This is a genomic window from Brevundimonas sp. LPMIX5 (genome assembly GCF_003576505.1).
Taxonomy (GTDB): Bacteria; Pseudomonadota; Alphaproteobacteria; order Caulobacterales; family Caulobacteraceae; genus Brevundimonas; species Brevundimonas naejangsanensis.
In genome coordinates this window covers 1-54,564 of record NZ_QWTZ01000001.1, presented here as the reverse complement: position 1 = coordinate 54,564, position 54,564 = coordinate 1, and the positions used below count along the sequence as shown (strand labels likewise).

59 protein-coding genes (1 of these 59 only partly in view) are annotated in these 54,564 nt (G+C 67.2%); 8 read left to right on the top strand and 51 right to left on the bottom strand.

All coding sequences use genetic code 11. The features are described from left to right. The 4 genes in view from scpA to D1604_RS00275 are tightly spaced (at most 9 nt apart) and all read right to left on the bottom strand, a layout consistent with a single transcriptional unit that may run on beyond the window. Positions 1-507, bottom strand: partial view of a methylmalonyl-CoA mutase gene (gene scpA, locus D1604_RS00290; protein WP_119411721.1) — the 5' end (the start) only. 1,665 nt of this gene lie to the left of the window's left edge; only the first 507 of its 2,172 coding nucleotides appear in the window; the start codon lies at positions 505-507; its stop codon lies off the left edge, out of view. Continuing rightward, the gene (locus D1604_RS00285; protein WP_119411720.1) at positions 504-1,883 is read right to left on the bottom strand and encodes a methylmalonyl-CoA mutase family protein; all 1,380 of its coding nucleotides are present in this window, start codon (positions 1,881-1,883) and stop codon (positions 504-506) included. The genes scpA and D1604_RS00285 overlap by 4 nt, the downstream gene beginning before the upstream one ends. Then, positions 1,884-3,860 (bottom strand): acetyl-CoA carboxylase biotin carboxylase subunit, encoded by a 1,977-nt coding sequence (locus D1604_RS00280; RefSeq protein WP_119411719.1) that lies wholly within the window; start codon positions 3,858-3,860, stop codon positions 1,884-1,886. It lies immediately after the preceding gene. A gap of 9 nt (positions 3,861-3,869) precedes the next feature. Then, on the bottom strand, positions 3,870-5,405 hold the full coding sequence (locus D1604_RS00275; protein ID WP_119411718.1) for an acyl-CoA carboxylase subunit beta: 1,536 nt from the start codon (positions 5,403-5,405) through the stop codon (positions 3,870-3,872). A gap of 154 nt (positions 5,406-5,559) precedes the next feature. Between D1604_RS00275 and D1604_RS00270 the strand changes: the two genes are divergently transcribed. Continuing rightward, a complete protein-coding gene (locus D1604_RS00270) occupies positions 5,560-6,972 on the top strand; it encodes a short-chain fatty acyl-CoA regulator family protein (protein WP_119411717.1) in 1,413 nt (470 codons plus the stop codon). Between the two features lie 173 nt (positions 6,973-7,145). Here D1604_RS00270 and D1604_RS00265 read toward each other — a convergent pair whose 3' ends face one another. After that, positions 7,146-8,648 (bottom strand): CoA-acylating methylmalonate-semialdehyde dehydrogenase, encoded by a 1,503-nt coding sequence (locus tag D1604_RS00265; RefSeq protein ID WP_119411716.1) that lies wholly within the window; start codon positions 8,646-8,648, stop codon positions 7,146-7,148. Positions 8,649-8,752: 104 nt separating this feature from the next. Here D1604_RS00265 and D1604_RS00260 point away from each other — a divergent pair, with 104 nt between their 5' ends. From D1604_RS00260 to D1604_RS00245, 4 genes are all read left to right on the top strand, one after another. Then, positions 8,753-9,646 (top strand): LysR family transcriptional regulator, encoded by an 894-nt coding sequence (locus D1604_RS00260; RefSeq protein ID WP_119411715.1) that lies wholly within the window; start codon positions 8,753-8,755, stop codon positions 9,644-9,646. 102 nt (positions 9,647-9,748) lie between these two features. After that, positions 9,749-10,459 carry a response regulator transcription factor gene (locus tag D1604_RS00255; protein ID WP_119411714.1) on the top strand — a complete coding sequence of 237 codons (711 nt, stop codon included), beginning with the start codon at positions 9,749-9,751 and terminating at the stop codon, positions 10,457-10,459. Between the two features lie 22 nt (positions 10,460-10,481). Further along, a complete protein-coding gene (locus D1604_RS00250; RefSeq protein ID WP_119411713.1) occupies positions 10,482-11,819 on the top strand; it encodes a FecR domain-containing protein in 1,338 nt (445 codons plus the stop codon). A 1-nt stretch (position 11,820) separates the two neighbouring features. Continuing rightward, entirely contained in the window at positions 11,821-14,127 is a 2,307-nt protein-coding gene (locus D1604_RS00245) for a CHASE2 domain-containing protein (RefSeq protein ID WP_119411712.1), read from the top strand. Here D1604_RS00245 and D1604_RS00240 read toward each other — a convergent pair. The 14 genes from D1604_RS00240 to D1604_RS00175 all read right to left on the bottom strand — a co-directional run bounded on the left by D1604_RS00240 (position 14,124) and on the right by D1604_RS00175 (position 29,735). After that, the gene (locus tag D1604_RS00240; RefSeq protein WP_119411711.1) at positions 14,124-14,627 is read right to left on the bottom strand and encodes a hypothetical protein; all 504 of its coding nucleotides are present in this window, start codon (positions 14,625-14,627) and stop codon (positions 14,124-14,126) included. The two genes, D1604_RS00245 and D1604_RS00240, sit on opposite strands and share 4 nt — an antisense overlap. Before the next feature lie 69 nt (positions 14,628-14,696). Continuing rightward, positions 14,697-15,164: a type II secretion system protein GspM gene (gene gspM / locus D1604_RS00235; protein WP_119411710.1), complete on the bottom strand. Its 468-nt coding sequence runs from the start codon at positions 15,162-15,164 to the stop codon at positions 14,697-14,699. Next, positions 15,161-16,264: a type II secretion system protein GspL gene (gspL, locus tag D1604_RS00230; RefSeq protein WP_119411709.1), complete on the bottom strand. Its 1,104-nt coding sequence runs from the start codon at positions 16,262-16,264 to the stop codon at positions 15,161-15,163. Before gspL ends, gspM begins: the two co-directional genes overlap by 4 nt. Before the next feature lie 10 nt (positions 16,265-16,274). Further along, positions 16,275-17,261, bottom strand: coding sequence for a type II secretion system minor pseudopilin GspK (gene gspK / locus D1604_RS00225; RefSeq protein WP_119411708.1), 987 nt, complete (start codon positions 17,259-17,261; stop codon positions 16,275-16,277). Beyond that, complete coding sequence (gene gspJ, locus D1604_RS00220) at positions 17,258-17,947, bottom strand: type II secretion system minor pseudopilin GspJ (RefSeq protein ID WP_119411707.1); 690 nt, start codon at positions 17,945-17,947, stop codon at positions 17,258-17,260. Before gspJ ends, gspK begins: the two co-directional genes overlap by 4 nt. Beyond that, the gene (gspI, locus tag D1604_RS00215; protein ID WP_119411706.1) at positions 17,944-18,312 is read right to left on the bottom strand and encodes a type II secretion system minor pseudopilin GspI; all 369 of its coding nucleotides are present in this window, start codon (positions 18,310-18,312) and stop codon (positions 17,944-17,946) included. The genes gspJ and gspI overlap by 4 nt, the downstream gene beginning before the upstream one ends. Continuing rightward, complete coding sequence (locus tag D1604_RS00210) at positions 18,305-18,871, bottom strand: GspH/FimT family pseudopilin (protein WP_119411705.1); 567 nt, start codon at positions 18,869-18,871, stop codon at positions 18,305-18,307. The genes gspI and D1604_RS00210 overlap by 8 nt, the downstream gene beginning before the upstream one ends. Beyond that, complete coding sequence (gene gspG, locus D1604_RS00205) at positions 18,840-19,253, bottom strand: type II secretion system major pseudopilin GspG (protein WP_119411704.1); 414 nt, start codon at positions 19,251-19,253, stop codon at positions 18,840-18,842. The genes D1604_RS00210 and gspG overlap by 32 nt, the downstream gene beginning before the upstream one ends. A 167-nt stretch (positions 19,254-19,420) precedes the next feature. After that, positions 19,421-20,635, bottom strand: a complete 1,215-nt coding sequence (gene gspF / locus D1604_RS00200; RefSeq protein ID WP_119411703.1) for a type II secretion system inner membrane protein GspF — start codon at positions 20,633-20,635, stop codon at positions 19,421-19,423. Further along, complete coding sequence (gene gspE, locus D1604_RS00195) at positions 20,635-22,128, bottom strand: type II secretion system ATPase GspE (protein WP_119411702.1); 1,494 nt, start codon at positions 22,126-22,128, stop codon at positions 20,635-20,637. The genes gspF and gspE overlap by 1 nt, the downstream gene beginning before the upstream one ends. Then, positions 22,125-24,260 carry a type II secretion system secretin GspD gene (gspD, locus tag D1604_RS00190; RefSeq protein WP_119411701.1) on the bottom strand — a complete coding sequence of 712 codons (2,136 nt, stop codon included), beginning with the start codon at positions 24,258-24,260 and terminating at the stop codon, positions 22,125-22,127. The genes gspE and gspD overlap by 4 nt, the downstream gene beginning before the upstream one ends. Next, positions 24,257-25,099, bottom strand: a complete 843-nt coding sequence (locus tag D1604_RS00185) for a type II secretion system protein N (RefSeq protein ID WP_119411700.1) — start codon at positions 25,097-25,099, stop codon at positions 24,257-24,259. The genes gspD and D1604_RS00185 overlap by 4 nt, the downstream gene beginning before the upstream one ends. A gap of 332 nt (positions 25,100-25,431) precedes the next feature. Then, positions 25,432-28,137, bottom strand: coding sequence for a TonB-dependent receptor domain-containing protein (locus D1604_RS00180; RefSeq protein ID WP_199683583.1), 2,706 nt, complete (start codon positions 28,135-28,137; stop codon positions 25,432-25,434). Between the two features lie 89 nt (positions 28,138-28,226). Beyond that, positions 28,227-29,735, bottom strand: coding sequence for a hypothetical protein (locus tag D1604_RS00175; protein WP_024353157.1), 1,509 nt, complete (start codon positions 29,733-29,735; stop codon positions 28,227-28,229). Between the two features lie 302 nt (positions 29,736-30,037). On the opposite strand from D1604_RS00175, the gene D1604_RS00170 reads away from it, so the two are divergent. Further along, the gene (locus tag D1604_RS00170; RefSeq protein ID WP_119411697.1) at positions 30,038-31,453 is read left to right on the top strand and encodes an amino acid permease; all 1,416 of its coding nucleotides are present in this window, start codon (positions 30,038-30,040) and stop codon (positions 31,451-31,453) included. A gap of 78 nt (positions 31,454-31,531) precedes the next feature. Here D1604_RS00170 and D1604_RS00165 read toward each other — a convergent pair whose 3' ends face one another. The 29 genes from D1604_RS00165 to rpsJ form a co-directional block, all read right to left on the bottom strand. Next, the gene (locus tag D1604_RS00165; RefSeq protein WP_119411696.1) at positions 31,532-34,294 is read right to left on the bottom strand and encodes a M14 family metallopeptidase; all 2,763 of its coding nucleotides are present in this window, start codon (positions 34,292-34,294) and stop codon (positions 31,532-31,534) included. A 203-nt stretch (positions 34,295-34,497) separates the two neighbouring features. Further along, on the bottom strand, positions 34,498-34,917 hold the full coding sequence (rplQ, locus tag D1604_RS00160) for a 50S ribosomal protein L17 (protein WP_003170003.1): 420 nt from the start codon (positions 34,915-34,917) through the stop codon (positions 34,498-34,500). Between the two features lie 117 nt (positions 34,918-35,034). Continuing rightward, positions 35,035-36,054: a DNA-directed RNA polymerase subunit alpha gene (locus D1604_RS00155; RefSeq protein ID WP_024353160.1), complete on the bottom strand. Its 1,020-nt coding sequence runs from the start codon at positions 36,052-36,054 to the stop codon at positions 35,035-35,037. Between the two features lie 88 nt (positions 36,055-36,142). Next, on the bottom strand, positions 36,143-36,532 hold the full coding sequence (gene rpsK / locus D1604_RS00150) for a 30S ribosomal protein S11 (RefSeq protein ID WP_003164390.1): 390 nt from the start codon (positions 36,530-36,532) through the stop codon (positions 36,143-36,145). A gap of 16 nt (positions 36,533-36,548) precedes the next feature. Further along, on the bottom strand, positions 36,549-36,917 hold the full coding sequence (gene rpsM / locus D1604_RS00145) for a 30S ribosomal protein S13 (protein WP_024353161.1): 369 nt from the start codon (positions 36,915-36,917) through the stop codon (positions 36,549-36,551). 141 nt (positions 36,918-37,058) lie between these two features. Next, positions 37,059-37,751, bottom strand: coding sequence for an energy transducer TonB (locus tag D1604_RS00140; RefSeq protein ID WP_119411695.1), 693 nt, complete (start codon positions 37,749-37,751; stop codon positions 37,059-37,061). An 84-nt stretch (positions 37,752-37,835) separates the two neighbouring features. Then, positions 37,836-38,399, bottom strand: a complete 564-nt coding sequence (locus D1604_RS00135; RefSeq protein ID WP_024353163.1) for an adenylate kinase — start codon at positions 38,397-38,399, stop codon at positions 37,836-37,838. Between the two features lie 24 nt (positions 38,400-38,423). Continuing rightward, positions 38,424-39,800 carry a preprotein translocase subunit SecY gene (secY, locus tag D1604_RS00130; RefSeq protein ID WP_024353164.1) on the bottom strand — a complete coding sequence of 459 codons (1,377 nt, stop codon included), beginning with the start codon at positions 39,798-39,800 and terminating at the stop codon, positions 38,424-38,426. Positions 39,801-39,959: 159 nt separating this feature from the next. Beyond that, a complete protein-coding gene (rplO, locus tag D1604_RS00125; RefSeq protein WP_119411694.1) occupies positions 39,960-40,553 on the bottom strand; it encodes a 50S ribosomal protein L15 in 594 nt (197 codons plus the stop codon). Positions 40,554-40,715: 162 nt separating this feature from the next. Further along, positions 40,716-40,910 carry a 50S ribosomal protein L30 gene (gene rpmD, locus D1604_RS00120; RefSeq protein ID WP_024353166.1) on the bottom strand — a complete coding sequence of 65 codons (195 nt, stop codon included), beginning with the start codon at positions 40,908-40,910 and terminating at the stop codon, positions 40,716-40,718. 3 nt (positions 40,911-40,913) lie between these two features. Further along, a complete protein-coding gene (rpsE, locus tag D1604_RS00115; protein ID WP_024353167.1) occupies positions 40,914-41,513 on the bottom strand; it encodes a 30S ribosomal protein S5 in 600 nt (199 codons plus the stop codon). A 13-nt stretch (positions 41,514-41,526) separates the two neighbouring features. After that, on the bottom strand, positions 41,527-41,883 hold the full coding sequence (gene rplR, locus D1604_RS00110; protein WP_003170019.1) for a 50S ribosomal protein L18: 357 nt from the start codon (positions 41,881-41,883) through the stop codon (positions 41,527-41,529). Positions 41,884-41,886: 3 nt separating this feature from the next. Then, entirely contained in the window at positions 41,887-42,420 is a 534-nt protein-coding gene (gene rplF, locus D1604_RS00105; RefSeq protein WP_024353168.1) for a 50S ribosomal protein L6, read from the bottom strand. A 1-nt stretch (position 42,421) separates the two neighbouring features. Further along, the gene (gene rpsH, locus D1604_RS00100; protein ID WP_003170021.1) at positions 42,422-42,820 is read right to left on the bottom strand and encodes a 30S ribosomal protein S8; all 399 of its coding nucleotides are present in this window, start codon (positions 42,818-42,820) and stop codon (positions 42,422-42,424) included. Between the two features lie 15 nt (positions 42,821-42,835). After that, positions 42,836-43,141 carry a 30S ribosomal protein S14 gene (gene rpsN / locus D1604_RS00095; RefSeq protein ID WP_003170022.1) on the bottom strand — a complete coding sequence of 102 codons (306 nt, stop codon included), beginning with the start codon at positions 43,139-43,141 and terminating at the stop codon, positions 42,836-42,838. A gap of 19 nt (positions 43,142-43,160) precedes the next feature. After that, positions 43,161-43,718, bottom strand: a complete 558-nt coding sequence (gene rplE / locus D1604_RS00090) for a 50S ribosomal protein L5 (RefSeq protein WP_024353169.1) — start codon at positions 43,716-43,718, stop codon at positions 43,161-43,163. Continuing rightward, positions 43,718-44,026, bottom strand: coding sequence for a 50S ribosomal protein L24 (gene rplX, locus D1604_RS00085; RefSeq protein ID WP_003170025.1), 309 nt, complete (start codon positions 44,024-44,026; stop codon positions 43,718-43,720). The genes rplE and rplX overlap by 1 nt, the downstream gene beginning before the upstream one ends. A 1-nt stretch (position 44,027) precedes the next feature. Continuing rightward, positions 44,028-44,396 (bottom strand): 50S ribosomal protein L14, encoded by a 369-nt coding sequence (gene rplN, locus D1604_RS00080; RefSeq protein WP_003164378.1) that lies wholly within the window; start codon positions 44,394-44,396, stop codon positions 44,028-44,030. A gap of 18 nt (positions 44,397-44,414) precedes the next feature. Continuing rightward, positions 44,415-44,657: a 30S ribosomal protein S17 gene (gene rpsQ / locus D1604_RS00075; RefSeq protein WP_003164377.1), complete on the bottom strand. Its 243-nt coding sequence runs from the start codon at positions 44,655-44,657 to the stop codon at positions 44,415-44,417. A 10-nt stretch (positions 44,658-44,667) separates the two neighbouring features. Continuing rightward, positions 44,668-44,865, bottom strand: a complete 198-nt coding sequence (rpmC, locus tag D1604_RS00070; RefSeq protein ID WP_003164376.1) for a 50S ribosomal protein L29 — start codon at positions 44,863-44,865, stop codon at positions 44,668-44,670. Continuing rightward, positions 44,865-45,302 (bottom strand): 50S ribosomal protein L16, encoded by a 438-nt coding sequence (gene rplP / locus D1604_RS00065; RefSeq protein WP_003164375.1) that lies wholly within the window; start codon positions 45,300-45,302, stop codon positions 44,865-44,867. The genes rpmC and rplP overlap by 1 nt, the downstream gene beginning before the upstream one ends. A 6-nt stretch (positions 45,303-45,308) precedes the next feature. Then, positions 45,309-46,055 (bottom strand): 30S ribosomal protein S3, encoded by a 747-nt coding sequence (gene rpsC / locus D1604_RS00060; protein WP_003170027.1) that lies wholly within the window; start codon positions 46,053-46,055, stop codon positions 45,309-45,311. Beyond that, a complete protein-coding gene (gene rplV / locus D1604_RS00055; protein ID WP_024353170.1) occupies positions 46,055-46,435 on the bottom strand; it encodes a 50S ribosomal protein L22 in 381 nt (126 codons plus the stop codon). Before rplV ends, rpsC begins: the two co-directional genes overlap by 1 nt. A gap of 3 nt (positions 46,436-46,438) precedes the next feature. Then, positions 46,439-46,717, bottom strand: coding sequence for a 30S ribosomal protein S19 (gene rpsS / locus D1604_RS00050; RefSeq protein WP_003164372.1), 279 nt, complete (start codon positions 46,715-46,717; stop codon positions 46,439-46,441). Between the two features lie 2 nt (positions 46,718-46,719). After that, a complete protein-coding gene (gene rplB, locus D1604_RS00045; RefSeq protein ID WP_024353171.1) occupies positions 46,720-47,556 on the bottom strand; it encodes a 50S ribosomal protein L2 in 837 nt (278 codons plus the stop codon). Between the two features lie 4 nt (positions 47,557-47,560). Then, positions 47,561-47,866, bottom strand: coding sequence for a 50S ribosomal protein L23 (locus D1604_RS00040; protein WP_003170030.1), 306 nt, complete (start codon positions 47,864-47,866; stop codon positions 47,561-47,563). Further along, positions 47,866-48,504, bottom strand: coding sequence for a 50S ribosomal protein L4 (rplD, locus tag D1604_RS00035; RefSeq protein ID WP_119411693.1), 639 nt, complete (start codon positions 48,502-48,504; stop codon positions 47,866-47,868). Before rplD ends, D1604_RS00040 begins: the two co-directional genes overlap by 1 nt. Next, complete coding sequence (rplC, locus tag D1604_RS00030) at positions 48,504-49,250, bottom strand: 50S ribosomal protein L3 (protein WP_119411692.1); 747 nt, start codon at positions 49,248-49,250, stop codon at positions 48,504-48,506. Before rplC ends, rplD begins: the two co-directional genes overlap by 1 nt. 23 nt (positions 49,251-49,273) lie before the next feature. Beyond that, complete coding sequence (rpsJ, locus tag D1604_RS00025; RefSeq protein ID WP_003164367.1) at positions 49,274-49,579, bottom strand: 30S ribosomal protein S10; 306 nt, start codon at positions 49,577-49,579, stop codon at positions 49,274-49,276. A 583-nt stretch (positions 49,580-50,162) separates the two neighbouring features. Here rpsJ and D1604_RS00020 point away from each other — a divergent pair. Next, positions 50,163-50,921 (top strand): outer membrane protein, encoded by a 759-nt coding sequence (locus D1604_RS00020; RefSeq protein ID WP_119411691.1) that lies wholly within the window; start codon positions 50,163-50,165, stop codon positions 50,919-50,921. A gap of 156 nt (positions 50,922-51,077) precedes the next feature. Here D1604_RS00020 and D1604_RS00015 read toward each other — a convergent pair whose 3' ends face one another. From D1604_RS00015 to D1604_RS00005, 3 genes are all read right to left on the bottom strand, one after another. Then, a complete protein-coding gene (locus D1604_RS00015) occupies positions 51,078-51,974 on the bottom strand; it encodes a GIN domain-containing protein (protein ID WP_024353174.1) in 897 nt (298 codons plus the stop codon). 86 nt (positions 51,975-52,060) lie between these two features. Further along, positions 52,061-52,981: a cupin-like domain-containing protein gene (locus tag D1604_RS00010; protein ID WP_233551770.1), complete on the bottom strand. Its 921-nt coding sequence runs from the start codon at positions 52,979-52,981 to the stop codon at positions 52,061-52,063. Between the two features lie 48 nt (positions 52,982-53,029). Then, positions 53,030-54,163, bottom strand: a complete 1,134-nt coding sequence (locus tag D1604_RS00005; protein ID WP_119411689.1) for a GNAT family N-acetyltransferase — start codon at positions 54,161-54,163, stop codon at positions 53,030-53,032. A 149-nt stretch (positions 54,164-54,312) separates the two neighbouring features. Here D1604_RS00005 and D1604_RS15775 point away from each other — a divergent pair, with 149 nt between their 5' ends. Beyond that, positions 54,313-54,477: a hypothetical protein gene (locus tag D1604_RS15775; RefSeq protein WP_169469163.1), complete on the top strand. Its 165-nt coding sequence runs from the start codon at positions 54,313-54,315 to the stop codon at positions 54,475-54,477. Positions 54,478-54,564: the final 87 nt, after the last annotated feature.

Sequence of the window (54,564 nt, the reverse complement as noted above, 5' to 3'; positions counted from 1 at the left end):
GCCCGCCACGACATAGAGGGCCAGGATCGGCAGCACCGCCCCGTTCATGGTCATGGACACCGACATCTGGTCCAGCGGAATGCCGTCGAACAGGGTCCGCATGTCCAGAATGGAGTCGATGGCCACGCCCGCCATGCCGACGTCGCCCTTCACCCGCGGGTGGTCGCTGTCATAGCCCCGGTGGGTGGCCAGATCGAAGGCGACCGACAGGCCCTTCTGACCGGCGGCAAGGTTGCGGCGATAGAAGGCGTTGGACTCCTCGGCGGTCGAGAAGCCCGCATACTGGCGGATGGTCCACGGCGCGCCCGCATACATGGTCGGATACGGCCCGCGCACAAAGGGGGCGAAGCCCGGCAGGCCGTGAATGAAGTCCAGCCCGTCCAGCGCCTCCGGCCCATAGGCCGTCTCGACCGTCAGCCCCTCGGGCGTCGTCCATGCCGCGCGGTCCGGCCCGGCGCCTGTCGCGCCCAGATCAAGGGCGACCTTGGAGAAGTCAGGGAAACTCATTGAGCGGCCTCCTCGAAGGCGGCGGCGAAGCGGACAGGCGCCAGCGCCTCAAACGCCCCGGCGACGGCGGGCGCGGCGGGCGCGGGCGTCACCGGCGCGGAACGCACGTCCGGGTCGACGAATTTGGTGACGCCGATAATCTGGGCGGCGCCGTCCTTGATGGCTTTTTCAGCCATGTCGCGAGCGCGGGCGATGCGGGGCTGGATTACCCCGCCTTCTAGACAGGCGATGACGCCGCCTTCGGCCTCATAGACCTGAAACTCGGCCCATGCCGCTTCAGCCAGTTCGCGCGTGCGCGCGTCCAGATACCAGGAGCCGCTGGCCGGATCGTCCACACGGCCCAGATTGGACTCCTCCATCAGGATCAACTGGGTGTTGCGCGCCTGACGTTTGGCAAAGTCGTCCGGCAGGCCCGCCGCGCGAGTGAAGCCGTCCAGCACCATCACATCGGCCCCGCCCACGGCCCCGGCGAACCCGGCGGCGGTCAGGCGCAGCATATTCGGCCACGGATCGCGCGCCGACAGCATCCGCCGCGACGAGCGCGCCTCGATGACCGCCGGAACCTCGGCGCCGAAGGCCCTGGAGACGCTGGCCCAGATCAGGCGCAGCGCACGGATTTTGGCCAGGGAGTCGAAATAGGCCTGATCGACGGCCACGCCCAGAACCACGCCCTTCAGCGCCGCCTCGGCCGACAGGCCCGCCGCCACGGCCGCCTTCACATAGGCCACAGCCGACGACGCGGCTAAGGCCAGTTCCTGCGCGATGGAGCCGCCCGCCTCGTGCGCTGCACGGCCCGAGGCCATGAACAGCGTCGCCTCGGGATAGGTCGCGGCATGGGTCGCCGCCGCCTTGGCCGTCTCGGCCATGAGGGTCGCGAAATCCCCTGACGCCCCGCCCGCCTTGGCATAGGCCGAGATCGGATCGAGGTGGAAGGCCAGCTTGGCGCGGGGGGAACCCTTGGCGACCGCCAACAGAGCCTCGGCCGCCTTCACACCGTCGAACCCGGCGTCCAGCGCCACCGGCGCCAGTTCCAGCGCCACCCCGTCCAGTGCGCGTGCCAGCGTCGCAGTGTCCGCCGCTGCCGGCCCGGCGATCAAGATCGACGCCGCCCCGTTCTCCAGATCGGTCAGGATGGCGCGGTTCAGGGCGTCTGCGTCCTCGCCCTCGTTCAGCGCCCGCACGTCCCAGGCCCGGCCTTCGGAATCCGAGGACCGGGGCGCGAAGACGGACTCGCCGCCGTTCGCCGCCCCATACAGGGGCTTGGTCGCCAGATGGTCCGCATCCAGATGGATGAGGCTCTCCAGCGGAAGCTCCTTCAGCGCCTTTACGGCGGCTTCGCGCCACTCCAGCGGGGTCGGGACGGCGAACTCAGTCATTTACTCGAACTCCACCAGCACGTCGTCAGCCGCGACCGGGTCGCCGGCCTTGGCCTTGACGGCCTTCACCTTGCCGTCGCGCTCGGCCTTGAGGATGTTCTGCATCTTCATGGCTTCGATGATGGCCACGCTCTCGCCGGACTTGACCTCCTGGCCCTCGACAACGGGGATGTCGACCACCAGACCCGGCATCGGCGACAGCACCAGCTTGGAGGTGTCCGCCGCCTGCTTCTCGGGCAGCAGGGCGTAGAGGTGGGCCACGTCGGGACGCAGCACCCGCACCCGCGCCTTGGCCGCGCGGTGGCGGATGTCGAAGCCGTCGGCGGCGCGCTTCACCTCGGCGGTGAAGGCCTCCTCATCGAGCGCCGCCTTGAACAGGGACAGACCCGGACGCCAGTCGATCTCGGACAGGGAGATTTCCTCGCTGTCGATGACGACGATCAGGTCCTCGGCCTCGTCGTAGCCGACCTCGACCTCATAGGCCGTCTTGTCGATCAGGACGGTCCAGTCGGTGCGCTCGCTGGGGTCGCCGTCCTGTTCGGCGATGACCTCGTTCATGGCCACGGCCGAGGCGATCAGGATCTTCACCTGCTCCGGCGTCGGCGCCAGACCGTGGAAGCCCTCGGGGAACTCGTCCTTGATGTAGCTGGTCGACAGCTGGCCGGACTGGAAGCGTTCCTGGTCCATGACCGCCGCCAGGAAGGGCACGTTGTGGCCCAGCCCCGCCAGATGGGTGTCCTCCAGCGCGCGGGCCATGCCGCGCACGGCGTCGTCGCGCGTCTCACCCCAGGCGCACAGCTTGGCGATCATGGGGTCGTAGAACATGCTGATCTCGTCGCCCTCGCGGACGCCGGAATCGTTGCGGACGGTGTAGTCTCCCTGATCGCCCTCTTCCGGCTGCTCATAGCGCACCAGACGGCCGATCGACGGCAGGAAGCCGCGATAGGGGTCCTCGGCGTAGATGCGGCTTTCCATGGCCCAGCCGTTGATCGACAGGTCGTCCTGTTTGATCGCCAGTTGCTCGCCCCAAGCCGAGCGGATCATCTGCTCGACCAGATCGACGCCGGTGATCAGCTCCGTCACCGGATGCTCGACCTGCAGACGGGTGTTCATCTCCAGGAAGAAGAAGCTCTTGTCCTGACCGGCGACGAACTCGACCGTGCCCGCCGAGTCATAGTTCACCGCCTTGGCCAGAGCGACGGCCTGCGCCCCCATGGCGGCGCGGGTCGCCTCGTCCAGCAGAGGCGACGGCGCCTCTTCGATGACCTTCTGGTTGCGGCGCTGGATCGAGCATTCGCGCTCGAACAGGTGGATGACGTTGCCGTGCTTGTCGCCCAGAACCTGAATCTCGATGTGGCGCGGATCGACGATGAACTTCTCGAGGAAGACGCGGTCGTCGCCGAAGGCGTTCAGCGCCTCGGCCTTCACGGCGGCGAAGCCCTCGGCCATGTCGTCGTCCGAATGGGCGACGCGGATGCCCTTGCCCCCGCCCCCGGCCGACGCCTTGATCATCACCGGATAGCCGATCTCACGCGCGATCTTCACCGCTTCGTCCGGGGTTTCGATCAGACCCATATGGCCCGGCACGGTCGAGACGCCCGCCTCGGCGGCGAACTTCTTGGACGTGATCTTGTCGCCCATGGCGTCGATCGCCTCGGGGTTCGGCCCGATGAAGGCGATGCCCTCGGCCTTCAACCGCCGCGCAAACCCGGCGTTTTCCGACAGGAAGCCGAAGCCGGGGTGCACGGCCTGCGCCCCCGTCTGCTTCACGGCGTCCACGATCTTGTCCTGGATCAGATAGGACTGGGCGGCGGGCGACGGACCGATGTGAACCGTCTCATCCGCCATCTCGCAGGCCAGCGAACCGGCGTCGGCGTCGGAGTAGACGACCACCGTCTTGATGCCCATGCGACGGCAGGTCTTGATGACGCGAACAGCGATTTCGCCGCGGTTGGCGATCAGAATTTTATCGAACATTTCTGGGCCTTACAGCGGGATGTTGTCGTGCTTCTTCCAGGGATTTTCCTGGGTCTTGTTCTTCAGCGTTTTCAGCGCCTTGATCAGGCGACGGCGGGTGCCGTGGGGCATGATGACGTCGTCGATGTAGCCAAGCCCTGCCGCGACGAAGGGGTTGGCGAAGCGTTCCTTGTATTCGTGCTCGCGCGCGGCCAGGGCCTCAGGGTCGCCGGCCTCCTTGCGGAAGATGATCTCGACCGCGCCCTTGGCGCCCATGACCGCGATCTCGGCGGTGGGCCAGGCGTAGTTGACGTCGCCGCGCAGGTGTTTGGAGCTCATGACGTCATAGGCGCCGCCATAGGCCTTGCGCGTGATGACCGTCAGCTTGGGCACGGTGGCCTCGGCATAGGCGAACAGCAGCTTGGCGCCATGCTTGATCAGGGCGCCGTATTCCTGCTTCGTGCCCGGCATGAAGCCGGGCACGTCGACGAAGGTCACCAGCGGGATGTGGAAGGCGTCGCAGAAACGCACGAAGCGCGCGGCCTTGCGGCTGCTGTCGATGTCCAGCACGCCCGCCAGCGTCTGGGGCTGGTTGCCGACGATGCCGACCGGCTGGCCGTCCAGACGGCCGAAGCCGCAGATGATGTTCTTGGCGAAGTCGGCGCCGATCTCGAAGAAGTCGGCCTCGTCGACCGTCTTCAGGATCAGCTCCTTCATGTCATAGGGCTGGTTCGGATTGGCCGGGACCAGGGTATCCAGCGAGGCCTCGTCGCGATCCGGCTCGTCATAGGTGTCGCGGACCGGCGGCGTCTCGCGGTTCGACAGCGGCAGGAAGCCGATCAGACGGCGGACCTCCGACAGGGCCTCCAGATCGTTCTCGAAGGCGCCGTCCGCGACCCCGGACTTGCCCGCATGAACGCGGGCGCCGCCCAGATCCTCGTGGCTGACGACCTCGTTGGTGACCGTCTTCACCACGTCGGGGCCGGTCACATACATGTATGAGGTGTCCTTCACCATGAAGATGAAGTCGGTGATGGCGGGCGAATAGACGTCGCCGCCCGCGCACGGGCCCATGATGACCGAGATCTGCGGGATGACGCCCGAGGCCAGAGTGTTCTGCAGGAAGATGTCGGCGTAGCCGGCGAGGCTCTCCACCCCTTCCTGAATGCGCGCACCGCCCGCGTCGAACAGGCCGATGATCGGCGCACCCGCCGTCAGGGCCATCTTCTGGATCTTGACGATCTTGGCCGCGTGGGCGCCCGACAGCGAACCGCCGAACACGGTGAAGTCCTTCGAGAAGACATAGACCAGACGGCCGTTGATCGTGCCGCGCCCGGTGACGACGCCGTCGCCGGGGATGCGCTGATCCTGCATCCCGAAGTCGTGGCTGCGGTGCTCCACGAACATGTCGGTCTCTTCGAAGGAGCCTTCGTCCAGCAGGACGCCGATGCGTTCGCGGGCGGTCAGCTTGCCCTTGGCGTGCTGGCTGGCGATGCGCTTCTCGCCCCCGCCCAGCTTGGCGGCGGCGCGGCGGCGCTCGAGTTCCTCGAGGATGGCCTGGCTCATGGTTGGGCGACTCCCTGACTTCGTTCAGGGTCCAACAAGCCGCTTCGTTGCAAAAAGGCAATCGCAACTTTGCAAAAGGTGCGTAAGTGCGTAAGCCTGCCAAGGCGCACAGGCGTTTTTGCAAAGTTGCAACGCCGATGACCGATGCAGGGCGATGGCTGAAAAACTCTACCTCGGGACCAAGGTCCGCAAGCTGCGCGAGACGCGCGGGTGGACGCTGGAGCAGTGCGCCGGGCGGCTGGCGCTGTCGCCATCCTATCTGTCGCAGATCGAGACCAATCAGCGTCCGGCGACGGCGCGGGTGCTGATCGCCCTGACACGGGCCTTCGACGTGGACGCCAGCCTGTTCGACCTGGACGGCGACGCCCGCCTGATCGCCGACCTGCGCGAGGCGACCACCGACGTCGCGGGCCACGCCGAGGCGCCGACGGCGGGCGAGCTGAAGCAGGCGGCCATGAACGCGCCCCGGCTGGCGCGACAGTTTCTGGCCCTGCATCAGGACTATCGCCGTCTGGACGAGCGGCTGAAGACGCTGAACGAGACGCTGGGCCGCGACGAACACGCCGCCGACGCCGCCCCCGCCCTGCCCTATGAGGCGGTGCGCGACTTCTTCCACTATCGCGACAACTACATCGACGCCCTGGACCGGGCAGCGGAGGATCTGGCGGCGCGGCTGAACCTCGGCGACGGCGTCCATCCGGAGCGTGAGCTTGAGGCCGCTCTTAACGACCTGTGCGGCGTGCGCGTCGCCACCGGTCAGGGGCGCGGCGCCATGCGGCGCTTCGATCCGGGCGCGCGCATCCTCTATGTCGACGCCAGCCTGCCGGGCGCCACCCGCGCCTTCCAGATGGCGCACCAACTGGTTCGCTTACGGTTCGAGGACCTGATCGAGCACGAACTGGACCGCGCCGCCTTCGACATCCCCGCCGCGCGCGACGTGTGCCGGGTCGGTCTGGCCAACTATGCGGCGGGGTCGCTGCTGCTGCCCTATCGCGCGTTTCTGGAGGCGGCGCGGGAGCTGCGGCACGACGTCGACCGCCTGCGCAACCGCTTTCACGTCAGCTTCGAGCAGGCCTGCCACCGGTTGAGCACGCTACAGCGCCCCGGCTGGCGCGGCGTGCCCTTCTACTTCGCGCGGGTGGACATGGCGGGCAACATCACCAAACGGCACAGCGCGACGCGCTTCCAGTTCGCCCGCTTCGGCGGCGCCTGCCCGCTATGGAACGTGCATGAGGCGTTCAGCGCCCCGGACCGCATTCTGGTCAATCTGTCGGAAATGCCCGACGGCGCCCGCTACGTCTGCATCGCCAAGAGCGTGTCCAAGCCCGGTGGATCGTTTTTGGAGCCGGACCGGCGCTATGCGCTGGGTCTGGGGTGCGAGATCGAGCACGCGGCTCAGTTGGTCTATGCGGACGGGCTGGACCTGAACGGGCCGCCGACGCGCATGGGGGTGAACTGCCGCATCTGCGAGCGGACGGACTGCACGCAACGGGCGTTTCCGCCGATCGACCGCACGCTGGCCGTGCCGGAGAATGAGCGGGGGGTGATCCCGTATACGCTCACCTGAATCCTTCTCCCAATGGGAGAAGGTGGCCCGAAGGGCCGGATGAGGGTTCCCGATCTCAGTCGGCGTAAGCCGCCCCAAAAACGGCTGACTGCGGAACCCTCACCCTTTTGCCTTAGCCAATCGCCTTCGGCTCTTGGAGGCTCAAGCCCTCTCCCATCGGGAGAGGGTCAGAGTCAGCTCATCGTCGGGATGATGAAGCTGGAGTCTTCATGCTCCAGCGCGCTGTCGGGCCAGCGGGCCGTCACCGTCTTGGTCTTGGTCCAGAACTTCACGCCTTCCATGCCGTACTGGTTGGTGTCGCCGAAGCCCGAACGCTTCCAGCCGCCGAAGGAGTGGTAGGCCACCGGCACCGGGATCGGCACGTTGATGCCGACCATGCCGACGTTGACGCGGGCGGCGAAGTCGCGGGCCGCGCGGCCGTTCTGGGTGAAGATGGCGACACCGTTGCCGTACTGGTGCTTGCTCGGCAGGCTCAGGGCCTCCTCAAAGTTGGCTGCGCGGACGATCTGCAACACCGGGCCGAAGATTTCTTCCTGATACGACGACATGTCCGTCGTCACATGGTCGAACAGCGACGGGCCGATGAAGTAGCCCTTCTCATGCCCCTGCAGGCTGAAGTCGCGCCCGTCGACGACCAGTTCGGCGCCTTCCTCGACGCCCTTGCTGATCCAGCCGGCGACGCGGTCACGGTGCTGGGCGGAGACCACCGGGCCATAGTGAGCCTGGTCATCGGTCGAGACGCCGACGCGCAGGGTCGGGATTTCAGCGACCAGACGCTCGCGCAGTTCATCGGCGGTCTTCTTGCCGACCGGCACGACGACCGGCAGGGCCATGCAGCGCTCGCCGGCCGAGCCATAGGCCGCGCCCGACAGGTCCTTGATGACCTGATCCAGATCGGCGTCGGGCATGACGATGCCGTGGTTCTTGGCGCCGCCCATGGCCTGGACGCGTTTCCCGTGCTGGGCGCCCGTCTGATAGACGTAGTGGGCGATGTCCGACGAGCCGACGAAGCTGACGGCGTGGATGTCGGGGTGGGCCAGGATGGCGTCGACCGCCGTCTTGTCGCCGTGAACGACGTTCAGCACGCCCTTGGGCGCGCCCGCCTCCATCATCAGTTCGCCCAGACGCACCGGCACGGACGGGTCGCGCTCGGACGGCTTCAGGATAAAGGTGTTGCCGACGGCGATGGCGACGCCGAACATCCACATCGGGATCATGGCCGGGAAGTTGAACGGGGTGATGCCCGCCACCACGCCCAGGGCCTGACGCGAGGAGTAGACGTCGATGCCCGGACCGGCGCCCAGCGTGTATTCGCCCTTCAGCGCGTGCGGGATGCCGCAGGCGAACTCGATGACTTCCAGGCCGCGCTGGATGTCGCCCTTGGAGTCGGCGATGACCTTGCCGTGCTCGCTGGACAGCATCTCGGCCAGTTCGTTCATGTTCGCCTCGACCAGGCGCTTGAACTCGAACATGACGCGGGCGCGGCGCTGCGGGTTGGTCGAGGACCAGCCTTCGAAGGCGGCCTGCGCCGACTGGACCGCGCGGTCCATCTCGCTGACGGTCGCCAGCTGGACGCGGGCCTGAACCTCGCCGGTATTGGGATTGAACACGTCGCCGAAGCGGCCCGACGCCCCCTCGAAAGCCGCACCGTCGATGAAGTGGCGAATATCGCGCATTGAACGTCTCTCCCGATGATTATGGTTCTTCGTGAACCTGCCCTAGCAGAGCGGGTCGATCAGGCCCATTGCAATCTTGCAGGTGATGATGTGCATATCTGCATATGTTCGACTGGGATGATCTGAGGGTGTTTCTGGCGGCCGCCCGCGCCGGGTCTCTGGCCACGGCTGCGCAGCGGCTGGGCGTGGACGCGGCCACCGTCGGGCGGCGCGTCGCACGGCTGGAGACGGCGCTGAAGTCGACCCTTCTGGTGCGCTCGGCCGCCGGGCTGCACCTGACGGCCACCGGCGCCCAGTTGCTGGAGCGGGCGCTGGACGCCGAAAGCGCGATGGAGGCCGCCGGGCGCGTCACCCAGCCCGACCTGATCGCGGGCGCCGTGCGGATCAGCGCCTCGGAAGGCTTCGGCGGCGCGGTGTTGGCCCCCGCCCTGCCCGGTCTGCTGGCCGCGCATCCGGGGTTGAACGTCGAACTGGCGGCCAGTTCCGGCTTCCTGTCGCCCAGCCGCCGCGAGGTGGACATGGCCATCACCCTCAGCCCCGCCGACAGCCCGCGCCTGATCGTCGAGCCCCTGACCACCTATCAGCTGGCGCTCTACGCCGCCCCCGAACACCTGGAACGGCACGGGGCGCCGGATAGCATCGACGATCTGAACCGCTTCGACATGGTCGGCTACGTCGACGACCTGATCTATGCCCCCGAGCTGCGCTATCTGGAGGAGATCCGGCCCAATCTGCGGCCGCGACTGGCGTCCTCGTCCATCCGCGCCCAGTGGGACATGGTGGCGGCGGGCGGCGGCATCGGGGTCCTGCCGTGTTTTCTGGCCGAAGGGCTGACGCGGATTCTGGCCGATCAGGTGCTGATCGAACGGCGCTTCTGGCTCAGCACCCACCGCGAGGTTCACGGCGCCGCACGACTGAAAACGGTGCGGCGCTGGATCAAGTCCCTGTGCCGGGATCAGGCGCCCCGCTTGACCCCACTGCCAGGCTTGTCACAGTGAAATTCAACCTTTCCGCGAGGTGACCATATTTTACATTTTACACTCGCCTAATCCGTGACTTCCACGGCTATGGTTCAGCCATTCCCCGGAGCGTGCAGAACTATGAAAATCGCGGTGTTGGATGACGATCCTGTCCAGTTGGAGTTCATCTCCGACGTGGTCGAGGACGCCGGTTATCGCGCCACTCTTTTTTCGCGAGGCCAGGCGCTGATCTCGGCGCTACGCAAGGACACCTTCGACATGATCATTGTCGACTGGAACCTGCCGGATCGGTCGGGGCTGGAAATCCTGACCTGGGCGCGGACCAATCTGAAGCCCGCGCCGCCCATGCTGCTGGTCACCAGCCGCGCCGAGGACGAAGACGTGGTCGCAGGCCTGGACGCCGGGGCTGACGACTACCTGCCCAAGCCCTTGTCCAAGCCGGTGCTGGCCGCGCGCATCAACGCCCTGATCCGCCGCGCCTACGCCCAGCCGATCACGCCGGGGATAGAAACCTACGACGACATCGTCTTTCACGAGGCGGCAGGCAGCGTGGCGCGCAATGGCGAGACAATCGCCCTGACGGCCAAGGAATACGCCCTGGCCCTGCTGCTGTTCCGCAACCTGCATCGAGCGCTGTCGCGGACCTATATTCTGGAGACGGTCTGGGGCAACGAGCCCAACCTGAACAGCCGCTCGCTGGACATGCACGTCTCGCGCGTCCGCAACAAGCTGGAGCTAAGGCCGGAGCAAGGCTTCCGCCTGACCCCCATTTACAGCTACGGATACCGCCTGGAGCGCGTCGCGGGGGCCGAAACCGCCGTCGACGCCTGAGTATAGGCGGATGAGACGAGGCATGAGCAACAACTGGGCCAGTGTTCTGGCGGCTGCGGTGCTGCTGTCGGCGGCGCCGGCGGCGGCGCAGTCGACCGTCCCTTCACGCCAGGCTGAGACCCTCGACTATGTGGTTCGCCCCGGCGACACCCTGATCGACCTGGCGACCGCCTATATGAACCGGCCGCTGGATTACCGTCGGGTGCAGCGCGAGAATAGGGTGGCCAATCCGCGCCGCCTGTCGATCGGACGCACCCTGGCTCTGCCCGTGGATCTGCTGCGCGCCGATCCGGATGAGGCGCGCATCGCCGGTTTTCGCGGCGCCGTCAGCCTGAATCAGGGCGGCGTTTCGGGCGCGCCCACAGCCGGTCAGATCGTTCGTGAGTCCGCCGTCCTGAGCACCGGCGCCAACGCCTTCGTCCGCCTGGCCCTGTCGGACGGCAGCCATGTGGTCGTGCCTTCCAACAGCCGCGTGCGCGTCAGCCGCCTGCGCCGCTACGCCATCAACGGCGCCGTCGATCACGCCCTGACCGTCGAAACGGGCCGCGCGGAATCTAGGGTCACGCCGCGCACCCGCCCGGGCGGCTTCGCCATCCGCACCCCCGTCTCGGTTTCGGCCGTGCGCGGCACCGACTTCCGCGTCTCCTTCGACGAAGCCAGCGAACGGTCGGCCACCGAAGTGCTGGAAGGCGCCGTCGCCGTGGCCTCCGGCGAGGCTGAGCAACTGGCCGCCGCCGATGAGGGCGTCAGCGCCGCCGCAGGCGCCGTTCGCCTGCTGCCCCTGCTGCCCGCCCCCGCCCTCGCCCGCCCCGACGCGCCTCAGACCCAACCCCAGGTCGTTTTCGAGGTCCAGCCTCTGCCCGGCGCCGAACGCTATCGCGGCCGCATCGCTCAGGACGCCGGCATGATCGAGGCCTTCGCCGAGGCCGACAGCCCGCCCGGCGGCCCGCTGGCGTTCGGAGACATGGAAGAAGGCGCCTACTTCCTGCGCCTGACCGCCCTGTCGCCCGAGGGACTGGAGGGCAAGGCCACGACCTACAGTTTCATCCGCGCCCGTAACGGCGTCGGCGGTCTGGCCTCGGCGATGGACCAGCGCGACCGCAGGCGTTTCTATCGCTTCCGCTGGGAGGCCGAGGGCGTGGGCGAAGCCTCGTTCCGCTTCCAGCTGTGGCGCGAAACCGAGGAGGGCGGCGTCGACGGCCCCCTTCTGATCGACCAGCCCGGCCTGACCGACGAGGCCTTCACCCTCAGCGACCTTCCGCCAGGCGTCTACAGCTGGCGGGTACAGGGCGCGCGTCACCGCTTCGGCCGCCTGCTGGAAGCCTGGTCCGAGCCGCAACAGCTGCGCATCGGGCGCTAGGGTGGCGCCCGCGCCTTCCGGGCTGAGAGGCGGCTGGAAACACTGGTTCGGCGCACGCCTCACCGGCCGCCGCGCCCTGGTCGAATGGGTCGTCGTTGCGGCTTCATCCGCCCTGCTGGTCAGTTGGCTGGCGCTGACGCCCGTGGCCGACGGGCCCGACCACCTGGCCTATGACGTCCTGATGCGGGCCAAGGCCGGGCCGGCTGACGAGAACATTGTCATCATCGCCATCGACGACCGCAGTCTGGAGGCCCTGGGGCAATGGCCCTGGCCGCGCGACCTGCACGCCCGCCTGATCGACCGCCTGACCGAGGCGGGCGCCGGGCCGGTCGCCTATGACGTCCTGTTCACCGAGCCGTCTTCGCAGGATGACGCCCTGGCCGCCGCCCTGGCTCGCAACGGCAAGGTCCGCCTGCCTGTCGTCGTGGATGCGCCGGGTCTGAACGACGCCGCCTTTCGCGAAGACGCCCCCGCCCCCATTCTGGCCACGGCGGCAGCGGGGATGGGCCACGTCAATCTGACGGTCGACAACGACGGCGTCGTGCGTCGCCTGCCCCTGTATCTCCAGTCGGGCGATCAGAGCTGGCCGCATCTGATCCTGCCTCTGGCCGCCACGAGAACCGCTATCCCGCCGCCGCCCGCGCCACAGGCCGACGACGCCCTCTATCCCGCCGCATCGGAGGCTGTCGTCTATCGCGGCCCGCCTGGCGCCTTCCGCACCCTGTCCTTTGCCGATGTATTGACCGGCGAGACGCCCGCCGCCTTTCTGAAGGACAGACTGGTGCTGGTCGGGGCCACCGCGCCGGGACTGGGCGACCGCTACGCCACCCCGGCCACGCCGCACGGCGAGCTACGCCCCGGCGTCGAGGTGCAGGCCGCCCTGTTGCAGACCCTGCTAGACGGCGGCGGCCCTCGCAGCCTGTCACGCGGCTGGGTGCTGGCCCTTTCCCTGCTGCCGCTCAGCCTGCTGGTCGTCGGCTTTCTGATCCTGCGCCCAGCGGCCAATATGGCGCTGGGCGTCGGTCTTATCATCCTGACCCTGTGCGCCACAGCGCTGGCCTTCCTGGCGGGCGGCCTGTGGTTCCCGCCCTCTGCGGCGGCGGCGGGTCTGGCTCTGGCCTATCCTCTGTGGAGCTGGCGCCGCCTGGCCGCCGCCTCGGCCTATATGCAGAGCGAGGTCGAGGCCTTCGAGCGCGACGGCGTACGTCTGAGCGGCCCGGCCCGAGGCGGCGACGTCGTGGCCCGTCAGGTCGACGCCCTGCGCGCCGCCGTGCGCCAGGTCCGCGACCTCGAACGCTTCATCTCCGACGCCCTGCGCAGCCTGCCCGACGCCACGGTGGTGGCCGACCCCTACGCCCGCATCATCCTGTCCAACGACCGGGCCGAGGCCCTGTTCGGCGACCAGTTGCAAACGGACGCCGACCTGCCCCTGCTGTTCCAGTCGCTGGGCGAGCCCGCCTGGCGCCGCTTCCTCGACCCGGACGGCGATCCCGGCGAGATCACCACGCCCGACGGCCGCATCCTGAAGGCGGCGGCCTCTGTCCTGACCGACGCCGAGGGGCAGCCCGTCGGCCACATCGTGCGCTTCGCCGACATGACCCGTTTCCGCGCCGCCGAGCGCCAGCGGACCGAGGCGCTGCAACTGCTCAGCCACGACATGCGCGCGCCCCAGGTGTCGATCCTGACGCTGCTGGACGGCCCCGCACCGCGTCTGGACGCAGCGGTCCAGAAACGCATCGCCGATTACGCGCGCCAGACCCTCGACCTGGCTGAAGGCTATGTGCAGCTGGCCCGCGCCGAGAGCCAGCCCTATCGCTCAGAGCTCATGGACCTGGGTCAGGTGGCGATGGACGCCGCCGACATCCTGTGGCCCCAGGCGTCGAAGAAGGGCGTCCGCATCCTGACGCCCGACGGCGAAGAAGAATTCCTGGTTCAGGGCGATCCCGCCCTGCTGCGTCGCCTGACCACCAATCTGCTGGACAACGCCCTGAAATACGGTCCCAGCGACGGAACCATTCAGGTCAGCCTGAGCGGCGCCGAAGAAAACGGCCGCCCGGTCTGCGTCCTCAGCGTGAGCGATCAGGGACCCGGTCTGTCCGAAGACGCCGCCCGGCGCCTGTTCCAGGCCTTCGGTCACGGCGGCGCCGACCATCGAGGCGCGGGCCTCGGCCTCGCCTTCGTCCGCACGGTCGCCGAGCGTCACGGCGGAACCATCAGTCATCAGCCCGGCACGCCAGGCGCGACCTTCGTCCTGACCTTGCCCAGGATCATTGAGACAGAGTCGCCCGCGACCAGCTCCGCAGGCTAGTTCGCGGCTTCCAGTTGCGCCACCGCCGCCTCGGCCAGCAGGTTCGCCGCATCGTCCGCCTGACGACGCCCCAGCACCGCGACCGCCGACGCGCGATAGGCGCCCGCCTCATCGCCCGGTCCCGTCAGGATCACGCTCAGGGAGTGGATCTGACGGTTGCGGCTCCACCATTGCGGCAAATGCGGCGCCTCGGTCCATTCGCCGCCCCGCGCATCGACATCGGTGAAGACCCCGGTCTTCTGCGGCCGCACGGCATAGGCCGTCTCAACCCGCCAGGCGGTCTTGTCGTCCACCTCGCGCCAGCCGCGCGCGGCCAACGCCTGGCGCACGGCGTCGCTCGCCGCGCGATCGGCCGCAGTCGGCGCTTCGACCTCGAACAGGCGATAGGCGGTCACAGCGACAGGCACGGCAGCCGACAGGCGGGTCTCGACGCGCGGCGCCGAGGCGCAGCCCGCCAGAACCGCCGCACTGATCAGGGGAAGAGCTGCACGTGAGAACATGACTGCGATACCTGCCCCGGCGCGCCGCCCAAGTCCACAACCGTCGAAGGGAGCACGTTGAAAAGCGCTCTAGGCGCCCGAGGCCAGCGCGCCGCTGACGCCCAGCGTTCCGTCAGCATTTTCGACCACGCCCAGTTCCTCGATCCGCGCACCGCCCTGCTCCAGCGCCGCCAGCCAGCCGAAGGCCTGGGTCGTCGTCACGCGATCCAGTCGAAAACCCAGCCGCCCGCCCTCGGACATGCCCAGCGCCGGCTGAACGCCCGCCGCCGATGCCGTCGAAGCGACGAGCGCCTGAAGGTCGACAGCCTCAGTCGGTCGCGCCCCTCGCTGTGCCACAGCGGTCTGAACCTGCGCCATCTGCCGCTCGGCCGCGACGCGGGCGCGCGCCTGATCGGCCCTCCATCCGTCCAGCGGCCGCACCACGCCCAGCCAGGCGATCACGCCCAGCACCAGAACGCCCATGACCGCCAGCATTCTCCGTTCGCGCAATGACCGCCCGTCCCACAAGGCGACGACGGATGAGAAGGAGGTCCTCATCGGGCGCCTCCGATCTTAAGCGTGCTGATCATCCGTCCGCCCTCCTCAGCCGAGGTTTCATCGACCACCGCCAGACCGGCCTCGACCAGGTCGGCGCGCACGGCGTCCAGATCATTGAAGGCCGCGTGGTCCATCGTGACCCGCAGCCCTTCGCCGCCGAGGGTCGCATCATCCAGTTCAGCGCCCGGCACGCGCTCGACGGCGGCGAAGACGGCGGCCATGGCGCGCGCAGTTCCGCCCGGCGGCGGGCCAGCGTCCAGACGGCGCAGAGCTTCGGGCGCCGCATCCTTCATCGTCGCCAGTTCGGGATACAGCTTCACCGCCCCGGCCCTTGCGTCCGCTCCGGCGCGATCCGCCGCCGCACGGTCACGCAGCCCTTCAGCCGCCATCAGGATCAAAGGCGAGGCCAGAAGCGCCGCCGCCAGACCGGCCGCCAGCCGCCAGCCCCTGGCCGCCTGCCCCCGCTCGCGCCGATCATGGACCTGCAACAGATCGACCGGCGCCGCCATCGCGCCCGCAGCCAGAGCCGCATCCGGAGCCTCGCCCCTCAACCAGTCGAGCGCGCGCCCGGCCGCAATCGCCTCGACCAGATCAGGCTGCACCGTCGCGGCGAAGGTCGAACCGCGCAGGGCCACATCGGCGCCGACCTGTGCGGCGGTCAGCGTCTCGCCTTCCAGCGGCGCGGGCAGGCAAAGATTGTCCGGCACAACGACTTCGGGCCGAATGTCGAAGGTCTCCATCCACCGCAGCCAGGCCTGCAACAGCTTGGCCGACACCGCCGCCGTCAGGCGCGGGCCGCCGTCGACAGGCGCGGCGCCCAGCGCGACGTCCAACCCGTCCACCTCGCCCGCCGCCTGGTCACGCAGCGCCCAGCGCGCGGCGGCTCTGGCCTGCGCCATATTGCCTGGCGGCAGGTCCAGCCAGCGCGTCATGACGTCGGCGCCCGGCGCTACGGCGATGGTCCGGATCGGCGGCGGGGTCTCGGCCTGATGCGGGTCCAGTTCGCCGCGCTCGACGACGCGGCCTTCGCGATCGATCAGCAGGAAACGCGCGGGCAAGGTCGCGTTGGTCGGGATGAACAGGATGCGGGCGTGGCTCATTCTTCCATGCTCATTCTTCAGGCGTCCAGCGGCGGATGACGGTGCGCGCCACGCCGTCGGGCGCGACGTGGATCAGGGCGGTACGGACGGCGCGCGCGTCGCCGTGCGCGATTTCGACCCTCAGATCGAAATAGCGGGTAGCCAGGGTGATCTGGCCCTTGGCCTCTTCTTCTACGACGACGCTGGAGAGGGCGGGCTGAGCCCAGAAGGCGTCCAGGCTGCTCCACCCCGTCGCCGGGCGCGCGGCGATGGCCGCCTTGGCGGCGTTCAGGCCCACCACACCCCGGCTGATGGCGACCAGCAGCACAGCGTCCTGCGGCTCCAGCGTGTTGACGTTCAGGGGCGACAGCCGCGCCTCGGGCAAGGCGCACAGATGCGGCCTCAAGCGACGATAGAGTGCGTCGTCCACCCCCGCCACGGCGCGCAGCTCGCTAACCTCGGCCAGCATGACCCCGCCGGTACGATACGGCGTGGGGCGGCTGGCGTAGGTAGAATCCTCCGCCCCCTGCGGCGAGACCTCGTCATCGCCGTCCATCCAGTCGGTCAGGGCCACCGCCACCGCCGCCATCCGCCCGCGCGGCGCGCCCAGCGCCTCGCCGAGCGCGATGAACTGCGCCGCCCCTTCCGGCCGGGCGATCAGATCCTCGCCCTGCCCCAGCACCAAGCTGTTCAGGTTGAAGCACGACTGGCCGTCGCGAATCACCGCCCGCCCCTCGCCGTCTTCCAGCGGCAGGGCGAAGACGCGGCCGTTCCACTGGGGCTGAAGCGGCGTGCGGGCAGGATCAGCCCGAACAAGATCGGACAAGCGGCGACGGGCCAGGGCCTCTGCCCCCGCCGCAAAGCCTTGCGCCTGCGCCTGGCTTTCGGCGTTGGTCGTGCGGCGCACCGAAAAGCGCACATCGTCCAGCAGCACCACGCACAGCGCCGCCATCACCGCCACCAGAAGCAGAACGGTCAGCAGGGCCATGCCCCGACGATCGCGCGCGCCCGGCTTCATGCGGCGGCGACCAGAAACAGCTGCTCGACCGGGCCGAAGCCGTCGAGCGTCAGCGTCACCCGCACGGCGTCCGGCAGGGGCCGGTCGCTGCTGGCGGAAAAAGCGGGCGCCTCGGAGCCGTTCTGGATGAAGGCGACGCGGGCGTCCCTCACCCCACGATACAGCACCTGCGGCGGCCCGGCTCGCGTTCCATCCAGATAGGGGGCGACGCGGCGCTCCAGCCGGTCCTCGACCAGTCGGTATTCTACTCTCTGGACCGAGGCGCGCGGCGCGCCGTCCGGGTTGCTCCAGCCGCTGCGGGCCAGCATCAGCAGGGGATCGCCCGGCCGTTGCGGCCCCATGATCGCCTGAGGCGCCGGACGCCCCGTCGGCCCGCGCACCCGACGCGCCGTCGCCTGCGCCAGATCAGCGCGCAGCAGGGCGCGCGTGCGTTGCAGCGCCGCCACCCGGTCAGCATTGGCCTTCACCGCGAACCGATTGTCAATCGACTGCCCCAGCACCAGCGCGCCGGCCCCCGCCAGCAGGGCGAAGATCAACAGGGCGATCATGACTTCGACAAGGGTGAACCCTTGTCGGCTTTTCGCGCTATCGCTCGCGCCACGGGCGCTCGCTGCTTGAGCGCGTTTGGAGGCGCTACCGCTCGCCGCGCGGCGGCTCGCTGCTTCAGCGGATAGGCGATCTTTCATGATGCCCCCGCCGCCCGGAACAGCACGCGCTCGGCGGCCTGTTCCTCATCCGCGAAGACTCGCACGTCGATGCGGCCGATGCCGGGCAAGTCCGTCGCGCTGACCATTCGCACCCAGCGCCACTCGCGTCCGCCCAGCGACGCCTGACCAGCCGTGCTGCCGCTGGGCAGGTCGGGCGCGATCATCGCCTCGGCGGCCACGTTATCGGCGACGATGCCGCCCAGCGTCCGCGTTTCGACCCGCGCCGCCGAGCGGGTGCTCTCGCCTGACAGGTTCAGCAGCGCCATCGCCGCCAGACCGAACACGGCCAGCGCCACAAGGCATTCGATCAGGGTGAAGCCCGCACGGGACGAACCCTCACTCATGGATCGTCACCTCACCCGCGCCGTCGATGGCCACGGTGACGGCCTGCCCCTCGCGCTCCAGCCGCACGCTGGCGGCGTCGGCGCCGCCGGTCGGGTCGAACACGGCGCGGGCGGCTCCGGCTCCGGCTCCGGCGACGGCGGCGCCCTCGCCCCACGCCTTAGGCGCCAGCGCGCCCGTCAACGGCGTCCAGACGGCGCCGTCGAAACTCTCGAAACCATAGCCCGCCGCATCGGCGCGCAGGGCCACCGGGCGGTTCGTCATCACCGCCTCCTCCCGCGCCAGCGTCAGGCGCGCAGCGAACCGCTCGGCCTCGACCGCCAGCGTCGGACGCGGATCCGGCATGGACAGCATCACCGCCCCCGCCGCCACGCCGATAATGGCGATGACGACCATTAATTCGACAAGGGTAAACCCCGTTCTTTGTGCGCTACCGCGCGCGCCGCGGGCGCGCGCTGCTTGAGCGAGTTGTCGTGCGCTACCACCCGCTGCTTGAGCGCGTTGGAGCGCGCGCGTCGATTGGGCGTGGTCAGCCCTGCCAGTTGCCGATGTCGGCGTCATTCCCCTCGCCCCCTTCCTGGCCGTCGGCGCCGAAGGACCAGATGTCGAACTGGCCGCCGTGGGCGCTGCGGCGACGGTACTGATAGGGGTTGCCCCACGGATCTTCCGGCAGGCGACGGACATAGCCCCCCTGGCGATAGCGTTCCGGCCGCGCCAGATCGGCAGGCGGCGCGGTCAGGGCCTTCAGCCCCTGTTGCTCCGTCGGGAAGGTCAGGTTGTCGAGGCGATAGGTCTCCACCGCCTGCTCCAGCACCGAGATGTCGGCCCGCGCCTTGCCGACCATGGCCTTGTCCTGACTGGGCAGGACGTTGATCGCCACCACTGTCGCCAACAGGCCGATGATGACGATGACGACCATTAATTCGACAAGGGTGAAGCCCATTCTTTGTTCGCTACCGCGCACGCCTCGGGCGCGCGCTGCTTGAGCGAGCTGTCGTGCCCTACCGCTCGCCGCGCGGCGGCTCGCTGCTTGAGCGCGTCGGGCGCGCGCTTGGCCGACATGGCGCAGGCGTCGGGCGCAGGTCTTGAGAACGGACATCAATGCCTCTCTCACCCCAGGGCCAGGGTGTTGATCTGAAGGATGGGAAGCAGGATCGACAGCACGATCACGGCGACGATCCCGCCCATGACCACGATGATCGCCGGCTCCAGCAGGCTGAGCATCACGGCGGTGAAGTTGGAGAATTCGCGCTCCAGATAGTCGGCCGCGCGCTCCAGCATGGGCTCCAGCCGACCGCTGCTTTCGCCGGATGCGGTCATATAGACGAGGATGGGCGGGAAGACCTCGGCGCGGCGCATGGCGGCCGACAGCCCGCCGCCTTCGCGCACAGCCTCGGCCATCTGTTCGGTGGCGCGGCGCAGGGCGCGGTTGGAGACGGTGCGGGCGGTGATGGTCAGCCCCTCCAGCACCGGCAGGCCCGCCGCGATCATGGTCGACAGGGTGCGGGCCATGCGCGCCCCGTGCAGGTCGCGCGTCAGCCGCCCGACCAGCGGCAGCTTCAGCACCCAGGCGTCCAGCCTCAGCCGCACCGCCTCGCGCCGCCGCGCGATCAGCCCCGCCACGACCACGGCGGCGAGGACCAGCGCCATCAGCCAGCCCCAGTCGCGCATCAGGTCCGACAGGCCGATGACCAGCCGCGTCAGCAGCGGCAGGGTCTGGCCCATGCTGTCGAACTGATCGACCACCTTGGGCACGATATAGGTCATCATGGCGACGATGACGCCCAGCGCCACCACCGCCAGCACGCACGGATAGACCAGAGCCGTCAGCACCTTGCCGCGCACCACCTCGTCCCGCTCCAGCCCGTCGGCCAGCCGTTCGAGGATGGGCTGAAACGCGCCCGACTGCTCGCCCGCCGCCGTCATGGCGCGATAAAGCGGTGGAAAGGCCGCACCCTGCTGGCCCATGGCGTCCGACAGGTGCCGCCCCTCGATCACCCCGGCGTGGACCCCTTCCAGCACGCGGCGGACGTTGGGCCGATCTGCCTGAAGCATCAGATTGCGCAGCGCCTCCTCCAGCGGAGAGACGGAGATCAGCGTCGCCAGTTGCCGCGTCGTCAGCGCCAGCGCCTTGGGCGACAGCCGCCCGGCCTTGCCCGCCTTCGCTGAGGCGACGACCGCCCCCGAACGACCGGGTGACAGCTGCAACGGCGCCAGCTGACGCTTCGCCAGCGCTTTGCGCGCACCCACCTCGTCGACAGCGTTTACAGAGCCGCTGACCATCCGCCCGACCGCATCGGCGGCGATGTAGTCGAAGGCCGCCATCAGGCCGCGACCTCTTCGGCGGCGGTTTCCTGACGCGCCACGCGCAGGGCCTCCTCGACCGAGGTGACGCCTTCCAGCACCAGCGTCCGCGCCCGGTCGGCCAGCGTCCCGCCGCGCGCAAAGGCGGCGTCGAACACCGCGTCCTCATCGGCGCCCGAGGCGATCAGGCGGCGCACCTTCTCGTCCACCGTCAGCGTCTCATAAAGGCCGATGCGCCCGACATAACCGGTCGAGCCGCAGTCGGCGCAACCGTGCGGCCGCCAGACGCGCACGCCTTCCTCGGCGCCGATCAGCCGCGCCGTCGCCTTGTCCGCCGTCTCCTCGATCCGGCAGTGCGGGCACAGTCGCCGCACCAGCCGTTGCGCCACCACCAGCCGCAGGGTCGAGGCCAGCAGGAAGGGCTCGACCCCCATGTCGCGCAGGCGCGTCACCGCCCCGGCCGCGTCATTGGTGTGGACCGTCGACAGCACCAGGTGGCCGGTCAGCGACGCCTGAACGGCGATGGCCGCCGTCTCCGTATCGCGGATTTCGCCGACCATGACCACGTCCGGGTCCTGACGCAGGATGGCGCGCAGACCGGCGGCGAAGGTCATGCCGACCTTGGGATTCACCTGCGTCTGGCCGACACCCTCCATGGCGTATTCGACCGGGTCTTCCACCGTCAGAATGTTGCGCGAGCCGTCGTTCAGCAGCGACAGCCCGGCATAGAGGCTGGTCGTCTTGCCCGAGCCGGTCGGGCCGGTGACGAGAATGATGCCGTTCGGCTCGGCCAGCGCATGGCGGAAGGCCTCCAGCGCCGCCGGATCCATGCCCAGCCGGTCCAGCGTCAGCCCGGCCTGATCCTTGTCCAGAATCCGCAGCACCACCCGTTCGCCCGCCCGCGACGGCAGGGTCGAGACGCGCACGTCCAGCGACTTGCCGCCCAGCGTCAGGGGGATGCGTCCGTCCTGCGGCTTGCGCTTCTCGGCGATGTCCAGCCGCGCCATGACCTTGATACGCGACACCAGCAGCGGCGCCACGCGCGGGTTCAGGCTCAACGCCTCGCGCAGCACCCCGTCCACCCGCATCCGCACCAGCAGGCGCGTCTCATAGCTTTCCAGATGCACGTCCGAGGCGCCGATGCGGGCGGCCTCGGCGATGACGCCGTTGATCAGGCGGATGACCGGCGCGTCGTCCGTGGCGTCCAGCAGGTCCGCCGCCGCCGGAATGTCGTCCACCAGACTGTCCAGCCCCACCGGCAGGGACAGGTCATCGCCGTCGGCCGCCGTCAACTGCTCGCCCGCATAGACTTCCGACAGCTTGCGATCAAAGGCGGCGGCGCTGAGCGGCGTCGCCTCCAGCGGGCGGCCCAGCGCGCGGCGCGCCTCGACCAGCGCCAGAGGGTCGGCACCCTCGCGCACCCCCACCGCCATCACCTCGCCCGCCGCCAGCAGCAGGACGCCGTGGGTCTTGGCGAAGCCGTAGGGCAGTCGCGGATCGACGACGGTGATCACAGGGCAGCCCCCGCCACCGGCGGCAACGGCCGGGCCGCGACGGGCGCGACAGGGGCGATGACCAGCGGCTCGCCCGCCGCTGGAGCCGCAGGCGGCTGAGCCTGCATATAGTCACGCAGCAGGGCGTCGAGGCTCGGCTCACGGTCGGGGTGAACCCGCTGCTGCTCGCCGCGCATATAGCCCCAGCGATCCGCCGCCAGCCCCTGTGCGTCCGCCGTCGTGCGCAGGATCGTCGGGCGAAGGAAGACCATCAGATTGGTCCGCCCCCGCTGGCGGCTGGTCGAGCGGAACAGGACGCCGACGCCCGGAATGTCGCCCAGCCCCGGCACCTTGCTGGTCTCCAGCCGGTCGTTCTGATCCAGCAGGCCGCCCGCCACGGCGATGTCGCCGTCATCGACCACCAGCGTCGTCTCCAACTCGCGCTTGTCCAGGATCAGGTCGTTGGCGCCGCTGGTCAGCAGGCCGTTGATGCTCGACACCTCCTGCCTCAGGGTCAGGGTGATGGAGCCGCCCGCATTGATCTGGGGCCGCACCGTCAGGCGCACGCCGATGTCCTTGCGCTCGGTCGTGGTGAAGGGGTTGGAGTTGCCGTCCAGAATGGCCCGGCCGGTGGTGATCGGCACCTCCTGCCCGACCAGGAAGGTCGCCTCTTCGTTGTCCAGCGTCATAATCGACGGGGTCTGCAACAGGTTGGAGCCCGCATCCGTCTTGGCCGCATTGATGATGAAGCCGAACAGGCCGTCGCCCCATTTGCCGCCCGCCCCGCCGACGAAGCCGTTGGCGCCCAGCAGGCTGTTCAGCGCCAGGTTCTGCAGCCGTTCGCGTAAGGGATCGTCCTTGTCGAGCTGGCCCGCCGCCGCCCCGCCCGCAATGGGGACCAAGGGCGCGGCGCGGTCGGAATAGTTGGTCAGGCCGACGCCCTGCTCGCCCGCCATCAGCCACTGCACGCCCAGATCGCGCACGGCCTTGTCGCTCAGCTCGACGACGATGGCCTCGATCAGCACCTGCTGACGGCGCACGTCCAGTTGGCGGATCACCTCCGTCAGGGTGCGTTGCAGGTCCGCCGGGCCGGAGATGACCAGAGCGTTCGCGCCGGGGAAACGGGCGATGGTGGCGCGCTGGCCCGTGGCGGTCACCGTGGTCGAGCCGATCGGCCCGCTGTCGCCCTCGGCCGTCGTGGTCAGGCCGCCCTGCCCCATGCCGCTGGTCGTCTGGTTCGCCCCGGCGCGGGCGGTGCGCAGGCGCGGAGACGAGGTCGCCGCCGCATCGGCAGGCTGCCCCACGATCTGTTGCAGAACCGGCAGAAGCTGCTCGGCGTCCGCGTGTTCCAGAAAGACGACATTAACGTCCTGACTGGCCCGCGCCCGGCCGTCCAGATCGGCGATCAGACCGCGCACCCGCGACAGGGCCTGGCCGTCCCCGCGCAGCACCAGGGCGTTGGAGCTTTCGACCGGGGTGATCGTCACCAGCCCCGGCCCGCCGGGACCGCCCGTCACCTGTTGCAGCACGCCTGCGATCTCGCGCGCCGAGGCGTTCTCCAGCGCCACGACCTCATAGGCGGAACGATCCACGTCGATGCGGCCGACCAGCGCCCGGATGCGCGACAGATTGTCGGCGAAGTCGGCCACCACCACGCTGTTGGCGCCGGGATTGGCCAGCACCTGCCCCTGCGCCCCGACCAGCGGCCGGATCGTCTCGGCGGCCGAGGCGGCGTCGATGTGGCGAAGGGTGAAGACCTCGGTGGTGAAGCGTTCGGCGCCGACGGTGGCGGGGCCTTGCGCCGCGCCCTGGGCCGGGCTGATGCGATAGGCGCCGGACGACGTCGGCGTCACCACCAGACCATTGGCCCGCAGCGTCGACAGGAAGACCTCGAACAGCTGGGCGCGGGTCAGCGGGCGCGGGCTGGACACCGTCACCGTGCCCGTCACCGCTGGATCGACGATGAAGGTGCGCCCCGTCGTGCGCGCCACATCCTGCACGAAGGCGCGGATGTCGGCGTTCTGGACGTTCAGCGTCTGGCGCGTCTCCTGCGCCATCACCGGCGCGGCGGCCAGCGGCTGGACCGCCAGAACAGCGGCCAGAACGCCGGTAAGCAGGGAGCGGCTTCCAGAGCGACGACTGGGGGCCTTCATGGGCGCGTCCTTAGAGTGGTGGAGCGGACCTGACCGTCGCGCTCGAACTGAATCTGGGCCGAAGGGGCGTCGGCCAGCTGGCCGCGCAGGGCGGCGAGCGCCTGAGGGCTGTTCAGGGCCGTGCCGTTGACAGACAGGATGACGTCGCCCGAGCGCAGCCCCGCATTGCGCAACTCGCCCCCGTCGCCCGATGCGGAAACGGTCAGGCCGTTGACGCCCAGCCCCTGGATGCGGGGTCGCAGCCCCGCCTGGGCGATCAGGCGCTGAGGATCGACCACCGCGTCCTCGGCCGAGGCGGGTTCAGGCGCCGTCACAGCGGGTTGCGGCGTCGTTGCAGGCGCTGCGGGCACGGCGCCCGAGACCATATCGGGAAAGTCGAGACGGAACGGCGCGCCGCCGCGCGACAGCATGACATGATCAGGGGCGACCGAGGTCAGGGTCAGCCCCGGCTCCAGTTCCTCGCCCGCCGCGACCGAGACCTGGCGTCCATCCGACAGGCCGATGATGGCCGAACCGCCGCCCGCGCCGTCCGCGCGCACGCCGAACAGGGTCAGGCCGCCGCCGTCCGACGGAGACGTTTGCGCACCTCCACCGCCGTTACGGAAGAAGGCGTCGAAGCGCGACAGGATGCTGAGATCGACCTCCGGCAGAGGGCGCGCCTGCACGGCCTGCGGCGCCGGAGCCGCGAACAGCCAGACCAGCCGCCCGCCCTGCGCCAGAAGAAGCAGGATCAGCGCCGCTTCGACCACGCGCCGCAGCGGCAGACGACGGAGGGACAGGCCCCCCCGGCCCCATGAAACGCCGCTCAGTTTGCGAAGGCCAGCGAGCAAGGAAGACATCCCCAACGGCCTCTCGCGGCCGCAACGCCTCCCTAGGCGGATGCTCCGTACCCGGCTCGCTCCGAACCATGACAGCGCCGAGAAGTTGTCACGACAGATGCAGCGGGTTCGGACAATTCTTAATGAAAATGCAGACTTCTATTTCCCGCTCATCCCGGCGGACGCCGGGATCCAGTGAGAGCCGCGAGCGAATGGGTCAGGAACTGCGTAGGGCGTAGCCAAAGCACTGGATCCCGGCGTCCGCCGGGATGAGCGGTTGAAAGGGCAGCGCCCAAACAAAAAGCCGGGAGGCCGCTAGACCTCCCGGCTCAAATGTCAGTCGTAACCTGCGCCTAGAAACGCGCGGTCAGGCTGATCGAGGCGCTCTGGCCCAGATCGTATTTGTTGATGCGGATCTTGTTGCCCAGTTCCTGATACTCCTCGAACCCGGTCCCCAGCAGGTTGCGCAGCTCGAAGGCGAAGCCCAGGTCGCGGCCCTTAACGGTGAAGTCCTTGCGATAGACGAAGTCGAGGAAGGCGCCCGGCTCCTGCAGATAGTCAGGCTCGCGGGCTTCATACAGACCCGCGCCACGCGCCGTGATCCGCTCCGACACATAGTTCAGGATCAGCGTCGCCTGCGACCGCGCCGTGTCGTCTTCCCAGCCCAGTTGCAGGTTGGCGACGTGTTCGGACTGGCCCTGCAGACGGCTGCCGTCCTGCAGGAAGGCGCGGGCCGGTTGCGGGGCGCCGGCGCCGCTCAGGGTGATGACGGTGTCGTTCTCACCCACCGAAATCTCGGAGTCCGACCAGGTGTAGTTGGCCTGCACCAGCCAGCGCTTGTTGGAAATGAAGGCCGCCTGATCGGCAAACTCGAAATACTTCTTCACCTCGGCCTCGACGCCCATGACGGTCGCTTCCGGCGCATTGAGGAAGGACTGCTGGCGCTGGTTGCCGACGTCGACGATCATCGCTTCGACCGGCTTGTCCAGCTTCTTGTAGAAGACGCCCGCCGTGACGAACTGCTGGCGACCGAAGTACCATTCCCAGCGCGCGTCCAGGTTCAGGATTTCGGTGTCCGTCAGATAGGGGTTGCCGATGAAGACGCGGTCGCTTTCCGGATCGGTGTAGGCCTGAGGCGCCAGCTCGCGGAACTGCGGGCGGCCGATCGTCTTGGACGCGCCGAAGCGCAGTTGCTGATCCTCGGTGAAGTTCCACGTCGCGGTGAACGACGGCAGCCAGTACTGCTCCTTGATCTCGGTCGCCTCATAGGACGAGGTCCCGCCGAACAGGTCGCGGGGGGTCACGCTCTGCTGTCCGTCCTCGAAACGGACGCCGAAGGTGGTGCGCACGGTCGGCACGAACTCGGCATCGACCATGGCGTAGACCGCGTTGACCTTGAGGTCGGCGTCATAGGCGTTGGCGCCGTTCGAGCCTGCGACCTCACGCAACTGCAGGGTCCACGGATTGATGTTGAAGTCCGAGAACAGATAGTCGATGCGCGCCCGGCGCTGGCTGTCGGTCAGGCCGTTGACGGCCTCGAACTGCAGGTCGTGACGCTCGGCCGAGCGGGTGTTGTCCAGCGTCGATGCGCCGACGCTGATGGTTGCTTCGCGGCCCGCCGCCATCGGCAGCTTGTAGGCCAGGTCCGCGCCGCCGGACCAGACTTCATCGTCCAGTTCGCTGAACGAGATCTGGTTGCCCTGAACGTTGTGAATGAAGCGATCCTGGGCGTCGACACCGTACTGGAACCGCGATTCATAGGGGGCGTCGCGCGAGGTCTTGGCGTAGGCCGCGCGCCAGTCCAGCTTCCACGCGCCGTCAGCGCCGAAATAATGTTCGCCTGCGAGCTGGCTGGTGAACAACTGGCGCACGAACCATTCCGTGTAGTCGTTGCGGATGATGCTGTCGCCCGCGTCGAAGTCCGGGCCGCTGGAGATGCGGGCGCGCTTGGTCGTGGTGCGGACATAGAGGTTCGTCCACTTCACCTCATGATCGTCGGTCGTCAGCGACAGGCCGCCCAGAAAGTTCAGGCGCACATCGTTCTGATTGGACTCTACATCCTTGGTCGACCGGGGGATCAGGATGTCGCCTTCGAACTGCGACTTTTCCTGGATCGCCTGACGGGTGCGCCACGAGTTGTCATAGCCGGCGACGGCGATGACGCCCATGTCGCCGATCTCGGTCGGGGTGCGGAAGCCGCCCGCCAGCTCCAGACTGCCGTCGACCGGCGTCTGCTGACGCTGCATCAGACGCAGCGGCGCATTGACCAGCGAGCGGCCCATCGCCTGAACTTCCGACGCCGAGAAGTTGGCCAGGTTGATCTGTTTGCCGAGACGGAAGGCCTGGGCGATCTGGCCCGGAACCTTGCGGGTGTCGTCGTCGAACCCGGTCCAGTCGGAATCCGAGCCGTAGTAGACGAGGTTGTCGCGCGCGGTGGTCTCGGTGTTGCCGCCGACGCCCGCCTTGAAGGTCAGGAAGGGCTCGGCCGGGGCGTCCACCGTACGCAGGTCGATGACCCCGCCGCCGAACTCGCCCGGATAGTTGGGAGAATAAGACTTCTGAACCGTCACGCCCGCCAGGATGCTGGAGGGGAACAGGTCCAGCGGCACCACGCGTTGCAGCGGTTCGGGACTGGGCAACGGCGAGCCGTTCAGCAGGGCCGAGGAATAGCGCTCGCCCAGGCCGCGTACATAGACGAAGCGACCATCGACGATCGACAGGCCGGTCACGCGGGTCAGGGCGGCGGCGGCGGTGGAATCGCCGGTGCGTTGCAGGTCTTCGGAGGTCAGGAAAGCAGCCACCTCGGCGCTCTGACGGTTCGGCTCCGGGATATTGCGCCCCAGGACGACGATGTCGCCCAACTGGGTGGCCGGGGTCTGCGTCACCTGATCCGGGCTTTCCGGATCGGCGGGCAGTTCAGTGCTCAGCGCCACGGCGGCGGCGGGAGCAGCCGCCTGTGCGACAGCCTGGGCGAGCGCGAGACTGGGCGCGCCGAAAGCGGCGACGAGGGCGCTGCTGGCCAGCAGCACCCCGTTACGGGTCAGGGTCTTGTTCTTCATGTTCGGCTGCCTTGCGAAGATCGAGAGAGTCTGGGCGCTCAATGGGTCGGCGGCGGCCCTTTCGGACCGCCGCCTCGCCAGAGGGTTCATCAGCACTTCGAGTTGGCGGTCAGGCCGCAGGTCCAACCCTGCCACCAGGTGTCCGAGGCGTTCTTCACGGCGCCGATGTAGTCGGTATCGACAAAGAAGGGATGCACGCCCGAGGCCTTGACCGGGGTCACGGCGGTTTCATTGGCGCCGTTGATGAAGGTCAGAACCTGATTGGTGATGGTGACGCCCGAGGTCGGCGCGGTCAGGGTCGAGGTTCCCTTGACCGTGTTGTTCGAACCGGCCGTGAAGATCGGCTCCGAACGCGCAGCGCCGCTGGCGCGGTAGGGAATGCCGCAGGACATGAAGACCGAGTTGAACACCGGGTTCACGCTGGCGGTGTCGGCGTCCGCAATGTCCAGGCAACCGGCTGCGGAACCCGCCACGCTGGTGAAGACCGAGTTGACGACGGTGGCCTTCACGCCCGTGTCGAAGTGGGCGACGGTGTGGGCGTCGGTCGGCGAGTTGCGGCCCACCAGGGTCCAGTTGGCGATCTTGGGCTGGGAGTTGTAGCGCTGGGCCAACGGCGTCGAGGCCGGGGCGGCCGAGAACTCGAAACCGGCCGAGCGGCTGGTCGCATTCGGAGCGCGCTGGGTCACGATGCCGAACTGGGCGCCGCCGCGCCAGCCGGTGTCGGTGTCGAAGCCATCGTCGTCGGCGCCGTTGATGACGATGCGGCTCAGGTTGACGTTGCCGCCGAAGATTTCGATGCCGTCGTCCGACGAGTTGTAGGACTGGACGTATTCGATGACAGTGCCCGCGCCGACGCCCGCCAGGGTCAAAGCCTGCAGTTCATTGCCGGTCGAGATTTCAAAGCCCGAATAACGGATCTGCACGTAACGCAGACGCCCCGAATTGTCGTTGGCGTTGCCGCCGCCGTAGAAGGCGTTGGTGCCCTCGACCTGGCCGGTGCAGGTGACAGGAGCGGTCAGCTGGCAGTTGGCCTGAGGCGCGCGGCCGGCGATGACGATGCCGCCCCATTGACCGTGCGAGTTCTCGTTCGTCGCGCCTTCGACGTTCTGGCGGCTGGTGAAGATGATCGGCTGCGAGGCCGTGCCTTCCGCGTAGATCTGCGAGCCACGGTTGATCAGCAGATAGTCGCCGCCGCCCGAGGCGAAGATGGTCACGCCCGCCTCGACCGTCAGGACGCCCTGAGTGCCGGTGTTGGCCGAGGCGTCGACGCCGCCGTCCACGCCGACGGCCGTACGGCCCGAAATCGAATAGATGGTGCCGGCGCGCAGCGGCACGGTCAGCGGGCCGTTGATCTGCTGCGGCAGCTGACAGTTGCGCAACGTGCCGTTGGCCATGGTGCCGACGTTGGCGAAACCAGCGGGGCAGTCCGCCGCTGCCTGGCCGTTGCCGCCATTGCCGTTGCCGTTACCGCCGCCATTGCCGCCGCCATTGCCGAAGTCGCCCTCGCCGGGCGAAGCCACCTCGGCCGAGCCGCCGCAGGCCGCCAGAGCCAGGGTGCTGGCCGCCACCACGAGCAGGGTCTTGAAGCTGCTGTTCATCGTCATTCCACCGATTGATCAAAAATCTGCGGCGGGGGGACGGCCATACCGACCGGTAATGACATCGGACCCCTCCTGCCCGATGGGGAGGGATAGAGAAAAGCGCGATGGAAGCTTGCGCGTGCCGGTGACGGATCGGCCTCGTTTTCGTGCCGTTTCAACGGTGAAACCGTGACGAAAATTCCGCCATCGGATCAGAAATCCGGACGGGTCGTCTGCTGGCGCGCCCGAGCCCCTTGTATTGCCGCGGCATCCACCGCAAACCCGCTGGCTTCATGACCTTCCCCAGACAGGAGCCACCGATGGGCGGCCCAGACGCGCTACCGCGCTCCAATCCAGAACCGGGCCCCCAGACCCTCGCTCGCAGCCTGAGCTGGCCGCATCTGGTGGCGATGGGCGTAGGCGCCATCGTCGGCACCGGCATCCTGACCCTGATCGGCATCGGCGCGGACAAGGCGGGCCCCGCCGTCCTGCTGTCCTTCCTGATCGCCGGTTTCGTCTGCGCCTGCGCCGCCATGTGCTACGCAGAGATGGCCAGCACGGTGACGGCGTCAGGGAGCGCCTATACCTATTCGCGCGTAGTGCTGGGCCAGATGGCAGGATGGGTCATCGGCTGGAGCCTGATCCTGGAATACAGCCTTGTGGTCAGCGCCGTGGCCGTCAGTTGGGCAGGCTATGCGGCCCCTCTGCTGCATGACTGGCTGGGCCTGCCGATGGCCCTGATGCAGGGGCCGCACGCGGGCGGAATCGCCAACGTCCCCGCCCTCTTCATCATCATCGTCGTGGCCGCCCTGCTGCTGACCGGCGCCAAGAAAAGCGCAACGCTGAACCTGATCCTGGTGGCGGTGAAGCTGTCGGCCCTGGCCCTGTTCGTCTGGTTCGCCCTGCCCCACTTCAACGCCGCCAACCTGGAGCCCTTCAGCCCCTATGGTTTCGCCCGTCACATGGGGCCTGACGGCGTCGAGCGCGGGGTCATGGCGGCGGCGGCCATCATCTTCTCGGCCTTCTACGGTTTCGACGCCATCGCCACGGCGGCCGAGGAAACGCGCAATCCCAAGCGCGACCTGGCCATTGGGATCATCGGCTCCATGCTGGCCTGCGCGGCCATCTACACCATCATCGCCACCGTCGCCCTCGGGGCGACACCCTTCACCCGCTTCGCCAACAGCCCCGAGCCGCTGGCCCTGATCCTGCGCGAGATCAGCCAGCCTGGCGCCGCTCATTTCCTGGCTGTCACGGCGGTCCTGACCCTGCCTACGGTTATTCTGGCCTTCTTCTACGGCCAGAGCCGCATCTTCTTCGTCATGGCGCGCGACGGCCTGCTGCCGCGCGGCCTGGCCCGCGTCTCCAAGGGCGGCGCCCCCGTGCGCATCACCGTGTTCACCGCCTGCGTGGTGGGAACCATCGCCCTGTTCTTCCCGCTGGACGAAATCGTCGCCCTCGCCAACGCGGGCACTCTGGTGGCGTTCAGCGCCGTGGCCCTGTGCATGTTGATCCTGCGTCGTCGCGCGCCGGACATGGCGCGCGGCTTCCGCACGCCGCTGGGCTGGTTCGTTGGTCCCGTCGCCATCGCGGGCTGTCTGTACCTGCTCGCCAGCCTGCCGCAGAAGACACAGATCTGGTTCGTGGTCTGGAACCTGGTCGGCCTCGCCGTCTACTTCATCTATGGCCGCAGCCGAGCAGCGAAGGCGGCGCAGGCCGACGCCTCCGAAAGCTGATCCCGACGCTTCCGCAGCAAAAAGGCCGCCCCGCAGACGCCGGGCGGCCTTTTCATTCTTCGTGCAGGTTCGCCGGGCTTAGCGGTCGCTCCTAGCCACGGCAGGGCCGTAGAACAGGGCGTTGAACAGCAGTCGCGACGACGCCCGCGCCTGGGCGCGGTTCACTACATCGGGACCCAGAACGATGACCCGGCCCTGGCCGTGCTCCAGGTCCAGCACGGCGTCGGCGCCCGACAGTTTCTCCGGCCCGACGGCCCAGCCGCTGGAGACGGCGACCTGTTGCGGATAGCGCACCAGGCTGGCTCCTTCGCCCGCATGGCGGAAGCCCGTGTTGCGGTTGAAGAAGACGTTCATCTGGCGCGGGGCGCCGAAGGTGAGGGGGCGGCTGTTGTCGACCTCGGTCTGCATCACCGCGCCGGGGATGAAGAAGTCGGTCGAGGCCACCGGCTTGCCGTCCGCCGTGGTCAGCACATCCTGCACCGGCGCGCCCATGGCGGCGGCCAGGCGGTGGGCCGAGCCGATGGTGACGACGCTGCCGCCCGCCCGCGCGAAGGCGTCCAGCTGGGGCACGGTCGTCTCGGCGGTGATGTGGCCCAGCCAGCCGCGGTATTCGGCGGGGATGCTCTCGGGCGCCGGCTGCGGGCGCTGGGCGGCGGCGGACAGGTCGGCCGGGATCATGTCCGAGGCGAAGACCAGGACGTCGAAATCCTTGTTCAGGTCGCCTGCGTCGAGGCGCTGCGGATAGACCACCTCGAACGGATATTCGAACTGCTCCAGCATCCACTGGGTCCAGCCCGAGGCCATGGAGCCGCCGTAGCGGTCGACCAGGCCGATGCGCACCGGCTTCAGGGCGATCTGCTCGCCGCCCGGCGCGCGGGCGACCGCGTGGGCGGTCAGGCCCAGGTCGCGCACGGCCGCCTCGATGATCGGGCGGGCCTTGTCGTCGGCCGGAATCCACAGGGCGCCGGGCGGCAGGGTCGCGCGACCCGCGCGGGTCTCGCCCTCCTGCCAGTAGACGGGCAGACCCGCCGCCAGCAGGCGGTTGGTCAGGATGTAGCCGTTGACGGGCGCATGATCGATCAGCCAGCCCGCCCGGCCCGATCCCTCGATCCGGCCCGGCGGCGGGGCCATGACGTCGGCGACGCGTTCGGTCGGCGCCTCGAAGCCGTCCAGGATGCGGTCGAACTGCACGCCCATCTGCATGGCCAGGGTGTAGCCGGTGGCGTCATAGGGCAGTTTGGGCGGGCCGCCCGGATACTGCAGGTCGTGCGGGTGGTCCTGCGGCTCGAACATGTCCAGAACGTGCGGGCGATAGGCCTGGGCCGTCTTCACCACATAGGAACCCGCCGGATAGGTCTTAGCCCCGATGGTGAAGGCGCGCGTCGCCCGCTCCACATCCACGCCGGTCTTGATCAGGCTGTTCAGGAAGGCGACGGCGGTGGGCAGGTCGGCCTGATCCGCCGGGATGACATAGCCGCGCGGATCGCGCCGGGCCGGGTCGCGCAACACGCTTTCATACAGCGCCGGATCGACTCGGCGAGCGTTCTCGCCCGCCGCTGCGTTCAGGGCGTCGATCGCCGAGGGCGTGACCCGCCATGTGTCGGTATTCCCCTTGTCGATGGCGTTCTGGCCCATACGCCAGATGTTGAACAGCACCCGATCCTTGTTGCGCGAGGCGTAGTTCAGCACCGCCCGGTTGATCGATTGCGAGTACTCAATCGACTGGGCGAAACGCCAGGTTTGCGGCGCCACCGGCAGGGGCAGGTCGTTGCGCGGCAACTGGTTGTCCGGGATCAGGCTGATCTGGCTGGGGGTCGGATGGCCGGTGATCTCGGTCAGCAGGCCGACCGCATTGTGGAAATAGGTGACGGAGCGCTCCATCCCGTTGTTCCACGTCGAATAGTTGGCCCCGCTGCGCATGGTCGAGCCGGGCTTGCCCTCCTCGATCAGGCGGCTGTGCATGGCGGCCCCGACCTCGGAGAGGGTGCTCATGACCAGCGGATCGTAGTTGTAGTTGAAGGGGTCGCGGAACGGCGGCATGAAGACCACAGTCCCCGCCGGCGCCGTCTGGTGATGGTTGTAGATGATCTGCGGGAACCACTCGCGGAAGAACTGCCGATTGACGTTGGTCGTCTCGGTCATGGCCGACAGGTAGTAGTCGCGGTTGTTATCGTGACCGACGTACTTCTGATACAGGCGGGGAATAGACGCGTATTCGCGTTTCAGCGGGTCCTCGTTGCGCATATACCAGGTGGAGACCAGCTCCCACCCGTCCGGGTTCATCGGCGCGAACAGGATGACCACGTCGTCCAGGATGCGCTTGGCCTCGGCGTCCTCGGCGGTCAGCCATTCATACAGGGCGGCGATCAGGGCCTGGGGCGGCACGGTTTCGGTGGAGTGCAGGCCGCCGTCGATCCACACCACGGCCTTGCCCTCGGCGGCCAGGGCGCGGGCCTCGTCCTCGCTGACGCCCTCGGCCTTGGCCAGGCGCCGCGCGATCTCCTGATAGCGGTCGATGTTCGCCAGGTTCTGCGGCGAGGAAACGACCGAGAGGTACTGCGTCCGCCCTTCGGAGGACTTGCCGATCTCCAGCAGCTTCATCCGGTCCGACTGCCCTGCCAGGGTGTGCAGATAGCGCTCGAACTGGGTGTAGGTGATCAGATGATAGTCCGCCCCGACCTCATGGCCGAACGCCTCCAGCGGGGTGGTGAGGGTGCGGGCGGGGGCGGCCGTGGCCGCGACCGGGGCCGGCGAGGCGGCGGCTTCGAGCGCCAGGGCGCTGACGGAAAACAAGGCCCAAAAAGCCAAACTGGCCGCAAGCACGGCGGACGGACGGGTCATGCGATCTCCTGATGCGTTCACTCTCAGCCTTCTGCGAGGCTTGGCGACAGCTTGGCGTCTTCGCGGCCCGGACGCAATTTACCCGCAGCCTGAAAAGGCCTGCGACGAGGATTACCCACAGCCAAGCCACGGCGGAGGCAAAAAGAAAGGGCGGCTGGATCGCTCCGGCCGCCCTTTCGACATTTCAACAGTAAAGCCTGAAATCAGGCCTCGTCGTCGCCCTCGATGGCGAAGACCGGACCGGAGTCCTTGCCCTTGGCCTCGACGTCGCGATCCACGAACTCGATGACGGCCATCGCGGCGTTGTCGCCGTGACGGAAGCCCGCCTTCATGATGCGGATGTAGCCGCCGTTACGCTCGGCGTAACGCGGAGCCAGCGTGTCGAACAGCTTGCCGACCTGCGGCACGTCGCGAACGGCGCTGATGGCCTGACGACGGGCGTGCAGGTCGCCCTTCTTGGCCAGGGTGACCAGCTTCTCGACGAAGGGACGCAGTTCCTTCGCCTTGGGCAGGGTGGTCGTGATCTGCTCGTGCTTGATCAGCGAGGCGGCCATGTTGGCGAACATGGCCTGGCGGTGGCTGACCGTACGGCCGAGCTTACGATAGGCGGCGCCGTGGCGCATCGGGGTCTCTCCTACTCGACCCTGGTTTCTCGTCCCTACTTGGCGGACGAGACCTGGGGCCTCTCATTCTAACCGCCCCAACCGATCCACGCGGGACCTGGGCGGAGGGGTTAATGATCAGATCTGGTCGTCGAACTTCTTGGCCAGATCTTCGATGTTTTCCGGCGGCCAGTTCGGCACATCCATGCCGAGGCTCAGGCTCATGGACGCCAGAACTTCCTTGATTTCGTTCAACGACTTGCGGCCGAAGTTCGGGGTGCGAAGCATTTCGCCCTCGGTCTTCTGGATCAGGTCGCCGATGTAGACGATGTTGTCGTTCTTCAGGCAGTTGGCCGAACGGACCGACAGCTCCAGCTCGTCCACCTTCTTCAGCAGGGCCGGGTTGAAGGGCAGTTCGGGCTTGCCGTCCGACTGCTCGACAGCCTTCGTCGGCTCATCGAAGGTGATGAAGATCTGCAGCTGGTCTTGCAGGATGCGCGCGGCGTAAGCCACGGCGTCAACCGGCGAGACGGCGCCGTTGGTTTCAACTTCCAGGATCAGCTTGTCGTAGTCCAGCGACTGGCCCTGACGGGTCGGCTCGACGCGATAGGCGACGCGCTTCACCGGCGAATACAGGGCGTCGACGGCGATCAGGCCGATCGGAGCGTCTTCCGGGCGGTTCAGTTCGGCGGCGACGTAGCCCTTGCCGTTCTGGACCGTCAGTTCCATGCGGACCGAGGCGCCGTCGTCCAGGGTGCAGATCACGTGATCCGGGTTCAGCACCTCGATATCGGCCGGCAGTTCGATCTGAGCCGCAGTCACCGGGCCGGGGCCCGTGGCGCGCAGGGTCATCCGCTTCGGACCTTCTGCGTGCATGCGCAGGGCCAGTTGCTTGATGTTCAGAACGATGTCGACAACGTCCTCGCGAACGCCTTCCAGCGACGAGAACTCGTGAACAACGCCGTCGATCTGAATGGCCGTGACCGCCGCGCCTTGAAGCGAAGACAGCAGAACGCGACGAAGCGCGTTGCCGAGCGTCACACCGAAACCGCGCTCGAGAGGTTCGGCGATCAGACGCGCCTTGTGCTGCGGGTCAGACCCGCCCTCGACTTGCGGTTTCTCGGGACGGATCAGCTCTTGCCAGTTTCTTTCGATCATAAAGTCCCTCGAACGGGTTTCGACGGCTCCGTGTCCTCACGTTCAGGACAACAGGAGCCGCCGGGAGAAGGGGTAGGCGGCGTGAACCTTAGACGCGACGGCGCTTGGGCGGACGGCAGCCGTTGTGCGGCATCGGCGTCACGTCGCGGATGGTCGTGATCGTCATGCCGACGGCCTGCAGGGCGCGCAGGGCCGACTCACGGCCCGAACCCGGACCCGAGACGTTCACTTCCAGCGTCTTGACGCCGTGCTCGGCGGCCTTCTTGCCAGCGTCTTCCGCAGCCATCTGAGCGGCGTACGGCGTCGACTTGCGCGAGCCCTTGAAGCCCATGTGGCCGGCCGACGACCAGGAAATCGCGTTCCCTTGAGCGTCGGTGATGGTCACCATGGTGTTGTTGAACGAAGCATTCACGTGGGCGACGCCCGAGGTGATGTTCTTACGTTCGCGGCGCTTAACGCGACCCGGTTCCTTAGCCATCGGTCAGGCCTCTCTCTTACTTCTTCTTGCCGGCGATCGGCTTGGCCGGACCCTTGCGGGTGCGAGCGTTGGTGTGAGTGCGCTGGCCGCGGACCGGCAGGCCCTTACGGTGACGCAGGCCGCGATAGCAGGCCAGGTCCATCAGACGCTTGATGTTCATCGACGTCTCGCGACGCAGGTCGCCTTCGACAGTGTAGTCGCGGTCGATGGCTTCGCGGATCTGCAGGATCTCCGCGTCGGTCAGCTGGTTCACGCGGCGAGCCGGCTCGATGCCGATCTTGGCCGTGATCTCCTTGGCGTTATGCGCGCCAATGCCGTGGATGTACTGAAGCGCGATTTCAACGCGCTTGTTGGTCGGAATGTTGACGCCTGCGATACGGGCCACGAAATTCTCCAAGTACGCGTTAATCAGACGCAGAAACCGCTCCGGTCAACAGACCAGGAGCGTGTACGCCCTTCGCGGAAGTCCGCCCTTATACAGGGGATTCCCGATGCGTCAACGGGCAAGCGCCGTGAGCAGGATGGTTCAGGGCCATTCGACCCCCACCCGGACCTCTCGACCATCAATCGGCGCTCCGTTCTGCGTCGGAGGACGAAAGCGGAAATATCGCGAGGCCGCAAGGGCCGCCTGACCGAATCCCATCCCCGGCGGCGTTTCGTCCACCAGGCGGCAGTCGCTCAGGGTGGTGTCCAGCCGAACCCGACAGGCCAGTGTCGCCTGCCCGCCCCTCCGCTGGCGGAAGGCTTCGCGCGGATGCAGGGCCCGCAGTTCGCCCACCGTCGGGCCGCGAATGATGCGCGGCGGGCCGTCGCCCTCGCCGGGGCCGACGCCGGAACCGCTGCCGCCGTCGCTGCCCGTCCCCTGCCCGCCCTGGCCCTGACCCGGCGTCGGACCGGGCTCTGGCGCCGCGCCGAGGACCAGTGGCTGTTCATGAGCGGGACGCGGGGGCGCGACGACTTCGGGCGGAGGCGGCGCCGGACGCGGTCGCGGGGGACGCACGCTTGAGGCGGCGGCGGGCGCTCCGCCCCCTTGCGTGACTGCCGGTTCCGCAGGCGGGGGCGGAGGCCGCTCGGGACGTTCAAACGGAATCAGGTCGACAATGATAAGCGGCGGCGGCGCGTCCAGGGTCGTCTCGGGCCGCCCTACGCCCAAAAGCACAAAGGCGCCGAGGTGCAGAAGAGCCACAAGCCCCGCCGCGCCCCAGCGCCATTGTTTCATTCGTTTCGGTCGCAACCGCCTCTCCCGCACAGGCCTCCGAACGCTAACGCTTCAGAAGTCGAGGAGATCAGACCGCGCGCCTGATCAGGCGTCCAGCGCTGCGTCGATAGCGGCGGCTACGGCGGCGATATCGCCCATGCCGTCCACCTCGGTCAGCTTGCCCTGGCCTTCATAGTAGGGAAGCAGCGGCGCGGTCTGGCGGTTGTAGACGGCCAGACGGTCCTTGAAGGTCTCGGGATTGTCGTCTGCACGGCCCTGTTCAGCGAACCGCTTGCCGATCCGGTCCGTCAGGGCGGCGTCGTCCACCTTCAGGCGGATGACGCTGTCGATCTTGGCGCCGCGCTTGGCCAGCATGGCGTCCAATGCTTCAGCCTGAGCCACCGTGCGGGGGAAGCCGTCAAAGATGGCGCCGCCGGCGGCCTCGGCCTCCGGCAGGCGCGCTTCGATCAGAGCGATGACGATCTCGTCGGTGACGAGGTCGCCTCGCGCCAGCACGTCCTTGACCTTCAGCCCCAGCTCGGAGCCGGAAGCGATCGCCGCGCGCAGCATGTCGCCGGTCGAGAGCTGGACCATGCCCCGCCCCTCGACCAGCCGCTTGGCCTGGGTGCCCTTGCCGGCCGCAGGCGGCCCGAACAGGATCAGGTTCATTATGTCTTCGGGCCCCCTACCCGATCAGCGACGGGCAGGAGCGGAACCGCCCCGGCCACGGCCGCGCAACTTGGCCTTCTTGATCAGCCCCTCATACTGGTGAGCCAGCAGGTGCGACTGAATCTGGGCGACAGTGTCCATCGTCACCGAGACCACGATCAAGATAGACGTTCCGCCAAAGTACAGGCTGTTCCCCAGGCTGCTGACCAGGAACTCCGGCAGCAGACAGACGGCGGTGATATAGGCGGCGCCGATCACCGTCAGGCGCGTCAGGACATAGTCCAGATACTCGGCCGTGCGCTTGCCCGGACGGATGCCCGGCAGAAAGCCGCCGTACTTGCGCAGGTTCTCGGCCGTGTCCTCGGGGTTGAAGGTGATCGAGGTGTAGAAGAAGCAGAAGAAGATGATCAGGACGGCGTACAGCACCATGAAGACGGGCTTGCCGTGCGTCAGCTGCGCCGTCACCAGCGGCAGCCAACTCATCCATTCCGGCAGATTCGCGTTCGCCGTGAACTGAGCCACCGTCGTCGGCAGCATCAGCAGCGACGAAGCGAAGATGGCCGGGATCACGCCTGCGGTGTTGACCTTCAGCGGCAGGAAGCTGCGCTCGCCGCCGGTCATCCGGTTGCCTTCCTGGCGCTTCGGATACTGGATCAGAAGACGGCGCTGGGCGCGCTCCATAAAGACGATGAAGACGATGACCGCCACCGCCATGATGGCGATGAAGAACAGGGTGAAGGCCGACATCTGACCCTGCTGGGCCAGGCCCAGCATCCGCGCCACCGTCGACGGCAGAACCGCCACGATGCCCGCGAAGATGATCAGGGAGATGCCGTTGCCGACGCCGCGCGCCGTCACCTGCTCGCCCAGCCACATCAGGAACATGGTGCCGCCGGTCAGAACGGTGACCGTCGAAATGATGAAGAACAGACCGGGCTGGTCGATCAGGCCGGGCTGGGCGTTCAGGCCCACCGCGATGCCGAAGGACTGGGCCAGGGCCAGGAACACCGTCAGATAGCGGGTGTACTGGTTCAGCTGCTTGCGGCCCGACTCGCCGCCTTCCTTCTTCAGCTTCTCCCACGGCGGATAGACCGCGCCCATCAGCTGGACGATGATCGACGCCGAGATGTAGGGCATCACGTTCAGCGCGAACACGGCCATGCGCTCGACGGCGCCGCCCGAGAACATGTTGAACATGTCCAGGATGCCGCGTTGGCCATCCGGATTCTGGAAGAAGGCCAGGAAGGCCTCGCCATTGATCCCAGGGATCGGAACATAGGTGCCGATCCGATAGACCAGCAGCGCGCCCAGCGTGAACAGCAGGCGCTTGTGCAGCTCGGTCGCTTTCGCGAACGAGCCGATGTTCATATTGGCAGCAAGTTGTTCAGCGGCCGAAGCCATCAGGCGCTCCCCACACGGTCACCATTAGTCATGCCCGTGCTCAGATAGGCGGAAAGCGGCGCTCTTGCGAGGGCCGCTTTCGGAAAATCGTCATCCCGTTCCGGACCTTCCCGGCGAAGGCGCGAGAGCCGCGCCCCCGTCGGGATGACGATATCGGATTTAGGCCTTGGCCGCGGCGCGCTTGGCGCGAGCCGAGATCTTGTTGGCGTCGCCCAGCGGAGCCTTCGGCGCCGGGGCCTTGCCGCGAGTCGCATTGCGCTTCTCGAGACGGGCCGCAGCCTTGGCTTCAGCTTCAATGCGCTCCTGCTTGACCGAACCGCCGGCGGCTTCCACCGCCTTGATGGCGCCGGCCGAGGCCGACCAGACCACCAGGTTCAGCTTGGCCTTCAGTTCACCTTCGCCCAGGACGCGCACGCCGTCCTTGACGCGGCGGATCACGCCGGCGGCGACCAGGGCCGCGCCGTTGATCTCGGCCTTGGCGTCCAGCTTGCCGCCGTCGATGGCCTCTTGCAGGCGCCACAGGTTGACTTCAGCCAGCTTCGGCGCGTTCGGCACGTTAAAGCCGCGCTTCGGCATACGCATGTACAGCGGCATCTGGCCGCCTTCGAAGCCGACCTTGCCGCCGCCCGAACGCGAGTTCTGACCCTTGACGCCGCGCCCCGCGGTCTTGCCCTTGCCCGAGCCCGGGCCACGGCCGACGCGCATGCGCTTCTTGGTTGCGCCTTCGTTGTCGCGGATTTCGTTCAGTTTCATTGCCTGATCCTTTCGGGTTCTAGCGCCAGGTCCGCCAGGCGGTCCTGACTCGGCGTTGTAAAAATTGAAGGGTCGCTGATTAAGCGACCCGCGTCTGCATCGCAAGATGCTTCTTCACAAAGCGAAACGCCCTCCCCCGCGAACGGGAGAGGGCGAAGCGTCTTATTTCTCGACCACTTCCACCATGTGGGCGACCTTGGCGATCATCCCACGGACGGAGGGGGTGTCTTCCAGGGTCGACTCACGGCCGATCTGGTTGAGACCCAGGCCCACCAGGGTGGCGCGCTGATCGCCCTTGCGGCGGATCGGGCTCGCCGTCTGACGGACGGTCACAGTCTTCTTTTCGGTCTTGGCCATCTATCAGCCCTCCACGGCTTCCGGCGCCGAAGCGCCGTCATTGCGGCGGCCCATCAGGTCGGACACCTTCTTGCCCCGCTTGGAGGCGATCTGGCGCGGCGACGACTGGACCTTCAGAGCTTCGAAGGTGGCGCGGATCATGTTGTAGGGGTTCGACGAGCCGGTCGACTTGCCCACGACGTCCTGGACGCCGAGGGTTTCGAGGACTGCACGCATCGGACCGCCCGCGATGACGCCGGTGCCCGGAGGCGCCGCACGCATCATGATCTTGCCAGCGCCCCAACGGCCGTTGCCGTCGTGGTGCAGGGTGCGGTTCTCGCGCAGCGGAACCTTGATCATGGTCTTCTTGGCTTCTTCGGTCGCCTTGCGGATGGCTTCCGGCACTTCGCGCGCCTTGCCATGACCGAAGCCGACGCGGCCCTTGCCGTCGCCGACGACCATCAGGGCCGCGAACGAGAACCGGCGGCCGCCTTTGACGGTGGCGGCGACGCGGTTGATGTGCACCAGCTTCTCGACGATGTCCGAATCCGGACCATCAACGGGAGCGTTGCGGTTGTCGCGACGGTTGCGGTCGCCGCCGCCGCGTTGGGGTTCACGAGCCATGCTTGCCGTTCCCTTAGAAGTTCAGGCCGGCTTCGCGCGCGGCTTCCGCCAGCGCCTTGACCCGGCCGTGATAGATGTAGCCGCCACGGTCGAAGACGACGTCGGTGACGCCCTTCTCGATGGCGCGCTCGGCGATCAGCTTGCCGATCTTGGCAGCAGCTGCGACGTCCGAACCCTTGGACCCCTTGCCGCCTTCCAGCGACGAGGCGGAGGCCACCGTGACGCCCTGGGCGTCGTCGATGATCTGGGCCGAGATGTTCTTGTCCGAACGGTGAACCGACAGACGCAGGCGACCGTTGGCGACAGCCTTCAGGCGGCGGCGAGTGCGCTCGGCGCGGCGCTTGGCTTGTTGTTGAAGAGAGAGAGCCATGACTTACTTCTTCTTGCCTTCCTTGCGCCGGACGAATTCGCCCTGATAGCGCACGCCCTTGCCCTTATACGGCTCCGGCGGACGCATCTTGCGGATGACTGCGGCGATTTCACCAACGACCTGCTTGTCGGCGCCCGAGATCTTGATCTCGGTCTGCTTCGGAACAGCGAAGGTGACGCCTTCCGGCGGAGCGATGTCGACGTCGTGCGAGAAGCCGAGCTGCAGCGAGAGATCCTTGCCCTTCAGGGCGGCGCGGTAACCGACGCCGACCAGTTCCAGGGTCTTCTCGAAGCCGTCGGTCACGCCGGTCACCATGTTGGCGACCAGGGTGCGCGACAGGCCCCACATGGCCTTGGCGCGCTGCGTGTCCGAACGCGGGGTCAGCGACAGTTCGTCGCCTTCCTGCTTGACTTCGATCTCTTCGGCGACGGTCCAGGAGCGTTCGCCCTTCGGACCCTTCACGGTGATGTCCTGGCCGTTGAGCGTGACGGTCACGCCCTTCGGCACAGCGATGGTTTTCTTGCCGATACGAGACATATCAGTAGACCCTGCAGAGGACTTCGCCGCCGACGTTAGCGTCGCGGGCGGCGGCGTCGGACATGACGCCCTTCGAAGTCGAAAGGATCGAGATGCCGAGGCCGTTCTTGACCGGCTTCAGATCGCCGATGGCCGAATAGACGCGACGGCCGGGCTTCGACACGCGGGCGATCTCGGCGATCACCGGCTGGCCGTCGAAGTATTTCAGCTCGATCTCGAACTGCGGGAATTCGCCGGGGTTCTGAACCAGCGAATAGCCGCGGATGTAGCCCTCGTCCTGCAGCACGTCCAGGACGCGCTGGCGCAGGCGGGAAGCCGGGGTGAGCACCGACGAACGCTTGCGGGTGGCCGCGTTCTTGATGCGAGCGATCATGTCGCTCAGGGGATCGTTGATCATCATGTCTGTTCGCTCCCCTTACCAGCTCGACTTCGTCAGGCCGGGGATCTGACCCATGTTGCCCAGCTCACGCAGGGCGACACGGCTCATCTTGAGCTTGCGGTAATAAGCCCGCGGACGGCCCGTCACTTCGCAACGGTTGCGGATACGGCTCGGGGCCGAGTTACGCGGCAGGGCCGCCAGCTTCAGGCGCGCATCGAAACGCTCCTCAAGCGGCAGGCTCTCGTCGTTGGCGATAGCCTTCAGGGCGTCCCGCTTCGCGGCATACTTCGCAACCAGGGCCTTGACGGCTTCGTTGCGGTTTACGGCGCTTTTCTTAGCCATTGTTCTCTTCCCTTCCCGCTCAGTTCACGAACGGGAACTTGAACTCGGTGAGGAGAGCCTTGGCTTCCTCATCGGTCTTGGCCGTGGTGCAGACGATGATGTCCATGCCCCACATCTGGTCGATCTGGTCGTAGTTGATCTCCGGGAACACGATGTGCTCCTTCAGACCCGTGGCGTAGTTGCCGCGACCGTCGAACGAGGTGCCCTTCAGGCCACGGAAGTCCTTCACGCGCGGCAGGGCGATCGTGATGAAGCGGTCCAGGAACTCGTACATCTGGGCGCCACGCAGGGTGACCTTCCCGCCGATGATCATGCCTTCGCGCAGCTTGAAGCCGGCGATGGAGTTACGAGCCTTGGTCGGCACGGCCTTCTGACCGGCGATGGCCGTCAGGTCCTTGAGGGCCGCAGTGGCCTTCTTGGAGTCCGCGACGGCTTCACCGATGCCCATGTTCAGGACGATCTTGTCCAGCTTGGGGATCTGCATCTCGTTCGTGTAGCCGAACTTTTCCTTCAGGGCGCCGCGGATGCGGTCCTGATAGTCGGTCTTGAGACGCGGCGTGTACTTGGTGTCGGCCATCAGATGACGTCTCCCGTCGACTTGGCGAAGCGGACCTTCTTGTCCCCCTCGACCTTGAAGCCCACGCGGGTCGCCTTGCCGTTGGCGTCGGCGATCGCGACGTTCGACAGGTGAAGCGAGGCTTCCTTGTGCTTGATGCCGCCTTGCGGGTCAGCCTGGGTCGGGCGCGTGTGGCGCTGGACCATGTTGACGCCTTGCACGACGACGCGGTTCTCGGTCGGCAGGACCTGCAGCACCTGGCCGGTGCGGCCCTTGTCCTTGCCGGTCAGGACGACGACCTTGTCGCCCTTTTTGATCTTGGCGGCCATGTTACAGGACCTCCGGAGCCAGCGAGATGATCTTCATGTGGTTCTTGGCGCGCAGCTCGCGCGGAACCGGGCCGAAGATACGGGTGCCGACAGGCTCGTTTTGCTTGTTGACGATGACGGCGGCCGACTTGTCGAAACGGATGACAGAGCCGTCCTTGCGCTGGATGTCCTTGGCGGTGCGCACGACGATGGCGCGAACGACGTCGCCCTTCTTCACGCGGCCGCGCGGAATCGCTTCCTTCACCGAGGCGACGATGGTGTCGCCGATCGAGGCGTAGCGGCGCTTGGAGCCGCCCAACACCTTGATGCACATGACCCGGCGAGCGCCCGAGTTATCGGCGACCTCCAGGTTAGTTTGCATCTGGATCATGGGATCCGATCCTTCTTCTTACGAAGCCGAAGACGGGGAAATGATTTCCCAGCGCTTCAACTTGGACTTGGGGGCGCATTCGATGATGCGCGCGATATCGCCGACTTTGAGAGCGTTAGCTTCATCGTGGGCGTGGTAATTCTTGGACTTACGAACCGTCTTGCGGAGCAGCGGGTGCAGCAGGGTGCGCTCGACCTTCACGACGACGGTCTTGTCGCCCTTGTCGGAGACGACCACGCCTTCAAGAATGCGTTTGGGCATCGGTGTTTCCTTACGAGGCCGCACGCTTCTCGCGCAGAAGCGTCGAGATGCGAGCGATGTCCTTGCGCACTTCCGAGACCCGGTGGGTCTTTTCCATCTGGCCGGTGGCGGCCTGGAAGCGCAGGTTGAACTGTTCCTTCTTGAGCTTCAGCAGCTCGTCGGACAGTTGGTCGACGGTTTGCGACCGGAGATCGGCGATCTTGGTCATTAGGCGGCTTGCTCCGTAACGATGCCGGCGTCCAGGCGGGTGACCACCTTGGTGCGGATCGGCAGCTTGGCGGCGCCGAGGCGCAGCGCTTCACGAGCCACGTCGTCCGGCACGCCGTCGATTTCGAACATGATGCGGCCAGGAGCCACGCGAGCGGCCCAGTGGTCCACCGCGCCCTTGCCCTTACCCATCCGCACTTCGGCCGGCTTGCCGGAAACCGGCACGTCGGGGAAGATACGGATCCAGACGCGGCCCTGACGCTTCATCTGACGGGTGATCGCGCGGCGAGCCGCTTCGATCTGACGCGCCGTGATGCGCTCCGGCTCGACGGCCTTCAGGCCGTATGAGCCGAAGTTCAGCGAGAAACCACCCTTGGACGAGCCGTGGATGCGGCCCTTGAAGGCCTTGCGGTACTTGGTCTTTTTCGGTTGCAACATGGCCTATCAGCCCTCACGACCACGGCGCGGACCGCGATCACCGCGGGGGCCGCGCTCACGGCCTTCGTTGGACGACGGACCCGAGGCTTCCTGGGCCCAGCGCTTGTCCTGGGCCATCGGGTCGTGCTCGAGCACTTCACCCTTAAACACCCAGACCTTCACGCCAATGATGCCGTAGGTCGTCTTGGCTTCATAGAAGCCGTAGTCGATGTCGGCGCGCAGGGTGTGCAGCGGCACGCGACCTTCGCGGTACCACTCCATACGAGCGATTTCGGCGCCGCCCAGACGGCCCGAGACGTTGATGCGGACGCCCTTGGCGCCCAGGCGCATGGCCGACTGCATCGAACGCTTCATGGCGCGGCGGAACGCGATACGGCGTTCCAGCTGCTGAGCGATGTTCTCGGCGATCAGCTGAGCGTCGGTTTCCGGCTTGCGGACCTCGACGATGTTCAGGTGAACTTCGCCTTCGGTGCGGGCCGCGATGTCCTTGCGCAGCTTCTCGATGTCAGCGCCCTTCTTGCCGATCACGACACCCGGACGGGCGGCGTAGATCGTCACGCGGCACTTCTTGTGCGGACGCTCGATGATGATGCGCGACACGCCGGCGGCCGACAGGCGTTCCTTCAGCCACGTGCGCAGCTTCAGGTCCTGGTGGAGCAGCTTGGCGTAGTCGGCGCCGCCGGCGAACCAGCGGCTGTCCCACGTGCGGTTCACGCCGAGGCGCAGACCGATCGGATTGATTTTCTGACCCATCAGGCGGCCTCACCTGCTTCGCGAACCACGATGGTGATTTCGCTGAACGGTTTCAGGATGCGCGACGAGCGGCCGCGAGCACGGCTCGCGAAACGCTTCATCACCAGGTTCTTGCCCACGAAGGCCTCGGCGACGACCAGGTTGTCGATGTCGAGGTTGTGGTTGTTCTCGGCGTTCGAGACGGCCGAGTACAGGACCTTGCGGACGTCGCCGGCGATGCGCTTGCGGCTGAATTCCAGCTCGTTGAGAGCCTTCTGCACCGGCAGGCCGCGGATCGATTGGGCCACCAGGTTCAGCTTCTGCGGGCTGATGCGGACGTTGACCAGCTTGGCGCGGGCCTCGGTCGTCGCAACGCGACGGGGGTTCTTGGTCTGGGCCATGGATTACTTCCTCTTGGCCTTCTTGTCCGCCGCGTGGCCCGGGAAGTTCCGGGTCGGGGCGAACTCGCCGAACTTCATGCCGACCATTTCTTCGGAGACCGACACCGGCACGTGCTTCTGGCCGTTGTGGACGCCGAACGTCAGACCGACGAACTGCGGCAGGATGGTGGAGCGGCGCGACCAGGTCTTGATCACGTCCTTGCGGCCCGACGATTGAGCGGCGTCGGCCTTCTTGAGCAGATACCCGTCGACAAACGGGCCTTTCCAGGAGGAGCGGGCCATTCTTAGCGAGCCTTCTTCACGTGACGGCTACGGATGATGAACTTATCCGTAGCCTTGTTCTTGCGGGTACGAGAGCCCTTGGTGTCCTTGCCCCACGGCGTAACCGGGGTACGACCACCAGAGGTCCGGCCTTCACCACCACCATGCGGGTGGTCGATCGGGTTCATGGCGACGCCGCGAACGTGCGGACGCCAGCCCATGTGACGCTTGCGACCGGCCTTGCCCAGGTTCTGGTTCATGTGCTCGGGGTTCGACACGGCGCCGACCACGGCCAGGCACGAGTCCAGAACCATGCGCAGCTCGCCCGAGCCCAGACGGATCTGAGCGTAGCCCTGGTCGCGACCGACCAGTTGAGCGTAGGCGCCGGCCGAACGGGCCAGCTGAGCGCCCTTGCCCGGCTTCATCTCCACGTTGTGGATGATGGTGCCGACCGGCATCGAACGCAGGGGCATGGCGTTGCCCGGCTTCACGTCGACCTTTTCACCCGCGACGATGGTGTCGCCGGCGTGCAGGCGCTGAGGCGCGATGATGTAGGTCTTCTCGCCGTCGGCGTAGTTCACCAGAGCGATGAAGGCCGTGCGGTTCGGGTCGTATTCCAGACGCTCGACCGTGCCGACCACGTCGAACTTGCGACGCTTGAAGTCGATCTTGCGGTACAGCTTCTTGGCGCCGCCGCCGCGGAAGCGGACAGCGATACGACCGCCCTGACCACGGCCGCCCGACTTGGTCAGGCCCTCGGTCAGCGACTTCTCCGGGCGGCCCTTGTGCAGCTCGGAGCGGTCGACCAGCACCAGGGCGCGGCGGCCCGGCGACGTCGGATTGTAATGCTTCAGAGCCATGGTCTTAGAGCCCCGTCGTGACGTCGATCGACTGACCATCGGCCAGCGTCACGATCGCTTTCTTGATGTCCACGCGGCGACCGAGGATGCCCCGGAAGCGCTTGGTCTTACCCTTTTGAACCAGGGTGTTGACCTTGAGGACGTTGACTTTGAACAGGCTTTCGACCGCAGCGGCGATCTCGTCCTTGGTCGCCGTGCCGGCGACGCGGAACACGACCTTGTTCTGCTCCGACAGGATCGTGGCCTTCTCGGTGATCACCGGAGCCAGGATGGTGTCGTAGTGCTTGGCGGTGGGTTGAGCGGCGGCCATTATGCGGCTTCCTTCTCAGCGAAGCGGGCCTCGATCGCCTCGACGGCGGCCTTGGTCAGCACCAGTTTGTCCGCCCGCAGGATGTCATAGACGTTCAGGCCGGCGTTCGGCAGCACGTCGATGTGCGGGATGTTGCGCGCGGCCAGGCCGAAGTTGGCTTCGACTTCCGGACCCGCGATGATCAGAGCCTTGGTCCAGCCCAGCTTGCCGAAGGTTTCGCGCAGAGCGGCCGTCTTCGGCTCCTTGACCGAGACGCTGTCGACAACGACCAGATCGCCGGCCTTAACCTTGGACGACAGGGCGTGCTTCAGCGCCAGGGCGCGGACCTTTTTCGGCAGCGAGAAGCCGTGGTCGCGGACGACCGGGCCGAACGCCGGCGAACCGCCGACGAACTGGGGCGCACGACGCGAGCCGTGACGGGCGCCGCCCGTGCCCTTCTGCTTGTACATCTTCTTGCCCGTACGAGAGTTCTCGTTGCGGGTTTGAACCTTGTGGGTGCCGGCGCGGCGCTTGGCCAGCTGCCAGTTGACGTAGCGGGCCAGCAGGTCGCCGCGGATGTCGGAGATGCCGAAAACGGCGTCCGACAGCTCAACGTCGCCAGCAGCCTTGCCGTCGAGTTTGATGACCGAGAGTTTCATTACGCTTCACCGCCTTCGGTCGCTTCCACGGCCGGAGCTTCTTCAGCCGGCATCGAAGCGGGTTGAGCAGCGGCCGACTTGACGGCGCCCGGGAACGGGGCATCCGACGGACGGGCCTTCTTGATGGCGTCACTGATCTTGACGTAGGCGCCGTCGTGACCCGGGACAGCGCCCTTGATCAGGATCAGGCCACGCTCGGCGTCGACGCGGACGACGGTCAGGTTCTGGGTGGTGACGACTTCCTGGCCCAGGTGGCCGGCCATCTTCTTACCCTTGAAGACCTTGCCCGGATCCTGACGCTGGCCGGTCGAACCGTGCGAGCGGTGCGAAATCGACACGCCGTGCGAAGCACGCAGACCGCCGAAGTTCCAGCGCTTCATGGCGCCGGCAAAGCCCTTACCAATGGTATGGCCCTGGATGTCGACCTTCTGACCCGCGAGGAAGTGGTCGGCCGACAGTTCGGCGCCCACGTCCAGCAGGGCGTCTTCGCCCACGCGGAACTCAGCCACATAGGCCTTCGGCTCGACCTCGGCCTTCGCGAAAACTTCGCGTTGAGCCTTGGCCGTGTTCTTGGCCTTCTTAACGCCAGCGCCCAACTGAAGGGCGACGTAGCCGTCGCGCTCCTTGGTACGTTGGCCGACGACTTGGCAGCCGTCGAGCTGGAGCACAGTGACCGGAACGTGTGCGCCGTCATCGGCGAACACGCGGGTCATCCCCAGCTTCTTGGCGATCACGCCCGTGCGCATGTCGGATCCCGCCTCTTTCTTTCTTAGATCTTGATCTCGACGTCCACGCCAGCGGACAGGTCGAGCTTCATGAGCGCGTCCACGGTCTGCGGGGTGGGGTCGACGATGTCGAGCACGCGTTTGTGCGTGCGGATTTCAAACTGCTCACGCGACTTCTTGTCGACGTGCGGCGAGCGGTTCACGGTGAACTTTTCGATCAGGGTCGGCAGCGGGATCGGACCACGAACGGTCGCGCCCGTGCGCTTGGCGGTGTTGACGATTTCGCGCGTCGAAAAGTCGAGGACGCGATGATCGAAGGCCTTGAGCCTGATGCGGATGCTTTGATCCATATCGGTTGTTATTCCCATGCGGCCGGAGCCGCGTCCCTGTGAACCATTTCAAAGACCGAAGCCCCGAGACGAAAACTCGTCCCCAGGAAACGCAAATCCGCAAAAACGAGCGGCCCACGCAGTCCCCCGCGAAGGCCGTAAGTTCCCAAGAAGCTGCAAAGAACAGTAACTTAGGTCGTTCCTGCGGACCGCGTCTGCACCCGAAAGTGCACAGCCGGTCCAACAAGAGGGGCGCTTATGCCCTCCGATTCCGTTTCCGTCAAGCGTGGAAATCCCCGCCCCGTCAGGGTTTGCGACTCACCGCCCGCGCTGCCCCCAGAAACGATGCGGCGCAACATAACACGGGCTGATTGTTAGGGACTACGGCCGGAAAGCGGCCATATGAACGCCCCGGAAAGGCGCCGCCGCAATGCTCGCCGTATACTGACGCACTTATGCCTCAATGCGTCACTTTTGGGCAACATCGCCCCCGATGTGACGAGGCCATGACATGTTTGTTACGGCAAAGGGCGAAACTGCGACCTATGTCTTGCCCATCGCCGGGCGGCTCAGCTTCCCGGCGGCAGTACATAAGGACAAAAAAATGAAAACCGTCTTTCTCGCTTCGGTCGCCGCCGCGACCCTGATCGCTGCTCCCGCCTTCGCCCAAGACGCCATCGGCTCGGCCGGCATCGCCTATAACTACGCCGACGTGGACGGCACGGACGTGAACCGCGGCGTCATCGACGGCACCGTCGCCTCGTCGGTGTTCGGCGACTGGACCGTGACCTTCAACGCTGAAGCCGCCTATACCGACGTCAAGCACGGTGGCGACGAAACCACCCTGGCCGGCGCCGTCCACCTGTCGAAGAAGATCGAAGACATGCGCTTCGGCGGCTTCTACGGCGCTTCGGAACTGGGCGCGACCACGCTGAACACCTTCGGCCTGGAAGGCCAGAAGTACCTGGACCGCGCCACCCTGACGGGCGTTGTTTCGTACGGCACGGCTGCTGACGCCGACATCTGGACCGTGGCCGGCGACGCCGCCTTCTACGCCACGCCGCAACTGCGCCTGAGCGGCGGCGCCGCCTACACCAACGTCGACGCCGACAACATCTTCATCGGCGCCGGCGACGTGGACGCCTGGTCGGCTGGCGTGGCTGCCGAGTATCAGTTCGCCAACTCGCCGTACTCGGTCTTCGGCGGCTACGACTACGTCAAGTCCTCGGACCTGGACGTCGACGCCAACGTCTTCAAGATCGGCATGCGCTACAGCTTCGGCGGCGGTCTGCAAGCCCGCGACCAAGCCGGCGCCAACCTGGGCCGCACGCACAACGGCGTCGCCGCCCTGTTCGGCCACTAAGACGTCTGCGCGGTCCGCAAGGACCGCATGGAACGACGAAACCCCGGCGGAGCGATCCGCCGGGGTTTTTGTTTGGCTCGCACCCGACTGCGGACGTGAAAAAGGCCCGGAGGGTTCCACGCTCCCGGGCCTTTTCCTTCAGAACCTCGCGCGGCGTCAGCGGCCGATACGCAGGTCTCCTGATCCGACGATCGAGCGCGACACCCGGCCGGTCGCCTCAGCCACCCGGACATCGCCCGAACCGGCGATGGCCGCTGAAACATCGCCGGCCGTTCCCTCGAAGCGGACATCGCCCGAGCCGCCGATCGACACCTTGAGCGACGGAGCGCGCCCTGCGCGCACCCGCACCCCGCCGGAGCCGCCGATGGCGATTTCGGTTTCACCATCCACCCGGGCCACTTCAATACTGCCCGAGCCGCCGACATTGGCCTCCAGCCTGCCTGTCGCCCCCGCCAAGACCGATCCGGAGCCGCCGACCGATGCCTCCAGATTGCGGGAGGTCCCGGCACGGATGCTGCCCGAGCCGCCGACCGACAGATCGACGTCGCCGTCGACGTTGGCCACAGTCCAGGAGCCGCAGCCGCCAGAGCCAAGATCGACCGAGCGGGCGCCGCGTCCGATGGAGCCGAACACAGCCCCTCCCCCGTTAACGTCCACGTCGCGCGGCGTGCGCAGGACGATCATCGGCGCATCCTCCATCCGGATTCGCCCCTTGCCTCGCACCTCGACCGTGGCGCCGTCGCCGGGCTGGCGAGCGTCAGCCCGGCCGTTGTTGCACGAACCGATCAGGCCGCTGTTGAAGCCCATGCCGCGCGAACGACCCAGGCCTCCGTCGATGCGCACCTGATCGCCGCGACGCTCGATACGCAGTTCCGGCAGATCAGCCGAGCCCTGGGTGATCTCCACCCCGACATCCGCCCGGTCTTCCGGAATGACGATCACACGCGCCACCGCATTGCGGATGGTCACTTCGGCGGCGAACGCCGGAGCCGCCAGAACGGCGGATGCGGCCAGGGCGGATCCCAAGGCGGCGGCGATAGCGGCGGGTTTCATCAGCGAGCTCTCCCTGTCTCTGTGTCCAGACGAAACTGAGGGCCCCACGCCGCAAAGTCAGTTTAAATCGAGGTCATGAACCCCTTTTAACCTTGGCCCCCCGCCGCCTCGGCGTTCAGTCGTCCGGCGCCGTCCACGGCGCCCGCCTCAGGCACGAAATCACGCTCGAAGTTCTCCAGGCGGCTCTTCAGGGCGCCGGTCTTCTTCAGCAACACCGACGCCGCCCAGCGGGCGGCCAGTTCAGGCGTTCCCATCTGATCGGTCGAACGGGGCGCCCCTCCCCGGCTGCGCACGACAGCGTTGGTATACAGGGCGCCCCGTCTCAGTCGCGAACTCCAGGTCTGGAAGTCGACCGACAGGGAGACGCAGAACCGATCCAGATTCTCCACCCGATGCGGCGCAAAGAAGGGCCAGGTCAGCGCCTGGCCGGGTTCCAGGTCGATCGCCCGGGCGTCCTGTTCAAAGGCGCGGACATAGGGGATTTCCTCGGTCGTCTGCCGCGCGATCACCTGCTCCATGCTGCGCTCAGGCAGATGCGCCTCGTCGCCCGGAAAGACGAACAGCCGCTTGCGGCCACGCATGTGGAACAGGATCACGCCAGAAGCGTCGAAGTGATAGGGCACCCGAGCCTTCGGCGACGAAAGGATCAGCTGACCATTGCGGCTGACCGCCTTCAGACCGGGATAGGCGTCGCCCATGATCCGGTCGAACTCGGCCATCGTCGCCTGCCACAACTCGGGCCAGCCGCGCTCGACGTCGCGCATATTGACCCACAAACGGCCCTGCTGGATCGCCTCCAGCAGTTCCGCCCCGTTCAGCCGCCCGCGAGCGCCCGTTCGCAGACTGACCTGCCCTTCGTCGTCGTAGTCGTACAGGTTGATGTCGAACAGATCCGCAGGATACCGGTCCAGCACTTCGGCCAGCGCCTGATCCTCGGCGAAGCCGTTGGCGACCAGGGCATGAGCATGGACTGCCGCCTGGCTGATCGGACCCGCATAACGCGTCATGGAAGCCGTCATTCCGTTTCCTCCTCTACCGGCCTGTCCGGCCGCCCTCTATTTCCGCACCATGTCGATGGCGGCGCGCACCGCCCCCGAGGCTCGGCCCGTCAAACTCGTTTCACACGCCTCGATCACGGCCCAGCGGCGCCGCGTACTGGTGCGCAGACGCTGCGCCCGCTCACGGCCCGCCAGGCCGACAGCGGCGCTCATCGTGGCGCACAGGGCCCTGGACACGCCGGGCCGGGCCACGACGCCTTCGGCGGTCACCAGGCCGCCGTCATCGTAGTATTTCTTGTAGTAGCCGCCTACGCCGACGCCGTAGTCGAAGATCCGGTAACCCCGTTCGGCCCCCAGCCGGATCGTCTCCTGCGTCAGCACTATGCCCGGCGACCAGCGCGCGACTTCCTGATTATAGACCGGGAACCACAGGTGGAAATGACGTCCCGCGTGCATGGAATATTCCATCGCCACCACGCGGCCATCGACGCGCAGCACCGCCATCGACGCGCCGAAACCGTCTTCGCCCTCGCAGTCCATCAGGGCGTGCAGGACCTGACCGGTCCAGCCGCAGGCGAAAATGTCATGCAGCCCGGTGCGGCGATACTGTTCGCTCTTTTCGATGATCAGCCGCTCCAGCAGAGCGTGATCGTGGAGGCCGATCTCGATCTCTACCGTCTTGAAGGCGCCGTCCAGCCCCCGCCGCGAACGCTCCTTGTCCTTGAAGTATTTCGGAAAGGCTTTCCTGCGCCGCGCGTACCAGGCGTCGAAGCCGCCCTCATCCGGCACGACCGAGACGACGCTGTGATGACGGGGCATCTGTTCCGGCGCTTCGCCGATCCAGGCGGCGGCGGCGAAGCGCGGTGCGCCCAGCAGGCGCGCCGCTTCCTGCATCGAGGGCTTCTGATTCTTGGGACCGATGACCCCGTGATAGTCGTTCATCGGCGCTGCCAGCGGCTGGATCGTCCCGCCCCGGCGCTGATGCGGATAATATCCGACGACGCGCCCGTCCCGTTTGAAGACAGCCACGGCCGAGCCGGGACAGATCGCCCCCGCCGTGCGCGCGAACTCCCAACGGAAATAGGGGCTGCTCAGGTCGGGATCCGCGCGCGCCCAGTCATTCCACTGCGCGCCCTCATCGGGCGTCAGCTCGTCCAGGCTGCGGATTTCGACTGATAGTGGTCCCGACATGACGCTCCCTTCGGAACGATCAAAGCAAGTCCCGTTCCATCCCTGCCTGATAAGGCCAAGCTCTTGAGGCGGGGTTAGCGCGCAGCCGCGTTGGCGCAGAAACGGAGCCTCTTGTCGCCCCCGGCATTGTCTTCAGCAGGAGGTCCCTCATGACAACGCCCCGCCCCAAGGCACGCGAAACCGAGAACGAGAACCAGCGCCCCGACAAGGCCGGTCATCCGCCGCGCCCCGCGACCGAACCGAAAGGCGCCGAAGGCAGCAGCAACTCCGGCCGCACCGAAACCGACCCGGCGACAGGCGAGCCGAACAACTGAATGCAAAACGGCCCCCGGATTTCTCCGGGGGCCGTTCTGTTACGCTTTACTGTGGCCTTGAGGCCGGTACGCTTACGCTTACTCGTT

Excerpts from the sequence above, each read along its gene's own strand:
- D1604_RS00285 (WP_119411720.1), bottom strand. The coding sequence starts at position 1,883 with ATGACTGAGTTCGCCGTCCCGACCCCGCTGGAGTGGCGCGAAGCCGCC.
- D1604_RS00280 (WP_119411719.1), bottom strand. The coding sequence starts at position 3,860 with ATGTTCGATAAAATTCTGATCGCCAACCGCGGCGAAATCGCTGTTCGC.
- D1604_RS00275 (WP_119411718.1), bottom strand. The coding sequence starts at position 5,405 with ATGAGCCAGGCCATCCTCGAGGAACTCGAGCGCCGCCGCGCCGCCGCC.
- D1604_RS00270 (WP_119411717.1), top strand. The coding sequence starts at position 5,560 with ATGGCTGAAAAACTCTACCTCGGGACCAAGGTCCGCAAGCTGCGCGAG.
- D1604_RS00265 (WP_119411716.1), bottom strand. The coding sequence starts at position 8,648 with ATGCGCGATATTCGCCACTTCATCGACGGTGCGGCTTTCGAGGGGGCG.
- D1604_RS00260 (WP_119411715.1), top strand. The coding sequence starts at position 8,753 with ATGTTCGACTGGGATGATCTGAGGGTGTTTCTGGCGGCCGCCCGCGCC.
- D1604_RS00255 (WP_119411714.1), top strand. The coding sequence starts at position 9,749 with ATGAAAATCGCGGTGTTGGATGACGATCCTGTCCAGTTGGAGTTCATC.
- D1604_RS00250 (WP_119411713.1), top strand. The coding sequence starts at position 10,482 with ATGAGCAACAACTGGGCCAGTGTTCTGGCGGCTGCGGTGCTGCTGTCG.
- D1604_RS00240 (WP_119411711.1), bottom strand. The coding sequence starts at position 14,627 with ATGTTCTCACGTGCAGCTCTTCCCCTGATCAGTGCGGCGGTTCTGGCG.
- gspM (WP_119411710.1), bottom strand. The coding sequence starts at position 15,164 with ATGAGGACCTCCTTCTCATCCGTCGTCGCCTTGTGGGACGGGCGGTCA.
- gspL (WP_119411709.1), bottom strand. The coding sequence starts at position 16,264 with ATGAGCCACGCCCGCATCCTGTTCATCCCGACCAACGCGACCTTGCCC.
- gspK (WP_119411708.1), bottom strand. The coding sequence starts at position 17,261 with ATGAAGCCGGGCGCGCGCGATCGTCGGGGCATGGCCCTGCTGACCGTT.
- gspJ (WP_119411707.1), bottom strand. The coding sequence starts at position 17,947 with ATGAAAGATCGCCTATCCGCTGAAGCAGCGAGCCGCCGCGCGGCGAGC.
- gspI (WP_119411706.1), bottom strand. The coding sequence starts at position 18,312 with ATGAGTGAGGGTTCGTCCCGTGCGGGCTTCACCCTGATCGAATGCCTT.
- D1604_RS00210 (WP_119411705.1), bottom strand. The coding sequence starts at position 18,871 with ATGACGCCGACATCGGCAACTGGCAGGGCTGACCACGCCCAATCGACG.
- gspG (WP_119411704.1), bottom strand. The coding sequence starts at position 19,253 with ATGGGCTTCACCCTTGTCGAATTAATGGTCGTCATCGTCATCATCGGC.
- gspF (WP_119411703.1), bottom strand. The coding sequence starts at position 20,635 with ATGGCGGCCTTCGACTACATCGCCGCCGATGCGGTCGGGCGGATGGTC.
- gspD (WP_119411701.1), bottom strand. The coding sequence starts at position 24,260 with ATGAAGGCCCCCAGTCGTCGCTCTGGAAGCCGCTCCCTGCTTACCGGC.
- D1604_RS00185 (WP_119411700.1), bottom strand. The coding sequence starts at position 25,099 with ATGTCTTCCTTGCTCGCTGGCCTTCGCAAACTGAGCGGCGTTTCATGG.
- D1604_RS00180 (WP_199683583.1), bottom strand. The coding sequence starts at position 28,137 with ATGAAGAACAAGACCCTGACCCGTAACGGGGTGCTGCTGGCCAGCAGC.
- D1604_RS00175 (WP_024353157.1), bottom strand. The coding sequence starts at position 29,735 with ATGAACAGCAGCTTCAAGACCCTGCTCGTGGTGGCGGCCAGCACCCTG.
- D1604_RS00170 (WP_119411697.1), top strand. The coding sequence starts at position 30,038 with ATGGGCGGCCCAGACGCGCTACCGCGCTCCAATCCAGAACCGGGCCCC.
- D1604_RS00165 (WP_119411696.1), bottom strand. The coding sequence starts at position 34,294 with ATGACCCGTCCGTCCGCCGTGCTTGCGGCCAGTTTGGCTTTTTGGGCC.
- rplQ (WP_003170003.1), bottom strand. The coding sequence starts at position 34,917 with ATGCGCCACGGCGCCGCCTATCGTAAGCTCGGCCGTACGGTCAGCCAC.
- D1604_RS00155 (WP_024353160.1), bottom strand. The coding sequence starts at position 36,054 with ATGATCGAAAGAAACTGGCAAGAGCTGATCCGTCCCGAGAAACCGCAA.
- rpsK (WP_003164390.1), bottom strand. The coding sequence starts at position 36,532 with ATGGCTAAGGAACCGGGTCGCGTTAAGCGCCGCGAACGTAAGAACATC.
- D1604_RS00140 (WP_119411695.1), bottom strand. The coding sequence starts at position 37,751 with ATGAAACAATGGCGCTGGGGCGCGGCGGGGCTTGTGGCTCTTCTGCAC.
- D1604_RS00135 (WP_024353163.1), bottom strand. The coding sequence starts at position 38,399 with ATGAACCTGATCCTGTTCGGGCCGCCTGCGGCCGGCAAGGGCACCCAG.
- secY (WP_024353164.1), bottom strand. The coding sequence starts at position 39,800 with ATGGCTTCGGCCGCTGAACAACTTGCTGCCAATATGAACATCGGCTCG.
- rplO (WP_119411694.1), bottom strand. The coding sequence starts at position 40,553 with ATGAAACTGAACGAAATCCGCGACAACGAAGGCGCAACCAAGAAGCGC.
- rpmD (WP_024353166.1), bottom strand. The coding sequence starts at position 40,910 with ATGGCCAAGACCGAAAAGAAGACTGTGACCGTCCGTCAGACGGCGAGC.
- rpsE (WP_024353167.1), bottom strand. The coding sequence starts at position 41,513 with ATGGCTCGTGAACCCCAACGCGGCGGCGGCGACCGCAACCGTCGCGAC.
- rplR (WP_003170019.1), bottom strand. The coding sequence starts at position 41,883 with ATGGCTCTCTCTCTTCAACAACAAGCCAAGCGCCGCGCCGAGCGCACT.
- rplF (WP_024353168.1), bottom strand. The coding sequence starts at position 42,420 with ATGTCTCGTATCGGCAAGAAAACCATCGCTGTGCCGAAGGGCGTGACC.
- rpsH (WP_003170021.1), bottom strand. The coding sequence starts at position 42,820 with ATGATGATCAACGATCCCCTGAGCGACATGATCGCTCGCATCAAGAAC.
- rpsN (WP_003170022.1), bottom strand. The coding sequence starts at position 43,141 with ATGGCTAAGAAAAGCGCCGTAAACCGCAACGAAGCCGTCAAGGCCCTG.
- rplE (WP_024353169.1), bottom strand. The coding sequence starts at position 43,718 with ATGGCCGACACCAAGTACACGCCGCGTCTCAAGACCGACTATCAGGAC.
- rplX (WP_003170025.1), bottom strand. The coding sequence starts at position 44,026 with ATGGCCGCCAAGATCAAAAAGGGCGACAAGGTCGTCGTCCTGACCGGC.
- rplN (WP_003164378.1), bottom strand. The coding sequence starts at position 44,396 with ATGATCCAGATGCAAACTAACCTGGAGGTCGCCGATAACTCGGGCGCT.
- rpsQ (WP_003164377.1), bottom strand. The coding sequence starts at position 44,657 with ATGCCCAAACGCATTCTTGAAGGCGTGGTCGTCTCCGACAAGGGCGAC.
- rpmC (WP_003164376.1), bottom strand. The coding sequence starts at position 44,865 with ATGACCAAGATCGCCGATCTCCGGTCGCAAACCGTCGACCAACTGTCC.
- rplP (WP_003164375.1), bottom strand. The coding sequence starts at position 45,302 with ATGTTGCAACCGAAAAAGACCAAGTACCGCAAGGCCTTCAAGGGCCGC.
- rpsC (WP_003170027.1), bottom strand. The coding sequence starts at position 46,055 with ATGGGTCAGAAAATCAATCCGATCGGTCTGCGCCTCGGCGTGAACCGC.
- rplV (WP_024353170.1), bottom strand. The coding sequence starts at position 46,435 with ATGGCCCAGACCAAGAACCCCCGTCGCGTTGCGACGACCGAGGCCCGC.
- rpsS (WP_003164372.1), bottom strand. The coding sequence starts at position 46,717 with ATGGCCCGCTCCTCCTGGAAAGGCCCGTTTGTCGACGGGTATCTGCTC.
- rplB (WP_024353171.1), bottom strand. The coding sequence starts at position 47,556 with ATGGCTCTGAAGCATTACAATCCGACGTCGCCGGGCCGCCGCGCCCTG.
- D1604_RS00040 (WP_003170030.1), bottom strand. The coding sequence starts at position 47,866 with ATGGCCGCCGCTCAACCCACCGCCAAGCACTACGACACCATCCTGGCT.
- rplD (WP_119411693.1), bottom strand. The coding sequence starts at position 48,504 with ATGAAACTCTCGGTCATCAAACTCGACGGCAAGGCTGCTGGCGACGTT.
- rplC (WP_119411692.1), bottom strand. The coding sequence starts at position 49,250 with ATGCGCACGGGCGTGATCGCCAAGAAGCTGGGGATGACCCGCGTGTTC.
- rpsJ (WP_003164367.1), bottom strand. The coding sequence starts at position 49,579 with ATGGATCAAAGCATCCGCATCAGGCTCAAGGCCTTCGATCATCGCGTC.
- D1604_RS00020 (WP_119411691.1), top strand. The coding sequence starts at position 50,163 with ATGAAAACCGTCTTTCTCGCTTCGGTCGCCGCCGCGACCCTGATCGCT.
- D1604_RS00015 (WP_024353174.1), bottom strand. The coding sequence starts at position 51,974 with ATGAAACCCGCCGCTATCGCCGCCGCCTTGGGATCCGCCCTGGCCGCA.
- D1604_RS00010 (WP_233551770.1), bottom strand. The coding sequence starts at position 52,981 with ATGACGCGTTATGCGGGTCCGATCAGCCAGGCGGCAGTCCATGCTCAT.
- D1604_RS00005 (WP_119411689.1), bottom strand. The coding sequence starts at position 54,163 with ATGTCGGGACCACTATCAGTCGAAATCCGCAGCCTGGACGAGCTGACG.
- D1604_RS15775 (WP_169469163.1), top strand. The coding sequence starts at position 54,313 with ATGACAACGCCCCGCCCCAAGGCACGCGAAACCGAGAACGAGAACCAG.